Here is a 57,671-nt window from a genome sequence, read left to right on the forward strand (position 1 = left end):
ATGATGCTGCCCGCGGCGCTCGCCGGCACGCTCGCGAAACGCTGGATCGCGCCGCTCGTGCGCCGCTACGGCTACGACATGTTCCTGCTGGTCAACACGATCATCGTCGGCTCGGCGATCGTCGCGTTCTCGCTGATTTCGCGCGGCACACCGCTCGTGGTCGAAATCGCGATTCTCGCGGTGTTCGGCGCGGCCAACTCGATGCAGTACGCGGCGATGAACAGCGTCACGCTGAAGGACCTGTCGCACGAAGACGCGGGCATGGGCAATAGCCTGTTCTCGATGGTGCAGATGCTGGCGATCGGGCTCGGCGTGTCGATCGGCGGCGGGCTCGTCAATCTGTTCGCGGATCAATGGGGCTCGGCGGAATTCGGCTTCCGGCTAGCGTTCGTGTGCGTCGGCGTGATCACGCTGGTGTCCGCGTGGATCTTCCGTCATCTCGACGCCCCATCCGGTACGCGCGTGATTCGCGGCCAGGCTGCACAGAGCGCGGGGCGTTGAGCCGCGGCGCGTTTGCTCGCGTGTCGACGCATGAATTCGAAAGGTCTTCGCGTTAGCATGTCCGGCATCCATGGCTACCCGGCAGGTACCCCCGATGCCATTCGATGAGCGCGTGCTGAACGGCATCGGCGTGCTGACGGCGATCGTCGATTGCGGCAGTTTCGCGGCCGCGGGCGAAGCGCTCGACATGTCCCAATCGGGCGTAAGCCGCTCGGTTGCCCGGCTCGAAGCACGCCTCGGCATTCGCCTGTTCGACCGCACCACGCGCTCGGTTACGCTGACCGACGAAGGCCGGCGTTTCTACGAGCAGATCGTGCCGCTGCTCGGCGGACTCGAGGAAGCGGCGGCCTCCGCCGCGCAGGGTACGACCGCAGGGGCGGCTGACCGTCAACGACGTCGGCACGCCGCATAGCGCATGCGTGACGGGCCAAAGGATCGCGCAGATTCTCGCGCTCGGCGCGGAGTCGCTGCTCGCGAGCGGCAAACTGATCGAGCTCTTTGCGGATTGGGGCGACGAGGTGTACCCGCTGTATGCGCTATATCCGTCGCGGCACCACCCGCCGGCCAAGGTGCACGCGTTTCTCGACTTCATCATCTCGCTGACCCGCTCCAAGCCGCGCCACCCGGCCGCCTGAGCGCAGAACTGCTGTTTGTCGCCCGCCGGGGTCCGCGTCTTGCTATCGGAGCCTTGTCTTCCCTTCAGGAGAGCAGCGATGAGCAAGACGACGGATAAACCCAAGGGCGAAACCAAAAACCCGGGCGAAAACGAAACGAAAAGCGAGGCCGGCACCCAGACCGAGGATTTAGCGCATCCGCACCACGCCGTGCATAGCGACAACGCGAAGAGCAAGATGCCCGAGCGCCACGGCGAGGGCCACAAGCAGTCCCCGGCGGACCGTCCGGGCAAACAACGCGGCGACGACGAACCGTCGGTCGGTTGATAAAACTCCGTACCACGGCGGCCTGGTTGCTTCATGCATTCAGGCCGCATCACTTTTGCCTTCCAGTGCCTTTCTGTAAGCAAACATTTCTTCCTCATTTTTACCGAATATTTTTTCAGCGCCTTGGACTATTTTGCTGCTAGCAGCGAAGTGTCGCCCTCCGAACCGGCCGCTCCGCTTTGCGCCGGTTCATGCCGCTTCCGATCGTTAAAAGGCGTCATTCATGTCCAACGCGTCCAGTACTCTCCTCGCCCGTGCGGCCATCGCCCAGGTGTCCATCTGTGTGCCGACCTGCAATCGTCCCGAACTGCTCGTCGAGTGCGTCGACTCGTGCCTCGCGCAAAGCTATCCGCATGTGGAAATCGTGATTGGCGATGATTCGACGGACTCCCGCTCACGGCAACTGATCTTGCAGCGTTACCGCGACGAGCCGCGTGTGCGCTACGAGAAGCACGAGCGGCCGCTTGGCCAGGCGCGCAATGTGTCGAGCCTGTTCGAGCGGGCGCGCGGCGACAAGATCCTGTTGATCCACGACGACGATCTGCTGACGAGCGACGCCGTCGGCAAACTCGTGTCGCTCTGGCAGCGCTATCCGGGGCTCGATGCGGCATTCGGCGACCAGTACGAAGCGGATCACGACGGCGCGATCGACCTCGCCGCGAGCGAGCGCCTGAACGCGGCGTTCCGGCGCATCCAGGCCAATGAGGGGCTGCAGCCGCTCGCGGGCCGCACCGGCCTGATCCAGATGTTTCCGAACAATGGCTGGATGGCCGACGCGCGGCTCGTGAAGCGGATCGGCTACGACGATCGGTACGGCGTCTGCTGCGACTACGTGTTCGGCACCGAGCTATGCCTTGCCGCGCGCGAGGTGTTTTATCTGCACGACTACGTGTCGGTGTATCGGAAGACCGCGACGTCGATCTCGCACAGCACGCGCGGCACGAACACGGCAGCGCCGCTGAGCGCGTATGGATTCGTGAATTCGCTGCGACTGCCGGCGCGGCTCGAAGCGTCGCGGCGGCTGGCGCTGCGGCGGCTCGTACCGATCGTCGTGTCGATTCACGCGAGAAACGGCGACGCGCACGCGGGCTGGCGGATCGCGCGCACGCATCTGTTCGCCTACGACTACGGCTTTAGCGCGCGGCTTTACTACCACCTGCTGATGCTGGCGCGCGCGGCCTGGCGCGCACGTCTGCCGACGGCGAGCGCGGCGGCCGATGCTGCCGCGCGCGGCGCGGCGCCGTCGATCGCGACGGTCGCGGCGAATGAGGCCGCTAGGGTCGAAGAGTTCGTCGACAAGCTGGTCGATGAGTTCGTCGGCGACCGCTCGAAGCCGGTGTGAGCAGCGAGAAGCGCGTCGCGAACCGGACGAGCGCGAGCGCAAGCCGATTTTCTGCTAAGCATTCCCTGCTTAGCAAACGCGTATTCGTTACTTGGTCCCGAGCGCGCCGCTGATTACGATGGGCACGACCCGTCATCGCAGAGGTGCTTCGCCATGTCAGACAATGCGTGTTTCAGACCGCGCGTGATCGAACCGGTCGTCGAAGATCAACCGGAAGGACTCGGCCTCGCGGTCGAGCTATGGTTCGCCCAACCGATCGACGGCATCGCGGGGCGTGCGGTGCAGATTCATCTGCGCAGCGGCGCGAGGATGGAACAGGCCGAGAGCTTGCGCGACCTGCTGCATGCGTGGGGGACACGGATCGTCGTCAGTTGAGTGGAGCGCGCTGCTGCCAGTTCGCGTAGTGGCGCGCGAACGTCGATGCGATGAAAAACGGCGGTCCGGTTGCCCCCAGACCGCCGCTCGAATGCTTCATCGCGGCACGACGTTTCGCCGTGCCCGGCTAGCGGCTCACGGCTCGTGCCGCAGATACCCTTCCGTCGATGGATCACGCATGCGCAGCGACACGATACCCGCGAGTGCGCACAGCGCCGTTACATACCAGAAGAACATCGTCTCGACGCCGGCCGACTTCAGCCACAGCGCGACATATTCCGCCGAGCCGCCGAAGATCGCATTGGCGACCGCATACGACAGCCCCACACCGAGCGCACGCACTTGCGGTGGGAACATTTCCGCCTTGATCAGGCCGCTGATCGACGTATAGAAGCTGACGATCGCGAGCGCGACGACGACGAGCGCGAACGCCGCGAGCGGACTCGTCACGTCCTTCAGCGCATGCAGCAGCGGCACCGTGCCGAGCGTCGCGAACAAGCCGAAGCACAGCATCGAATTGCGTCGGCCGATCCTGTCGGACAGCGCGCCGAACGCCGGCTGCATCAGCATGTAGACGAACAGCGCGGCGGTCATCACCGAGCTCGCGGTCTTCGCGTGCATGCCGGCCGTGTTGACCAGGTATTTCTGCATATACGTGGTGAACGTATAGAAGATCAGCGAGCCGCCGGCCGTGAAGCCGAGCACCGTCATGAACGCGGCCTTGTGCTCCCACAAGCCGCGCAGCGTACCCGCCTCCTTGCGCTGACGGGTCGCGGCGGTGGTGGTTTCGTCGAGCGATTTACGCAGATAGAGCGAGACCAGCGCAGAGATCGCACCGATTGCAAACGGCACGCGCCAGCCCCACGCCTTCAGTTCGTCGGTCGTCAGCAACTGCTGCAGGACCACCAGTACGAGCAGCGCGAACAGTTGACCGCCGATCAGCGTCACATACTGGAACGACGCGAAGAAGCCGCGCCGGCCCTTCAATGCGACTTCGCTCATATAGGTCGCGCTGGTGCCGTATTCGCCGCCCACCGACAGGCCCTGGAACAGTCGCGCGATCAGCAGCAGCGCCGGCGCGAGCGCACCGATCTGCGCGTACGTGGGCAGCATCGCGATCACGAGCGAGCCGCCGCACATCATGAAGACCGACACCATCATCGCGGTGCGGCGGCCGCGCTTGTCGGCGAGCCGGCCGAAGAACCAGCCGCCGATCGGGCGCATCAGGAAGCCGGCGGCGAACACCCCGGCCGTGTTGAGCAACTGCGTGGTGGTGTTGCCGCTAGGAAAGAACGACGGCGCGAAATACAGCGCCGTGAACGAATACACGTAGAAGTCGAACCATTCGACAAGATTGCCCGATGAAGCGCCGACGATCGCGAAGATGCGGCGCCGGGTGTCGTCCGCGTGTGCGACGACGGGTTGGTCGGTTAGATCGTTCATGCTGATGTCGGTCCTTTTTTCTCTAAACGAGGATGACGCTCGTGACGCCGCCTTCATGCGCGTCGCGGACAACCGCACACGCGCGCGCGGCGAATTTTACATAAGTGAAAAGTTTAGATGGGGTTTTGTCTGCGGAACTGCAGGAAAGCCCTGGGTACGGGCCCGCGGCGAATTTAGAACTGCAACGAAACCGAAGCCCCCGCCAGCCGCGAGGCGGCGGGGGCTTCGGGTAATCGACGCGGACCGCCCGGGCAAGGTTTCGAACCGTCGCCGCGCTCGGACGGAGACGGTCAGATTCTCACGGACGGCGGCACGTACCGGCACTCGTAGCGCTTTCTGACGGTACCGTTTTCGTCGACGCTTTCGAGGTACACATCGAATTGCCACAAGCGCGCCATGTGCTTGAGCACTTCGTCGCTATCCGACGACAGGTGCCGGTTGTCGCTCATGAAATGCCGCAACGTCAGGCTGCGATCGCCACGCGTATTGACGGCCCATACCTGAATGTTCGGCTCGCGGTGATGCATGTCGTACTGCCGCGACAGCGCCTGACGCACGTACTGGTAGCCGCTGTCGTCGTGAATCGCCGACACCTCCAGCGCGTCGCGCATGTCGTCGTCGAGCACCGAAAACAGGCGCATTTCGCGGATCAGATGCGGCGACAGGTACTGCGCGATGAAGCTCTCGTCCTTGAAGTTGCGCATCGCATAGTGCATCGAGGGCAGCCAGGGACTGCCTGCCAGATCAGGAAACCACTTGCGGTCTTCGTCGGTCGGCGCTTCGCAGATGCGGCGGATGTCGCTCATCATCGAAAAGCCGAGCGCATACGGATTGATGCCGCTGTAATACGGCTTCGTGACCGGCGGCTGATAGACGACGTTGCTGTGCGAATGGAGGAACTCCATCATGAAGCCGTCTTCCAGCTTGCCCTGGTTGTACATCGTGTTTAGCAGCGTGTAGTGCCAGAACGTCGCCCAGCCTTCGTTCATCACCTGGGTCTGCCGCTGCGGATAGAAATACTGACCGATCTTGCGCACGATGCGGATCACCTCGCGCTCCCACGGCTCGAGCAGCGGCGCGTTTTTTTCCGCGAAATACAGCAGGTTTTCCTGCGGCTCGGGCGGATAGCGCTCCTCGACCTCTTCGGGCAGCGGCGTATGGCGCGTGGGCAGCGTGCGCCACAATTCGTTGACCTGCGACTGCAGATACGCCTCGCGCTCGCGCCGCGCGGCGAACTCCTTCTCGAGCGACAGTTTCTGCGGGCGCTTGTAGCGGTCCACGCCGTAATTCATTAGCGCGTGGCACGAATCGAGCAATTCCTCGACGCGGTCGAGCCCATAGCGCTCCTCGCATTCCGCGATGTAGTTCTTCGCGTAGACGAGGTAGTCGATGATCGCGTGCGCGTCCGTCCACAAGCGGAACAGATAGTTGCCCTTGAAGAACGAGTTGTGACCATACGCCGCATGCGCGATCACGAGCGCCTGCATCGTCATCGTGTTCTCTTCCATCAGATACGCGATGCAGGGGTTCGAATTGATGACGATTTCGTACGCGAGCCCCATCTGGCCGCGACGATAGCTTTTTTCGGTAGAAAGAAAGTGTTTGCCGAACGACCAGTGACGGTAGTTCACCGGCATGCCGACGGACGCGTAGGCGTCCATCATTTGTTCAGCGCTGATGAGTTCGAGCTGGATCGGATACACGTCGAGCTCGTATTGCTCCGCAACACGGGCAATATGCGAGTCGTACTCTTCGATCAATTCGAAGGTCCAGTCGGACGGGCACGGCAGAGGCCGTCTATCGGCTACGTTCATACGGACTTCCCTTTGCCCCTCGATGGGCGTTCCGGTGTGTCCAGTGCTGCAGCATTGCGGACTGCTCCGGCGCGAGCGGCTGCCGTGCTAGCCGCTCCTGCCTCGGCATGCCCCGACAGTTGCTGCGGCACGCCTTTGTTGCGCTGCGGCGCAGTCGTACGACGGCTTGCCTCAAGTCGTACGATTCATCGCCGCACGCGTCGTGATCCAGATGCCTGGAGCGCAATCAGCGTTCCATCACGAAGTCGCCGCCTGCTTCTCGAACAGCTCGCGAAACACCGGATAGATATCGGCCGCCGTTTCGACCTTCTTCATCGCCATATGCGGTTGCGATAGCGCCAGTTGCGCGTATTCGAGCCACAGATTCTGCTCTTCGGGCGTCACCTGAATATACGCAAAATACCGCACCTTCTGCAGGATGTCATCCGAGAGTATCTTGCGGCACTTCGGCGAATCGTCGGTCCAATTGTCGCCGTCCGAAGCCTGCGCCCCGTAAATGTTCCATTCAGTTGGTGAGTAGCGTTCCTCCATCACCTTGCGCATCAGTTCGAGCGCGCTCGACACCACCGTGCCACCGCTTTCGGTCGAGTGGAAGAACGTATCTTCGTCGACTTCCTCGGCGCGCGTGTGGTGGCGAATGAACACCACTTCGATGCGCTCGTAGTTACGCTTCAGAAACAGGTACAGCAGGATGAAAAAGCGCTTCGCGAGATCCTTGCGCTGCTCGTCCATCGAGCCGGACACGTCCATCAGGCAGAACATCACTGCCTGACTCGACGGCGTGGGTTGCTTCACGCGATTCACGTAGCGCAGATCGAACGGATCGATGAACGGAATCCGCCAGATGCGTCCTTTCAGATGGTGGATGTCGTCTTCGAGCAGCTTGATCTCTTCCCGGCGATCGGCGGGATCGGCCTTCAGCTCTTCGAGCTGCCGCTCCATTTCGTGCAATTGGTTGACGAGCGGCGCGCCGAGCGCGATGCGCCGGCCGAGCGCGCTGCGCAGCGAGCGCACCACGTCGATGTTGTTCGGCGTGCCCTCCGCGGCCCAGCCCGCGCGGATGCTTTTCCACGTCGGCACGGCCATCAGATGGGTTTTGACGAGACGCGGCAGTTCGAGGTCGTCGAAGAAATACTGCATGAACTCTTCGCGACTCAGCTCGAACACGAAGTCGTCCTGACCCTCGCCCTCGTTGCTGGCCTGACTGCCTCCGCCGCCACCACCACCGCCTTGCGGGCGCTGGATCTTGTCGCCGCGGATGTAGTCGGAGTTGCCGGGATGCACCATCTCGCGCCGGCCGCCCGGTCCGTGACGGAACGACGGCTCCGCGATGTCCTTGCGCGGAATGGTGATGCTCTGGGTGTTCTGGATATCTTTGATGCTGCGGTCGCGCACCGCTTCCGAAACGGCGCGACGGATATAGTTTTTGACGCGGCGCAAAAAACGCTCGCGATTCGCAATACTCTTGTTCTTGCCTGCCAACCTGCGGTCGATGATTTGATGAAGCACGCCCGGTCTCCCGTCCGTGCAACCGCGTTTGCTCTGCGGCCGCACTAATATTTCCGGTGCGCGAGACGCCCGCCGCGCAGTGCATGCTATGCGGCTTGCGCCTCGCCGGTTGCCCGTACGGTCGAACCGTACGGGCGGCACATCATGAGTATCATGCGCGCATCACGATGACTTGCGCACGCGCAGATACCAGTCGCACAACAAGCGCACCTGTTTCGGCGTATAGCCCTTCGCCACCATGCGATTGACGAAGTCTTCGTGCTTGCGCTGCTCTTCGGCCGAGCCCTTCGCGTTAAACGAGATCACCGGCAACAGTTCTTCCGTATTCGAGAACATCTTCTTTTCGATCACCACGCGCAGCTTCTCGTAGCTGATCCACGCGGGGTTCTTGCCCGCATTCGCAGCCCGCGCGCGCAGCACGAAGTTCACGATCTCGTTGCGGAAGTCCTTCGGGTTGCTGATGCCCGCCGGCTTCTCGATCTTCTCCAGCTCGGCGTTCAACGCGGCCCGGTCGAAGCTCTCGCCGGTGTCGTGGTCGCGGAACTCCTGATCCTGGATCCAGAAGTCCGCATACGTGACGTAGCGGTCGAAGATGTTTTGACCATACTCGGAGTACGACTCCAGATACGCGGTCTGAATCTCCTTGCCGATGAACTCCGCATAGCGCGACGCGAGCACGTCCTTGATGAAGGACAGATACTTCTGCTCGGTTTCCGGCGGGAACTGCTCGCGTTCGATCTGCTGTTCGAGCACGTACATCAGATGCACCGGATTGGCCGCGACCTCGGTCGAGTCGAAGTTGAACACGCGCGACAGAATCTTGAACGCGAAGCGGGTCGACACCCCGGTCATGCCTTCGTCGACGCCCGCGAAGTCGCGGTACTCCTGGTACGACTTCGCCTTCGGGTCCGTGTCCTTCAGATTCTCGCCGTCGTAGACCTGCATCTTCGAGAACAGGCTCGAGTTTTCCGGCTCCTGCAAACGCGTGAGCACGGACATCTGCGCCATCATCTTCAGCGTGCCAGGCGCGCAGACCGCGTTGGCCAGCGACGAGTTGCGCAGCAGCTTCTCGTAGATCTTCACCTCTTCGCTATAGCGCAGGCAGTACGGCACCTTGACGACGAAGATCCGGTCGAGCAGCGCTTCGTTGTTGCGGTTGTTGCGGAACGCCTTCCACTCGGACTCGTTCGAGTGAGCGAGGATGATGCCGTCGAACGGGATCGCGCCGAAGCCTTCCGTGCCCTTGAAGTTGCCCTCCTGGGTCGCGGTGAGCAGCGGGTGCAACACCTTGATCGGCGCCTTGAACATTTCGACGAACTCGAGCAGGCCCTGATTGGCGAGGCACAGGCCGCCCGAGTAGCTGTACGCGTCGGCGTCGTCCTGCGCATACTGTTCGAGCTTGCGGATGTCGACCTTGCCGACCAGCGACGAAATGTCCTGATTGTTCTCGTCGCCCGGTTCAGTCTTCGAGATAGCGATCTGACGAAGGATCGACGGATAGCGGCGCACCACGCGGAACTTGCGGATGTCGCCGTTGTACTCGTGCAGGCGCTTGACCGCCCACGGACTCAGGATGCCTCGCAGGTAGCGGCGAGGAATGCCATATTGCTCTTCGAGGATCGGACCGTCTTCCTCGTAGTCGAACAGACCGAGTGGCGATTCATTGACGGGCGAGCCCTTGATCGCATAGAACGGTACGCGCTCCATCAGTTGCTTCAGCCGTTCCGCGATCGACGACTTGCCGCCGCCGACCGGTCCTAACAGATACAGTATCTGCTTCTTTTCCTCGAGCCCCTGGGCCGAATGCCGGAAGTAGGCGACCACCTGCTCGATCACCTCTTCCATTCCGTAGAACTCACGGAATGCGGGGTATACCTTGATGACCTTGTTCGCGAAGATACGCGATAAACGCGGATCGTTGCGAGTGTCGATCTGTTCCGGTTCTCCGATTGCCGTCAACATGCGTTCGCCTGCAGTGGCGTACGCGGCGGGATTGTCTTTGCAGAGCGCGAGATACTCCTCGAGCGAGAGTTCATCCTCCCGTGTTTTCTCGAAGCGGGTCGCGAAACTGCTGTAGATATCCATGCTACCTCCTCGCCGAAGTCTGGAGCGATGTCGTGCGCGGCGCGCTATTCGGAAACGACATCGCTCGAATTCATCCTAAACCCTTTTAAATTTTTTTTCACGGACTACGTTGCGAAAATCGCTCCGTAACCGCGAAGCTACAGTCCTCACTTGGAAACAAAGAATCGACCACCTACAATTTTTCACTCGCGCCGCAACGAATCAAATCATCCGCTGCTCCGCTCTACCGTTACTTTCTTCAGCACCGCATCGCTATTCAGTGCTCCTGCACGACTTCGCTTTACCGCTGCATCGCGCCATGACGTCGCATTGCTATTGCACATCCCGTACCTGCACCGTCGACCCTTCACAAAAATGCGGCTGTCTGCGCACGCACACTTCGTCACAAAAGCAGGCACACCCCTGATCCGTATGACTGGATGACGGCAGCCGCTCGCGCCGATCTCATAGGTGTATACGGAAAGAAGCGGCAAAGTTGCAACAAATGGATTCGAACAGGTTAACGATTCAAAGACTGCCACCGTTTCAAATTCGCCAAAATAAAAACGGCTGCACGCGGGCAGCCGTTTGGAATGGATGAAGCGTTGTAATTTGCGGTTACAACCGCCGCAGCATCGATCAGGTCAGTTCAATTTCCACTTCACCCAACCCATCGATATGTCCACGTACGACGCCGGGCTCGTCGATCTTGTGCGCGCCGACGTATGAGCCGGTGGTCAGGGTCCAGTCGCGCTCGATCGTGATCCCCATCGCCGCGCAATGGTTGACGAACCAGACGAGCAGTTCGCGCGGATCGCCGGCCGGATTGCCGGTCACTTCCGGTATCAGCGAGCGGCCGTTGAAGCTCAGCTCCAGTTCCGGCGACACGAAGTCGAAGCCGCGCGCGAGGCTCGCATAGACGGCCGGATGGCCCGTGATCAGCGCGCCGTTGTTCTGCGCGTCGGCTAGCTGCGCGAGCGGCGCGACGTTCGGCCACTCGGTGAAGCGGCTGTCGACGATCTCGATGGCCGGCAGCACGGCGCCGAGCTTGGACAGCACCTCGTCGCGCGCATAGGCCTGAGCGCGCGGCTCGATCGTCACGTCGAAGCGAAACGCGATCTCCAGCTCGACCAGCACGCGAAAGAATCCGTCATGCGCGAGCCGCGCCGGCGACGGCACCACCAGCGAGGCCGGAATCGGCGCGCCCGACGCGGCGCCGCCCGGGGACTTCGCGCCGATCTTCCACGCGCCGGTCGATTCGCCCAGCCCCGCGATCACCGCCTGCTGGATCGCGTAGGCGGTCGCCGCGTCGGGCGGCAGGCTGTCGGGGGCGGGCGCGTCGATCGGCAGGTGCTGCCGGCGTGCCTCGACGAGGTGTTGCGCAAGATCGTAACGCGTCATGTCGGTTCTTTGTGGCTGGCGCATGGCAGGTTCGCAGGACGTAGCAATAAGTGGGAACCACCTGTTGAAGGTGCGGGCAGCCGCGCGCCGCGCACGCGGATCGGGGCCGTGCCCGTCAATGTACCGGATCGCGACACGCGCCGGTGAAAGCCACGCAGCGCGCAAACGTTATTTCTTGCGCGAGCCGAAAAAAAGCCGCACCTGGGGAACCAGGTGCGGCTTTTCGCGAAGCTATCGTCGTTCGTACGACGCGGATGCCGGACAGCCAGCGAGCGGACGGGAACGGATGTTGCAACCAACGGCGCGTGTTCAATCACCTAACGCGCGACAGCGCCGCCGCCCATGTACACGTGAACCCGAGCCCGCTCAGAAGGTCTCCCAATCCTGATCGCCGCCGGCCGTCGCCGCGGACCTGGCCGGCGCGCGGGCTGGCGCGGGCGCGGCGGCAACCTGCGGCGCGACAGCGGCCACCGTCGCTCGCTTCGCCGGCATCGCCGCCTGCGCCGCAGCCGGCGTGTGCTTGCGTGCGCGCGCGGCGACCGGGCTCGTGGACACCGGGCGCTTCGGCGCCGCAAGCGCGGACGCCCCGTCGTGACCGCCACGGCCGCTGTCGTCGAGCTGGAACACCGCGACCACGTTGCGCAACCGGGCCGCCTGCTCCTCGAGCGACGACGCCGCGGCCGCCGCTTCCTCGACGAGCGCCGCGTTCTGCTGCGTAACCTCGTCCATCTGCGTGACCGCGCGCGCGACCTGTTCGATGCCGCCGCTCTGCTCTTCGGACGCCGACGCGATCTCGCCCATGATGTCGGTCACGCGCTGCACCGCGCCGATGATTTCGCTCATCGTGCGGCCGGCCTCGTCGACCAGCGCCGAGCCCGACTGCACGCGCTCGACCGACGTATCGATCAGCTCCTTGATCTCCTTGGCCGCCGCCGACGAACGCTGCGCGAGGCTGCGCACCTCGCCCGCGACGACCGCGAAGCCGCGCCCTTCCTCGCCGGCGCGCGCCGCCTCGACGGCCGCGTTCAGCGCGAGGATGTTGGTCTGGAAGGCGATGCCCTCGATGATCGAGATGATGTCGGCGATCTTCGCCGAACTCTGGTTGATGTCGCCCATCGTGCCGACCACCTGGCCGACCACCGCGCTGCCCTTATTGGCGATCTCCGACGCGTTGGCGGCAAGCGCGCTCGCCTGGCGGGCGTTATCGGCGTTCTGGCGTACGGTGCCGGTCAGCTGCTCCATGCTCGACGCGGTTTCCTGCAGCGCGGACGCCTGCTCTTCAGTGCGCGACGACAGATCGACGTTGCCCGCCGCGATCTGCCGCGTCGCGGTCGCGATCGACTCGCTGCCGCCGCGCACGCTGCGCACCGTTTCGGTGAGGCTGTGCTGCATTCTGGCGATTCCCTCGAGCAGTTGCCCCATTTCGTCGCGCGAAGTCACGACCACCGGACGACGCAGATCGCCGGCCGCGATCGCCTCGAAGTGGCCGAGCGCTTCGTCGAGCGGACGCGCGATCGCACGGCTCAGCGTCAGATACGACAGCGCCGCCGCCAGCACGCCGAGCACCAGCGCGCCGATGCTGACCATCCGGAACATATGGAAACTGTTCTGCGCGGAGTCGAAGCCCTGCTTCGCCGAATCGAACTGGTATTTGCGCAATGCGTCGTCGGCTGTGACGAGATCGTTGAAGACGGCCTGCAGATTCTTCGCGTGCTCGACCAGCTTGCTCTGATCGTTCGCCTCGATTGCCGTCGCGAACGCTTCGAGCTGCTGATGCAGCGTGTTGCGCTTCGCGGCGACGTCCTGCGCGAGCCGTTCTTCGTCCGCGTCGCGCGGCAGATCGAGATATTTTTTCCACCACATGTCCGACGTGCTGCCGAGCATGCGCGCGCGCTCGATCGTGGATGCCGCTTCCGGCGTGCCGACGAGGAACGCGGCGCGGTCGAGCGCGAGTCGCTCGCGCGCCGCGTACATTTCCGCGTTGCCGATGTTCACGGCGCTCGGCATCGCATCGGTGAAAGTGGCTTCATGGGCGTCGTTCGAACGGCCCATGCCGAACAGACCGAAAACGCCGATCGCAACCAGCAACGCGGCGAGGAACGCCATCGTGAGTCCAATTCGCGCCTTGATCGTGATGCCTTTATTCAACATGCTTGGTCCTGTGTGCTGTACTCGATGAGAGGCTGCTGCTTGCGCAGCGTGGGGGCGGCGTGAGTTTGGGTCCGGCGCTGTTTTTGAGTCATTGATCTAACTACCGTTTACGGCAGCGCGTTCATAGACTTGAAGGAATTAAAAGGTATGAACAAAGACGATGTAAGACGTTGAAAGCGAGTTGACGGCAGACGTGTGGGCTCGCGTCGCGTTGGGGAAACGCGACGGTATTCGTCAAAGCACCACTTTTGATGTTTGAGCGGCGGGGAATGGGGCGGATTGCGAGCCGTACGGAGTCGCCCGAAGCGATCGCAGCACAGCGCCGTCAGGCGGCCCGTGAGGGCGCTAAAGCCGCGATGGCATCAGCCCAACGCGTCGACTTCGGCGCGCGTCGGAATCGACGGCTGTGCGCCCGCGCGCGTCACCGAAAGCGCGGCGGCGCGTTGCGCGAAGCGGATCGCCGCTTCGACGCTCGCACCCTGGGCGAGCTGCGCCGCGAAGCCGCCGATGAAGGTGTCGCCGGCCGCGGTCGTATCGACTGCCTCGACACGCGGCGCGTCATACAGCGTCGCGGCCGCGCCTTCGAGCGCCGCGTGCACGCCGCGCGCACCGAGCGTGACCAGCACGTTGCGCACGCCGGCCGCGCGCAATGCGGCGGCGGCTCGCGCGGCGTCCACGGGCGAGTCGACGGCGACACCGCTCAGCGCGGCGGCTTCGAGTTCGTTTGGAATCAGGTAATCGATCAGCGGCAGCCAGGCGGCCGGCAATGGGCCGGTAGCGGGCGCCGGGTTAAGGATCACGATCTTGCCGAGGCGCCGCGCCGCGGCCAGCGCCGCATGCACCGATTTGGGCGGGGTTTCGAGCTGGCAGATCACGACATCGGCGGCGGCGAGCGCCGCTTCGTGTCGCGCGATGCTGGCCGGCGTGAGCTCGCCGTTGCTGCCCGCGACGATTACGATCGTGTTCTGGCTCGCATCGTCGACGACGATCAGCGCCACGCCGCTCGGTTCGCTGCCGGTCTCGAGCGCCGCACAGTCGATGTGCTCCGCTTCGAGACCCGCGCGCAGTTGCGCGCCGTTCGCATCGGTACCGACGCAGCCGAGCATCGATACCTGCGCGCCGAGCCGCGCGGCGGCGACCGCCTGGTTGCCGCCCTTGCCGCCCGCGACCTGCGCGAAGCCGCGGCCGGCCAGCGTTTCGCCCGGCTGCGGCAGGCGCGGCGAGCGCACCACGAGGTCCATGTTCAGACTACCGACCACCGTGACGCGTGAACGCGTTGGGTTGCTTGCCACTCGTGTGCCCTCCATTGCGCGACGGGCCGCGTTGCTATCGCGGGCGCGTCAGGCCGCCAGATTCCGCCGTGCGTCTCCCGCCCATGTCGCGGTGGATTCGCGCACGATCAGCCGCGGCGACACCACCCGCCGGCGCGCCGGGCTGCGCGCGGTGCTGTTCGACGCCGCCTCGGCGATCCGGTCGATCAGCGTCTGCGCGGCCGTGTCGCCAAGCGCGCGCACCGACTGCCCGACCGTCGACAGCGACGGGAACGTGAAGCGGCCCAGCTCGATATCGTCGAAACCGATGATCGAGCAATCGCGCGGCACGCTGATATTGCGCTCCGCCGCCGCGCGCAACGCGCCGATGCCCATCATGTCGTTGACCGCGAAAATCGCCGACGGCCTGACCGTGTCGAACAGCTGCGCGGCCGCGCGGTGGCCGCCCGTCCCCGAAAAATCGCTTTCGACGATCGCATCGGCGGCAATCTCGATGCCGCGCTCGGCCATCGCGCGAATGAAGCCGTGCACGCGCATCGCGCCGACCGCGGTCTCCACCGGCCCCGTGATGCAGCCGATCCGCACATGCCCGAGCTCGAGCAGATGACGGGTGGCGAGGTAAGCGCCCTTCTCGTGATCGATCTGCACGAGGTCCGCGACGACCCCCTCGATGTTGCGGTCCACCACGACGAGCGGCTCGCGCGAGTCGGCGAGCGTCTGCGCGAGCACGGCGTCGTCACCGGCCGACGCGACGATCAGCCCGTCGATGCGCTTTTCCTGCAACACGCGCAGATAGTTGCGCTGCTTCGCGGGGTCATCGTCGGAGTTGCAGAAGAACACGCAGTAGCCGTTGCGCGCGCAGCCGTCCTCGATGCCGCGCGCGAGCTCCGCGAAATACGGGTTGGTGCTGTTCGGCACCACCAGTCCGATCGTCGCGGTCGCGCGCGCCTTCAGCGAGCGCGCCACCGCCGACGGCACATAGTGCAGTTGACGAATCGCGTGCTCGACTTTCGCGCGCACATCGGCCGACACCGGCCGCGAGTTGTTCACGACGTGCGATACCGTCGTGAACGACACGCCCGCCACGGCCGCTACATCCTTGATCGTCGCCATAACCTGTTGCTCTCCTACTGCCTGTTGTTCCCGCCGGATGCGCCGCCTGGCGACCCGCGGACGTCTTCATCGAAGACACACCACACCGATTCATCGTTGCGCCGCGGCGCACCCCTCAGCCGCGTTTGCGGTGGCTGCGGTAGGTATCGAGCACCACCGCCACCACGATCACCGCGCCGGTGATCATGCGCTTGGTCGGCTCGTTCGCGCCGATCTGCGCGAGGCCCGCCGCCAGCACCGAAATGATCAGCACGCCAAAGAACGTGCTGATCACCGAACCACGCCCGCCCATCAGACTCGTGCCGCCGATCACGACCGCCGCGATCACCTGCAGCTCGAGGCCGACGCCCGCATTCGGATCGGCCGCCTCGAGCCGCGAGATCTGGAACAGCGCCGCGAGTCCCGACAGCGCGCCCATCAGCGCGAATACGATCACCTTGTACGGCCGCGGATTGACGCCCGCGAGCCGCACCGCTTCCTCGTTGGTGCCGATGCCGACCAGATAGCGCCCGAACACCGTGCGCGTCAGCACCAGCTGCGCGATCACCATCACCGCGACCGCGACCAGAAAGGCCGGCGAGATGCCGAGCGCGATCGGGTTCGACAGAAAATCGAACGCGTCGCCGATATACGCGGTGCGCGAATTGGTCATCTGGTACGCCATGCCGCGCGCCGCCTCGAGCACCCCGAGCGACACGATGAACGACGGAATCCGCCAGCCCACCGTCACCGCGCCGGTCACGGTGCCGGTCAGCGCCGCGACCGCGACACCGAGCAGCGCCCCCGCGGCAGGCCCCCAGCCCCACTTCAGCGTCACCACGCTGACTACCGATGCCCCGAGCGCGAGCACCGAGCCGACCGACAGATCGATCCCCGCGATGATCAGCACGAAGGTCATGCCGACCGACATCACGACGAGATCCGGAATCTGGTTCGCGATCGTGCTGAACGTGTCGTAGGTCAGAAAGTGCGAACTCAGCAGCGAGAACAGCACGATCATCGCGAGCAGCGCGCCGGCGAGGCCCAGGTAGTTCGAAAAGCCGAGCCGCGTGCCGGCCGGCTTGCCGCTCGCGAGCGGCGCCGACGGATCGGCCGGCGGCGTCACGACGGGCGCGTCCGGCGCGCCGGCAGGCCTTTCGCCCTGCTTGCCGCCCTGCTGGTCACCCTGCTTGTCGCCCCGTTTGTCACCCTGCTTGACACCCGCCGCCTCGCGCCACGGTTGATCGGTCATCACAGACTCCCTGCTTCGTTGACGCCGTGCGTGTGCAGCAGCGCCTCGCGGCCCCGGTAGCCGGCGAACGCGGCCGCGAGCAGCGCATCCTGGCTCCAGCTCGCGCGCTCGAACACTCCGGTCATGCTGCCCGCCGACATCACGCCGATCCGGTCGCAGATCAGCATCAGCTCGCGCAGATCGCTCGACACCACGACCAGCGCGCGGCCGTCGCGAGCGAGCGCGCCCATCAGGCCGTAAATATCGAACTTCGCGCCGACGTCGATGCCGCGCGTCGGTTCGTCGAACAACAGCACGCGGCAGTCGCGCGCGAGCCAGCGGCCGATCACGACCTTCTGCTGATTGCCGCCCGACAGTTCGCCGACGATCTGCGCGGGCCCCGAGCTGCGAATCCGCATCGCGGCGATCTGCTTGTTCGCCAGCGCGTTCTCGCGCTTCGCGTCGACCACGCCATGCCGCGCGACGCTGCCGAGATTGCCGAGCGACAGGTTGGCCGCGATCGGCTGCGGCAGCAGCAGGCCTTCGCCTTTGCGGTCCTCGGTGATCAGCGCGATGCCCGCGCGCACCGCGTCCGCCGGCGAGTCGATCTGCACGGGCGTGGGCGGCGCGCCCGGCGTCGCGGCGAGCGACACGCTGCCGCCGTCCTTGCGGTCGGCGCCGTAGATAAGCCGCATCAGCTCGGTGCGGCCCGCGCCGATCAGCCCGCTGACGCCGAAAATTTCGCCCGCGCGCACCTCGAACGACACGTCGCGCACGACTTTGCCGCGCGCGAGCCGCGCCACTTTCAACAGCGGCGCGCCGATGTTGCGCGCGCCGAGATCGATATGCTCGCCAAGCTCGCGGCCGACCATCCACGTGACGATCTGCTCGCTCGTCAGGTTCGCCATCGCGTCGACATGCACGAGGCGGCCGTCGCGCAGCACCGCGACCCGTTCGGCGACCCGCGCCAGCTCTTCGAGCCGATGCGAGATATAGACGAGCGCGACGCCGCGCGCCTTCAACCGCCCGATCTGCTCGAACAGCAGATCGACCTCGCGCGCGGTCAGCATCGCGGTCGGCTCGTCGAGTATCAGCACGCGGCAGTCGCCGATCAGGTTGCGGGCGATCTCGACCATCTGCTGATGACCGATACCGAGCTCGCCGACCAGCGTGTCGGGATCGATCGCGTCGAGCCCGACCTCCGCCATCGCCTCGCGCGCGTTCTCGCGCAGCTTGCCGCGATCGATCCAGCCGAAGCTGAACGCGCCCGCGCGCGGCAGCCGGTTCAGGAACAGGTTCTCGGCGACCGACAAGGTCGGCAGCAGATTCAACTCCTGCATCACCATGCGCACGCCGAGCGCCTCGGCCTCGGTGCGGCTCGCGGGCGCGTACGGCGCGCCGGCGAGCTGCATCGTGCCCGCGCTCGGCTCGACCAGCCCGCCGACGATCTTCGACAGCGTGCTCTTGCCCGCGCCGTTCTCGCCGGTCAATGCCAATACCTCGCCTGCTCGCAGCGACAACGATACGTGGGCGAGCACTGGTTCGGCATAGGTCTTGCCGATGCCGCTGACGCTCAGCACGACAGGCAAGGCGTCGTGGTCGGTCGAATCCATCGCGCTCCTGATTGCATGGCGCCTCTGGCGCCTTCGTGACACCTTGGCGGTGGTCCGCTGCGCTTGCCGCAAAGCACATCGCTCCTGGCTGCCACGAGTCATGCCGGCCCACTGCGCGGAATGCGCAGGCGCTCACGGCCGCGCTTCCCTCATCGCGCGAGCCGCCGTCATGACGCTTATCTCTGGAATTAACGGCGGCCGGGCGGAATTCTTGAGCGTTCGTTGAATAAAAGCGGACGGCGGGTTGCCGCATTGCCGCTGAAGCGTGCGATGCGCGCTTCGCGGCGGCATTGGCGGTTTCCCGCGAGCCTGTCCGGCCGCGCCCGGCTCGCGCTCGACGCCGGGCGCGCCGTGCTTACTTCAGCGTGTCTTTCGTCACCAGAACCACCGGCGTTTCGACGACGCCCGACAACTCCGACTGCTTCCTGTTTTCGCTCAACGCCTTCAGCGCGGTATCGATGCCGAACACGGCCTGCTTCGCCGCGAACTGATCGGCGGTGGCGAGCACGCGGCCGTCCTTCAGCATCGGATGGATCGCGTTGATGTTGTCGTAGCCGACCACCTGCACCTTGCCCTGCTTGCCGGCCGCGCGCACGGCCGACACCGCACCGATCGCCATGTTGTCGTTGCCGGCGAGCAGCGCCTTCAGGTTCGGATATTCATTCAGCATCGCCGATGCGACCGCATTGCCCTTGTCGATTTCCCACTCGCCCGACTGCACCGACACGATCTTCGCGCCGACCGCCTGCATCGCGTCCTTGAAGCCCGCGGTACGCTGCTGCGCGTTGGTGGTGGTCGATACACCTTCGAGGATGCCGACCTCGTCGCCAGCCTTCAGCCGCTTCGCGAGGTAGTCGCCGACGAGCCGAGCGCCCTTGCGGTTGTCGGGGCCGACGAACGGCACGTTCAGGTCTTTCGACTTCAGCACGTCCTGATCGAGCCGGTTGTCGATGTTGACGACGATGATGCCCGCGTCGACGGCCTTCTTGACGACCGGTACGAGCGCCTTCGAATCGGCCGGCGCGAGCACGATCGCGTCGACCTTCGACACGATCATCTGCTCGACGATGCGAATCTGGTTGGCGGTGTCGGTTTCGTCCTTGATGCCGTTGGTAATCAGGTCGAACTTGGCCGGGTTCTGCTTCTGATAGTCCTTCGCGCCGGTCTCCATGGTCAGGAAGAACTCGTTGGCGAGCGACTTCATCACCAGCGCGACCTTGGGTTTATGAGCCGGGGCGTTCTGCGCGTGGGCGACGGAAAAAGGCAGGACGGCGGAGGCGGTGGCGAGAACTGCGGCGGCAAGAATGCGACGACGGGTTCGATGGCTCATGCGTATCTCCAAGTTTGTCAGGCTCGCGGGCGAGCCGTATTTTTTGTGATGCGCAAACGTTTGCGAGGCCTATTCTCAGCGCAAGCTTTTCGGAATGTCAACGATTCGCGGTGTTGCAACGCACCGGCGCGCAGCATGTGCGGCGCCGCGATGCGCTCGGTCGATCCGGGCAGCGTGTGGCAAGGTCCCCTCGCTCAGTCCGTGCAGTCGAGAACGCCGATGCATCGCGTGCGGCGCGACACACCGGCCGCTTATGCTGGCCTGGTATTGCGCGCGCTGCAAGCGAAACCGCGAGGATCTTGAAAGGCGTGCCGGCTACAGCCAGCCGGCCTTGCGAAAGCGCCGGTACAGCACGAAGTCGATCGCCAGCATCACGATCAGCACGACCGGATAGCCGAACTTGAAATGCAGCTCGGGAATGCGCTCGAAGTTCATCCCGTAGATACCGGCGATCATCGTCGGCACCGCGAACAGCGCCGCGAACGAGCCGAGCCGCTTGGTGATTTCGCTCTCGGCGAGCGAGATCATGCCGAGGTTCACCTGCACCGCCGTGACGACGATTTCGCGGCGCCCCTCGATGGTTCTGACGATCCGGTCGAGGTGGTCGTAGACATCGCGGAAGTACGCCTGCATGCCGGAGCAGATGCTCGGAATGCGCCCGCCGGTCAGTTTGCCCACCGCTTCACGCAGCGGCAGGATGTGGTGTTGCAGGGTCACGAGCCGGCGCTTCATCGTGTACAGGTCCTGCACGATCGCGCGCGAGGCGGCCGAATCGTTCTTCTCGAAGATGCGGTCCTCGAGCGCTTCGAGCTCGGTGCTCATCGCCTCGACGATCGGGAAATAACGGTCGACCACGTCGTCGATCAGCGCATACAGCACGAACGCCGAGCCTTCCTTCAACAGATGCGGCTCGTGCTCGCAGCGCGTTCGCACGCTCTGAAAACCGGCGCGCGTACCGCGCCGCACCGACAGCACATAGTTGCTGCCGACGAATACGGCGACTTCGCCGATCACGAACTCGCCGTTCTGGTCCATCTCGACCGTGTGCATCACGGTGAACAGCGAATCGCCGTACTCCTCGATCTTCGGGCGCTGATGGCCGTGTTGCGCATCTTCGATCGCGAGTTCGTGCAGATCGAACTCCTCTTTCATGACCGCGAGTTCGTCGGGGCTCGGGTCTTTCAATGCGACCCAGACGAAGCACTCGGGCCGCGCGACGTAGTCGCTGATGGCGTCGATATCGATGTCGGCGAGCTTACGGCCGTCCTGATAGGCGGCGCAATTGATCAACATGTTCGGATTACCCTCGAAACGAAAACAGACCGGGCCGCCCTCTCGCGTAAGCGTTGCGTAAGACGGGCGACCGGTCTCGCGTGAGCGGACAAGCGCACTTTCAGCAGGCTTGGATCAGCCGCCATGTTAAGGCGCGCTGCGTAAGGTGCGCGTTTCGAATTGTTAATGCCCGGCCGCATTGCTACTGCGGCTACCGCGGCTACTGCGCGACCCGCTGCAGGCCGATGCGGTGATCGTCGTTGAACGTGACCGACGCGCGGTTCGTGTAGCGCGGGTCGGCCGTCACGATGAAGTTCAGCTCGACGACCGGATCGAACTGCGTCGATACGCCGATCCGATGCGTGCCGGGCGGCAGATAGAACACCACGTGCTCGCCGTTCATCAGGTCGGTCACGCGCTCGCCGTCGATATAGACGAGCGCATCGCGGAACCGCACGATCACGTCGCGCGAACGCTCGCGCCGCACGTCCACCGCTACGAGGCCGGGGCCCGGCTGCGTATAGCCCTGTCTGACGATGCGCTCGGCCGGCACCGATTTGAACGGCACCGGCTCGGCCGGCGTCGACGCGCAGCCGGCTAGCGTGAGCACGCTGAGCACGTTGAGCGCGACGCATGCGGCCAACGCGGCGCGGCGTGCGGCCCGGCCGCGGCAAGACAGGCGCATCGGCATGCTGGTTCTCCCGTGTGCTCTCGATGGTCGGCCGAGTTTGTGACTACGCGGTGCGGGTCTTACGCATGACTGTCCCGCATCATAGCAACGCGCGCGGAACTCGGGCGCCGAGCCCTCTTGCATGGCGCGGCGTTCTTCTTCATGATCGTTGAAGGCGGCCGCGCTCACGGCTGGCCGTCGTGGGTAACTGGCAAGCCTGTCGATTGGCGTCGCCGGACGCACGATGAAGGAGACTGCGATGTGGTATTTCACCTGGATTCTCGGCGTGGGTGTGGCGCTCGGCTTCGGCATCATCAACGTGATGTGGCTCGAGACCAACGGCAAGTTCGCGCGCGACCCGCGCCCCGATGCGGCCGCCGCGCCGCGTGAGGACAAGCCTGCGTGACTTCTCTGGTTTTCTTTTGCGGTCATGCGGGCACGGGCAAGACGACGCTGGCGAAAAAACTGTTCGGCCCGCTGATGAAAACGGGCGGCACCCCCTTCTGCCTGCTCGACAAGGACACACTGTACGGCGGCTATAGCGCGGCCGCGATGGCGATGGTGACCGGCGATCCGAACGATCGCGACAGCCCTCTTTTCCTGCAGCATCTGCGCGACCCCGAATATCGCGGCCTCATCGATACCGCGCGCGACAATCTCGAACTCGGCATCAGCGCATTGGTCGTCGGCCCGCTGTCGCGCGAAGTGCGCGAGCGGCGGTTGTTCGATCATGCGTGGCTCGGCGTCGCGGCGGACGTGAGGGTGCGTGTCGTGTGGGTGCGGACCTCGGAGGACGTGGCGCGGCAGCGGATCGTCGCGCGCGCGAATCCCAACGATGCGTACAAGCTCGCGCACTGGGACGATTACCGGCGGCGGCGCTTCGAGCCGAGCGGCGCGAGCCGCGAGGGTCTGCTGATGTTCGACAATACCGCGCCCAGTTCGGCGGACTATCAAGCGCTCGTTGCGCAAATCCTGGCTGGGTGACGGTTACGCGAGTGCGGCGCAGCGTAGTCCCGCTGATCGGCTGAAAAACGAAAAATCCCCGTACGTCAGTGACGTACGGGGATTTTCATTTGGCGCGAGCTATTCGAACCTCAAACCGTCACCGCCGCCTCCAGCGACTGCCCTTCGTACAGCTTGCCGAAGCGGTTCGCGAGGAAATCGCCAAGCGACACCTGCTCCTGCCGCACGAAGCCCTTTTGCGGCAGCTTGCGCTCGCGGAACAGATCGAGCACCGCGCACATCGCACCGGCGGTGGTGATCTGGATCGCGCTCATCGGCACGCCGCAGACGGTCTTCGCGAAGATCTTGCGCGTGAACACCTCTTGCACGAGCTGACCGTCGCGCATGCCGCTCACGGTGATGAACACCAGCACGACGTCCTGCGCGGTCGATGGCACCGAGCGGCGCATGATGGTCTTCAGCGTATCGCGGTCGCTCGACAGACGCAGGTCTTCCAGCAGGAACTGCATCAGGTTGCGATGCCCCGGATAGCGCACCGACTTGTAGTCGAGCGATTCGACGCGGCCCGCCAGCGTCTCGCACAGCGTGCCCAACCCGCCCGACGTGTTGAACGCTTCGTACTCGGTGCCGTCGAGCGAGAAATGTTCGAGGCCTTCGAGCGGCTGCACCCATTGCGTGCGACCGTCGCGGATCGCCTCGCACGGCTGGCAGTACTCGTTGATCAGGCCGTCGACGCTCCACGTCAGGTTGTACTTCAGCGCATTGGTCGGAAACTCGGGCAGCGCGCCGACGCGCATCTTCACGTCGCGGATTTCCGTGAAGCGATTCGCAAGCTCGTGCGCGGCAATGCCGATGAAGCCCGGCGCGAGACCGCACTGCGGCATGAACGCGTGATCGGCATCGTCGGCGATCGCGCGGATCGCGTGCGTCGCGCGCACGTCCTCGGTCAGGTCGAAGTAATGGACACCCGCGCCCTTCGCGGCGGATGCGACGTTCACCGCGAGGTAGTACGGCAGCGCGTTGATCAGCACGTCGAAGCCCTGGATCGCGGCGCGCAGCACGGCGGCGTCGGCGGAATCGATGCGGCGGGTCGGAATGCCCTGGGCGGCGAGCTTGTCGAGTGCGTGCTGATCGCGGTCGAATGCGACGACTTCGTAGTCGCCCGTCTCGCGCAGCATATGAGCAATGGTGTGACCGATCAGACCTGCGCCAACGATAGCTACTTTCATCTGCTTCTCCTTGTTATCCATGTGCTGTCTCTGAGCTTGGGAAGTGCGCCGCGTATTGCGCGCGGCGCCTGCGGGCCGAACCCCTTGAATGACAGTGTAGGAAGAAGCAAAAACAGTTCATACGCGCAAAATGCTGCGGTATGACCAGCAGATTCGACGTTCCGACGAACTTCTCAAACGATTCGTCGAAAACGCGTAAAAACCGCGTTAACGACGGACCGTCGAAGCATTCGCGAAGAGGTTACGCCGCGCGCCGACTCACACCGTGCCGCGGTCGATCTTGCGCGCGAGAATGATCGACGTCGTGGTCCGCTCGACACCTTCGAGGCCGCCGATCTGATCGAGCAGATCGTTGAGCCGCTCAGGCGAATCGGCACGCAGCCATGCCACATAGTCGTACTCGCCGCTGACCGCGCACAGCAGTTGCACCTCGGGCATCTTGCCGAGGCGCTTCTGCACGGCCGGCCCGTGCTTCGGCGCGATGATGATGCCGACATAAGCGACGATGCTCGAATCGAGCACGTCCTGGCCCAACCGTACGCTGTAGCCGGCGATCACGTTGCTGCGTTCGAGCCGCGCAATGCGCGCGATCACGGTCGTGCGCGCGACGCCGAGCTGTCGCGCGAGATTCGCGACGCTCTCGCGCGCGTTGGCTTGCAGCAGTGCAACGAGATTACGGTCGAGGTCGTCGAGCTGGTCGAGGCGCGGAGGTCTCATCGAAGGGGCGGGAAGTTGGTATGGAATGTGGCGGATTATCGCGCGTCTGCGCGGGCAGCGGCGCTGTGTGACGGTGTGCGCTCACCGCTGCCCGGCACACTGTGGGGCGTCCTCGGCGCAGCAGGTCGGCGACTTGTCTCTCAGGCGCGAGCCGTTTCCCGTTCGTTTCGGTTGTAAGCGTTTGTCGCACAGCAGCCGTATTGCAGGGATATCGTGTTACTAATAGCGGCGACGGGCGAATGCGGCAGCTGGTTGCGGCGCGCCGCTATTCGTCGCTGGCGCGAGGCGATACGCACGCCGCGCGCCGAGTCTCAATACGAACAGACATCAGGAGTTTCGATGAAAAAAGCACTCGTTATGCTGGCTACGGCCGTTTCGATGGGCGGCGCGTTCGCTCAAACCGCCGCGCCGGCCTCGGCCTCGGCACCGGACACCACGGCAACGGCTTCCGCGGCCAAGGCCGGCCATGAACGCAACGTCGAAGACCGCATCGCTTATCTGCATTCGCAACTGAAGATCACGCCCGCGCAGGAAACGCAATGGAAGGCGTTCGCCGACGTGATGCGCAGCAATGGCGAAACGATGGGCCAGCTGTTCGAGCAGCGCAAAGCCGCCACCAACGTGAGCGCGCTCGACGACATGAAACAGTACGCAACGATTGCGCAGGCGCATGCGGACGGCATGAAGAAGCTCGTCGATGCGTTCGAGCCGCTGTATGGCAGCCTGTCTCCGGAGCAGAAGAAGCTCGCCGATGCGACGTTCCACCGTGGCGGCCCCGAGGGTCATCAGCGCGGCCACCATGGCAAGGCCAGCAAGCCCGCGGCCGAAGCCGCGAGCGACGCGGCCGTCAAGCCGTGATGAAAGAGCGCCCGCGGCGGGGGGTTGCCCCGTTGCGGGCATCTGGCATGATTCGGGTTCGCAAAGCGGCGAGTCTCGCCGCAACGCCCACCCCCTAATCTCCCACCCGCTTCATGACCGAACTCAGGAATCTCGATCTGCGTGACGATCCGCACGCCCAACGCGTCGTCAAGGACGAAACGGTAAGCGTCGAATTCGCCGCCTCCGAAGGCCAATTGATGAGCCTCGAAGGCCCGAACCGCTATATGTGCGGCGATGCGCTGATCACCGGCTCGACCGGCGACCGCTGGGTCGTGTCGCGCGAGCGCTTCGACGCGAAGTACCTGCCCGCCGATGCAGCGCTCGCGCACGGCGAAGCCGGCGCCTATCGCAACATCCCGGCAGTCGTGCTGGCCCGCCGGATGGACGAGCCCTTCTCGCTCGCGCGCTCGGCCAGCGGCGGCGACGTGCTGCACGGCGCGGCCGGCGACTGGGTCATGCAGTACGCGCCCGGCGACTATGGCGTCGTGCAGGCCGCGCGTTTCGCGAAGGTCTATCGTCCCGCGGATTGAACCAGATTCACCCGCACTTCATGCGAACTCGTCGCCGAGCTCGACCGTGACTTCGCGCGGCACCGCCTCGCCGTTCGCGTACATTTCTTCGAGCGAGCCCAGGCTCGCTTCGACGTACGCGCGCAATACCGCGAAGCTGCGGCCACGCAGCCGCGCCGGCATCGCGCGATAACGCGCGAGCGCCGCCGGCGCGATCGCGACCGTCATCTCGATGCGCCGTGCGGTCGAGCCGAAGCGCATCGCGACCCAGTGAATCGTCAATGTGGGCGCGCCATTGTCGGCGGCACGCTCGATGAACTGCGTCTGCTCGGGAAACAGATCGCTGATGACGCGCGCGAGCTCGCCGAACTCCGGATGCGCGCAGTCGTATTGGTAAGCTTCCATGAAGGCTGCCGGGAAAAGAAGATCCTGAAACGTAGGCGCATTTTAGAGAAACGCTGAAGGGATGGCGAGGCGCCTGCGATCCAGCGGTTCATCCACTCACGCCGCCGCTGGCCGCCGGTAACTGCGGATCAACAGTCCCGCGACGAACACCGCCGCCACCGCATAGATCGTATCGACCGCCGCGAGCGGCAGCAGCCGCGCCTGCGTCATCGCCGCGGGCGTGTCGATCAGCGCGTGCACCACGATCGCGAGCGGCAGGATGGCGCGCGAGCCGGCCCGCACGCCGCGCCACATCAGCACCGACAGGCCGATCTGGAACACCAGCGCGGCGACGCGTTCGAGCGCGAAAATGCCGGCCAGTTGCGGCGTCAGGCTTGCGAGAATCAGATGCACGCGCATCACTGCTTCGGCCGGCAGATTGCCGAGGTAATCGCCGAGCTGGCCGCGGTTTTCGAGGACCGCGAACACGAGCCACTGGAACTGCACGAGCACGCCGACCATCCATGCTTCCGCGCCGCCGTGGCCGAGGCCGTAGCTCAGCGCGGCGCCATCGTCGGCGCGCAAGGCGGCGGTGCGGGTGTCGGCGTCGGCGCTCGGGCTGGCGGCGGCGTTGGCGCCCGCACTTGCAGCGACGCCGGTGGGCGCTTCCACGCTCGACTTTTTGCGCACGGCCGGCCGCGTCGCCGCCCGCTTCATCAGCAGCCGCATGCCGAAGAACCGCCCCACTTCCTCGCAAACGCCCGCGACCAGAGCTCCATAGACGACGAACGCGAGCGGCTGCGAAAGGAACGCCGCCGTCGCTGCGTTACCGCGCAGCAGATAGTCGTTCAGCGCCCGCTCGATCACCATCGCGAACAGCGCAAACACCGCGACGCCGGCGATCGCGTCGCGCGGCCTGAGCGCGAGCGGACGGCGCAACTGCCGGTAAAGCAGAAAAGGTAAAGCGGCGATGACGAGGGTGGCGAGCGCGAGGCTCGCGAGGGTAAGCGGTGGCACGACCATGAGTATCCTTGCGGGGTTCCTTGCAATCCCCGGCGCGCAACCGCTGCGCGCCGCAGCCCCGAATGATCGCAGATTGACCGGAAATCAGCGCGCGGTCGACGCACGCACGATCAGCTCGCCGGGCAGCAGGCAGTCGCGCGCGCCCGTCTGCGCGCCTTCGATGCGCTCGTGCAGGAATTCGACCGCGCGATAACCGATGTCGTAGGTCGGCTGACGGATCGTCGTGATGCCGGCGAGCTCGGCCCAGTCCGGATCGTCGATGGAAAGCAGCGCGACGCGGCTCTGCCAGTGCGCGCCGTAGCGCGCATTCAGGTGCAGCGCGAGGCGCAACGCGACCGGTGCGTTGGCTGCGAACAGCGCGACGCGCGGGGCTGTGCCGGCCCCGTCCAGCGAGTCGATCACACGATCCAGCTCCGCAAGGCCGCGTTCGACAGCAGTTTCATCGGCGAGATCGAGTACTAGCGTACGACCGCGCGCGCGGCCTTCATCGCGCATCGCGCGATCGAACGCGTCGACGCGTTGCCGCCGCGAGCTGACGCGCTCGAACGGCTGCACGACGAACCAGATATGCTCGAAGCCCCGTTCGAGCAGATGCCGCGTCCCAAGCTCGGCGGCCGCGCCATTGTCGAGGCCGACCATGTCGGCGACGAGCCCCTCCACTCGGCGATCGACCAGCACCGCCGGAATCCCGCCATCGCCGACCGGCCTCAGCGTCTCCTCACGCACGCCTAGCGCGTTGACGATCACGCCTTCCACGCGATACGTGGTCAGCAGTTGCAGGTAACGGCGCTCCATCTCGACTTCGTTCGCCGCGTGGCAGATCAGCGGCATCAAACCGAGCGCGTGGCACGCGGCCTCGACGCCTTGCAGCACTTCGACGGAGTACGGATTGGTCAGGTCGGCGACCAGCATGCCAATCAGCCGGTTGCGGCCGCGCTTCAGGCCGCGCGCCATCTGGTTCGGCTGATAGTCGAGCCGCGCGATCGCGGCTTCGATGCGCGCACGCAGCTCGGGCGACAGCGCGCTGAACTCGCCGTTCAGATAGCGCGAGATGCTGGTCTTGCCGGTGCCGGCTTCGCGCGCGACATCGGTGATCGTCGCGCGGCGCGTCGGCGCGGACGGCGGATCGGGTGGCGTGGCGGCCGGGGTCATGCTCATTCGCTGATCGCTCGTGTCGGTCCGAGGGCGGCAGCTTGCGCGCCGCCCTGCGATTCACTTCGCCAGGACTTCACGGTTGACGATGTTGGTCGTCAAGGTGCCGTCGAGCGCGGCGACCAGGTTCTGCGCCGCGTTGAGCGCCATAGCATGACGGGTCTCGTGCGTCGCCGAACCGATATGCGGCAGCGCGACCACGTTCGGCATCGACAGCAACGGCGAGTCGGCCGGCAACGGTTCGGTGTCGAACACGTCGAGGCCCGCACCGTGAATCGTGCCGTTCTTCAATGCCTCGATCAGCGCCGCTTCGTCGACGGTCGCGCCGCGCGACGCGTTGATCAGGATCGCGCTCTTCTTCATCGCGCGCAGTTCGGCCGTGCCGATCAGATGCCGCGTTTGCGGCGTGAGCGGCACCTGCAGACAGACGAAATCGGACTGCGCGAGCAATTCGGCCAGTTCGACGCGCCGCGCGCCATACGCCTCTTCCGCCTGGTGGTTCGCGCTGCGGTTCGTGTACAGCACCTTCATGTTGAAGCCGAGCGCAGCGCGCCGTGCGACCGCGCCGCCGATCCGCCCCAAGCCGACGATGCCGATCGTCTTGCCCTGCACATCGACCCCGAACTGCGCGGGCCCGATGCTCGTGCGCCACTGGCCCGCCTTGACCCAGTCGGCCAGCTCGACCACGCGCCGCGCGGACGCGAGGATCAGCGAGAACACGGTATCGGCGGTCGATTCGGTCAGTACGTCCGGCGTGTGCGCGAGCACGATGCCGCGGCGCGTGAGGTCGTCGACGTCGAACTGGTCGTAGCCGACCGAGATCGTCGACAGCGCCTTAAGCCGGCTCGCGCCTTCGAGCATCGCCGGCGCGATCTTCACGCTCGCGCCGATGCCGCCGTCGGCATCGCGCAACGCGGCGACGAAAGCATCATGCTGTGACGGATCGACCTGCACGACCTGCGCATGCTGTTGCAGATAGGCGAGCACATCCTCGGGCAGCGATTTCCAGGCGACGATCTTCTTCATCAGCTAATTTTCCTTGCGACGGTGGGACGAGCGGGGTCGCGTCGTTCGGCGGCGGCCGGCTTGACTGCGAGCGTCAGGATCACCGCGGCGACGAGCGCCACGCTCATGAACGCATACGATGCCGCGGGCGAGCCGGTCGCGCCGTTCAGATAGCCGACCACGTACGAGCCGACGAACGAACCGAGCGCGCCCATGCTGTTGATCAGCGCCATCGCGCCGCCCGCGACGTTTTTCGGCAGCAGTTCCGGCACGATCGCGAAGAACGGGCCGTACGGCGCGTACATGGCAGCGCCTGCGATCACGAGCAGCGCATACGAGATCCAGAAATGCGCGGAGCCGAGCCCGTACGACGCTGCGAACGCAATTGCGCCGACCAGCAGGAACGGCCACACGAACACCTTGCGGCGGTTGAGTTTATCCGATGCCCACGAAGCTGCAAGCATCGCGATCGTCGCGGCCGCATACGGCAGCGCAGACAGCCAGCCCGTCTCGACCATGCCGATCGACGAGCCGTTCTTCAGGATCGACGGCAGCCACAGCACGAAACCGTACACGCCGATGCTCCAGCAGAAATACTGCGCGCACAGCTTGATGACCGCGGGCGTGCGAAACGCCTCGCTGTAGTTGCGCACCGGTTTGATCGCGGCCTGCTCGGCGCGCAATGTCTGCGCGAGCGCATCCTTTTCCTGCTGCGTGAGCCACGACACCTGCTCGGGCTTGTCCTTCACGAGGAACCACCAGCACACCGCCCAAAGGATCGCGGGCGCGCCCTCGGCGATGAACATCTGCCGCCAGCCGAACGAATGCACGAGATAGCCCGACACGACCGACATCCACAGCACCGTGACCGGGTTGCCGAGAATCAGGAACGTGTTCGCGCGTGAGCGTTCGCTCTTGGTGAACCAGTTGCTGATGAAGATCAGCATCGCCGGCATCACCGCGGCTTCGACGACGCCGAGCACGAAGCGGATCGCCATCAGCGACGGAATGTTGCTGACCATGCCGGTCAACGCCGCGCAGCCGCCCCACAGGATAAGGCTCCAGAACACGAGCTTCTTCACGCTACGGCGCTCGGCGTAGATCGCGCCCGGAATCTGGAAGAAGAAATAGCCGAGGAAAAACAGCGCGCCGATCAGCGACGCGAGCCCCTTGCTGATGCCGAGATCCTGGTTGATGCCGGCCGCCGCCGCGAAGCCGAAATTCGCGCGATCCAGATACGCGAGGCTGTAGGTGATGAATACGATCGGCATGATCGTCCACCAGCGGCGAATCGCAAGTGATGAGGTCATGAAAGTCTCCTTGGACGGCGTCGTCCCGAATCAATGATGAAAAAATCTTGGCGCGCTGAGGGCGCTCTTGTTGTCGTGTGGATGCTGGTCGTGTATGCATCGCTATCGATGCAGTCCGAGCCGCGTCAGGCCGCGCTTGCGATGCCCGGCACCTCGGCCAGTTCCAGCGCGTCGAGTTCGGCGCGGCTCGGCAAACCTTCCGAATCGCCGATCACCTGAATCGCGAGCGCGCCGATCCGGTTGCCGCGCGCGACCGCCTGCGCGAGCGTGCGGCCTTCGAGCAGCGCGCTAATTACGCCTACCGCGAAACCATCGCCGGCGCCAACCGTATCGACGACGTTCGCGACCGGCCGGCCGGCGATCGTCGCGGCATCGGTCGCGGTTCGGTAATACGCGCCCTGCACGCCGAGCTTGACGATCACGCCGCGCGCGCCGCGCTCGAGGTAGAACCGCGCGATGTCCTCCGGCTGCGTGTAGCCGGTCAGAATCTCACCCTCGCCAATGCCGGGCAGCACCCAGTCGGCGAGTGCCGCGAGCGCGTTCAGGCCTTCGACCATCGCCGCGCGCGACGGCCACAGCGTCGGGCGCAGGTTCGGGTCGAACGAGATCGTCCTGCCTGCCGCACGCATTTCACGGGCCAGATGGAACGCGAGTTCGCGCGAACTCGCCGAGATCGCCGGCGCGACGCCGGTCAGATGCAAATGACGCGCGGGCAACACGTAGTCGGCGACGTAGTCGTCGCGCGACAGATGGCTCGCCGCCGAGCCTTTGCGGAAGTATTCGACCGCCGGATCGCTGCCGTCGTCGTTCTTCGACTTCAGCTGGAAGCCGGTCGGATAGCGCGCGTCGGTGCTCACGCATTGCTGGTCGATGCCCTCCTTCGTCAGCGTGTCGCGCACGTACTGGCCGAACGAATCGTCGCCGACGCGGCTCATCCAGCCCACCCTGAAGCCGAGTCGCGACAAGCCGATCGCGACGTTCAGATCCGCGCCGGCGATGCGCTTCGTGAAGTGTCCGACGCCTGCCAGCGGGCCGGTTTCGGTGGCGACGAACATCGCCATCGCTTCGCCGTAGGTGATCACGTCGAGGGCGGGGAACGGGTGGGTCATGCTGGGCTCCTGGTGGTGCATCCGATGCCGATGATTCAGGTTGCGTTGCGTTGTTTGCTGCCTTTGCCGCGTCGCGGTCTATACCCGCGCCAGCCAGTTCACATAGTGCGCGGCATCAGCATCGATCCGGCTCGGGTCGAACGGAAACTCGATGCCACGCGGCACATCGCGCGGCAGCAGGTCGAGGACCGCGCGGAAGGAAGCGTCATCGTCGGCCGGCGCGGTCGCGAAGCGCCGCGCGCCCTCGCCCGTCGTGGTCTTGCAATGGATGTATTCGACGTATGGCGCAAGCTGCGGCGCGATTTCGAGCGGCGCGACGTCGAGCCACGCCCAGTTGCCGGTATCGAAAGTCATACCGAGCGCGTCCGCGTGGCCTTCACGCGCGAGCGCGTCGAACAGCCCGACGAACTGCGCGGGCGAGCCGCCCTGCGCCAGTTGCCCGTTTTCGACGACGAGCCGTGGCTGCGCGCCGTCCGTGGTGCCGCAGCCGCTCGCCACCTGCGCGACGAGCGCCGCACCGTGAGCCTCCCCCGCGAAGCCGCCGAGTTGCAGCTTGACGAAGCGCGCGCCGAGCGCGGCCGCTTCGTCGAGCGCCAGACGCAGCGCGTCGGTACCGAGCTGGCCGTTCGCGGCGTACAACGATGCCGGCGTCGAGAACACCGGCCACAGCCCGAGATCGGCCAACGCCGCGCCGAGGGCGCGCAGCCGTTGCGGGTCCGCGTCCGCGTCGCTCGCAAACAGCTCGCGACGCACTTCGAAACCCGCCGCGCCGGCTCGCTTTGCCGCCTGCGCCCATTTCAGATGGCCGTCGGCGCGCACGGCGTTCACACCGAACGCGCTGGCGACGATCACGATCTCAACTGCATCAGCCATGTCCGACTCACTCGATTCTCACGCGAAACCGCTATTGGAACCGGTTCCAATCACACTTCGAAAAAAAGCGCGGAGGCGCTGCGATGTGCGAATAGTGCGCGGGACGGCCATCGCGCACCATAGAGGAAATCCCCAGGCGCGCCGGCCGCACGCCGCCAGCGCTGCAGTCAGCCGCCGTCCGCGATACACATCGCCAGAAACTGTTCGACAACCCGCGACGGCGCGCTCGCATGGGGCACCAGAATCGACAGCCGCCGCGTCAGCGGCTGCGGGCTCAGCGACATCAGGCGCAGTGCACCGTTCTCATGCCGCATCGACATCGCCGACACGAAGCCGACGCCCATGCCGGCCCGCACCGCCTCCTTCACGCCTTCGACCCCGGCGATCTCTAGCGCCACACGCATCGGCACGCCCGCGCGAGCGAATTCGCGCTCGACCGTCTGCCGCACGCCCGAGCCTTCCTCGCGCAGCACCAGCGGATAGGCGCCGAACGCGGCCAGCTCGATGCGCTTGCCGTGGTCCGCCTGCGCGAGCGGATGCGAGCGCGGCATGATCGCGACGATTTCATCCTCGCGCCACGCATGGACGACCGTATCCGGCGGCAGATCGGCGCCGGCGGGACCCTCGATCATCGCGATGTCGACCGAGCCGAGTGCGCCGACGATCTCGGCCGTATTGCCGTTGGCGGTATGCACGGTCACGTCCGGATAGCGGCGATGGAATTCGGCGATCAGATAGGGCAGCAGATAGCTCGCCGGCGTCGTGCTCGCGCCGATCCGCAAAGTGCCCTGCTCCAGACCGCGCAGCGCGTCGCGATACGCATGCGCCTGCCGCCAGGTATCGCGCAGCCGCGCCGCATAGCTGGCGAGCTGCTCGCCGGCCGGCGTCAGCCGTACGCCTCGGCCATCGCGCTGGTACAGAGGCTCGCCGAATTCGTCCTGCAATTGCCGTAGCTGTCCGGACACCGCCGGCTGCGACAGGTGCAGCGCCACCGCCGCCCGGCTGATGTTGCGATGCTCAGCGACGGCAGCGAAGGTTATAAGTTGATCCGGGGTCATCTCGACAAGATATTGGTTGAGCCGATACTTCACATTCTAAATCACGATTTTTCATATCGTTATATCTAATTTAGGATTAGCCCCGTTGCTGCTCATGCAGTTCTGTGCAAGTTCGCTACGGAGTCAGGCACCCGATCATGTCCACACCCACCGTCCCGCTCACTGCCGCCTCACCCGCGCTGTCCACTCGCGGCCAACTCAATGGCGTGCTGTTCGTCGCGCTGTTCGCCGCCGCCGTCACGCGCATCGCGGCGATCCCGGCGGTTGCCGGTCTTGGCCTGAGTCCGCTGATCGTCGGCATCGTCGCCGGTGCGATCTATGGCAATGCGCTGCGCGACAGCATGCCGGCCAGCTGGGCGGCGGGCGTCAACTTCTCGGCGCGCAAGCTGCTGCGCATCGCGGTCGCGTTCTTCGGCCTGCGCGTGAGCCTGCAGGAAATCGCTCAGGTGGGCCTGCCGGGCCTCGCGGAATCGGTGCTAATCGTCGTCAGCACGCTCGTGATCGGCACCTGGGCCGGTATCAAGGTCATGAAGCTCGATCGCGACACCGCGCTGCTGACGGCGGCCGGCAGCGCGATCTGCGGCGCGGCCGCGGTGCTCGCGTTCGAATCGACGCTGCAATCGAAGCCGCACAAGAGCGCGATGGCGGTCGGCACCGTCGTGCTGTTCGGCACGCTGTCGATGTTCCTGTACCCGGTGCTATTCAACGCGGGCTGGCTGCATCTCGATACGGTCGGCGCGGGTCTCTTCTTCGGCGGCACGATCCACGAGGTCGCGCAGGTGGTCGGCGCGGCGAGCAACGTGAGCCCGGAAGCGACGCACATCGCGACGATCGTCAAGATGACCCGCGTGATGCTGCTCGTGCCGGTATTGCTGGTGGTCGGCCTGTGGGTGAACCGCGCGGCGCGCGGCGCGAAGGATGACAATACGGACGGCGCCGTCCCGCGCAAGCTTGCGATCCCCTGGTTCGCACTCGGCTTTCTCGCCTGCGTCGCGATCAACTCGCTGCATGTGCTGCCGCAAAGCGCCACCTCGTCGCTGAACCTGCTCGACACCTTCGCGCTGACGATGGCGATGACCGCACTCGGCATGGAAACGCGCATTTCGCAGATTCGCGAAGCGGGTCCGCGCGCGCTGACCACGGGCCTGATTCTGTATGTGTGGCTCATCGCCGGCGGACTGGGCATCACATGGGCCGTCCAGCACCTGTTGCGCTGAGCCGTCTCCGGCTTCCCCGCCTTCCCCGACACCCCGCCGCGCGCGGGGTTTTGGGCATTCTGGCGCCCCATCCGGCCCGCTCACACGGCATACTCGTTGCTGCGAACTTTGCTCCCACAACCCGCCTGTGCGCATGGTCCGATGGCAGCGGTGAAACCGTCTTCCCGCGGCGCGTCCCGGCGACCGGAATGAGGATCGATCGATGAGCCTGGAACTGTACTACTGGGATGGCCTGCAAGGCCGCGGCGAATTCGTGCGGCTCGCGCTGGAGGAAGCCGGCGTCGACTATGTCGAAGTCGCGCGCGGCAAGCCTTCGAAGGGCCTCGGCACCGAGGCGATGATGGCCGTGATGGACAGCCCCGACGAGCCGTATCCGCCGTTCGCGCCGCCGTTTCTGAAAGACGGCGATCTGGTGATCCCGCAGACCGCCAACATCCTGTTCTATCTCGGCCCGCGGCTCAATCTCGCGCCCAAGGTGGAGAGCCTGCGCTACGTCGCGAACGGCCTGCAACTGACGATCGCCGACGTCGTCACCGAAGCGCACGACACCCACCATCCGCTCGCGAGCGGCCTCTACTACGAGGAGCAGAAAGACGCGGCGAAGGTGCGCGCGCACGATTTCATCGAGCATCGGATTCCGAAGTTCATGTCGTACTTCGAGCGCGTGCTCGCGCAGAATCCGGCCGGCGACAGCTTCATGGTCGGCGACGCGCTGACCTATGTGGACCTGTCGATGTTCCAGCTGATCGATGGTCTGCTGTATGCGTTTCCGCGCGCGTTGAAGCGCTTCGGCGAGCACTATCCGCGGCTCGCCGCGCTGCACGACAGGGTGATCGCCAGACCGAACATCGCCGCGTACCTGGACTCGGACCGGCGCATCGCCCATAACGAAAGCTGCGTCTTCCGGCACTACCCGGAACTCGACGAGGCGGCGACTTGAACCGCGCCGCCCGGCCCCGCCCGCTCGCCGCCGCGCGCCCGCCATTCGAGGCGGGCGCGCTGTCGTTGTGGCGCGGATTTTTCAACCTCCCATCACGCCCCGTACCGTCGACGTGCTTTCATTCCTGCTGAAGCTGCGCACCCGCGCCCAACGCCTTTTCCGCCTCTCCGATGCCCATACGATGCTGGTCTGGTCGGTCGTCGTCGGCATTGCCGGCGCGTTCGCCACCGTGGCGTTTCGCAAGGGCATTGAACTGCTGCAACTGGCGATAACCGGCCACTCCGGCAGCTTCGTCGAAACGGCGCGCAGCCTGCCGTGGACCGTGCGCATCTGGGTGCCGGCCGCGGGCGGTCTGGTCGCCGGCGTGTTTCTGCTGATCGCGCAGCGTCACGCCGACAGGCACCCGCACTCCGACTACATGGAAGCCGTCGCGATCGGCGACGGCGCCGTGCCGGTGCGCCTGAGCCTGTGGCGCAGCGTGTCGTCGCTGTTTACGATCGCGAGCGGCGGCTCGATCGGCCGTGAAGGTCCGATGGTGCAGCTCGCGGCGCTCGCCTCGTCGCTGATCGGCCGCTGGGTCCACTTCGATCCGCCGCGGCTGCGCCTGCTGGTCGCGTGCGGCGCGGCGGCTGGTATCACGTCCGCGTACAGCGCGCCGATCGCGGGCGCGTTTTTCGTCACCGAGATCGTGCTCGGCTCGATCGCGATGGAGAGCTTCGGGCCGGTGGTGGTCGCGGCGGTCGTCGCGAACATCACGATGCGCGAATTCGCCGGCTACAAGCCGCCCTACGAGATGCCGGAGTTTCCGACCGTGACCGGTCCCGAGGTGCTGCTGTTCGTCGCGCTCGGCGCGCTGTGCGGCGCGGCCGCGCCGCAGTTCCTGCGGCTGCTGGATGCCTCGAAGCAGGCCTTTCGCAAGCTGCCGGTGGCGCTGCCGGTGCGGCTCGCAATCGGCGGTCTCGTGGTTGGCATCATCTCGGTCGCGGAGCCCGAGGTGTGGGGCAACGGCTACAGCGTCGTGAACTCGATCCTGCATTCGCCGTGGACGTGGTCCGCGCTCCTGCTCGTGCTCGTCTGCAAGCTCGCGGCGACCGCGGCGACGGCCGGCTCCGGCGCGGTCGGCGGCGTGTTCACGCCGACGCTGTTCGTCGGCGCGGCGGTCGGCTCACTGTTCGGCCAGGGCATGCACGCGCTGTGGCCGCACGCGACGTCGGCCGCTTATGCGTATGCGATGGTCGGCATGGGCGCGTTCCTCGCGGGCGCGACCCAGGCGCCGCTGATGGCGATCCTGATGATCTTCGAGATGACCTTGAGCTATCAGGTCGTGCTGCCGCTGATGGTGTCGTGCGTGGTCGCGTACTTCATCGCGCGCGCGATCGGCAAGACCTCGATGTACGAGATCACGCTGCGCCGCAATCGCGAGGAGCAGGAACGAACGCGACTGCGCGCGACGCAGATGCGCGAGCTGATCCGCCCCGCGCAGACCGTCGTGCCGCCGAGCGCGACCGTGCACGACATGACGCGCGTGTTTCTCGAATATCCGGTCAAGTACCTGTACGTCGCCAACGACTCGGGCGCATTTCTCGGCGTGGTCGCGCTGAAGGACATCACGTCCGATCTGCTAGACCGGACCGACACGTCGATGAAAACTGCCGCCGATTATCTGCAGCCGCATTTCGACGTGCTGACGCCGGACATGTCGCTTGCCGTCGCGTTGCAGCACTTCATGGCGTTTCAGGGCGAGCGGCTGCCGGTGATCGAAAGCACCGCGCGTCCGTTGCTTGCCGGGGTCGTCTACAAGACCTCGCTGCTCGACGCGTACTTCCGCATGAATCCGTCGCGCTAGGGCCTTCGCGCAAGCTTCGCGGCGCGCGATGCAAAGCGCCGCGGATTCTCTACAATGAACAGACCGCCGGCCCTTCATGCGGCCGGCACACGCGTGAGCCCAGCATGGGCGCGGCAACAGCGCCCGCCCTATACGCGGTATCGTCGGAGCCGAAGATGAGCGAACCGTCCCCCGAGGCCGTACGCCGCGATCAGGCCGGCTGGATTTTCGTGCATATCGAAGGCGAGCCGTACGATCGCGGCGAGCAGCACGGCCAGTTGCTCGCCGACGAAATCAGAAACGCGATCCGCACCGCGCGCTATCTCGCCAGGTGGGACACCGGCGAGGAGTTCGACACCTTCGTCAACGCCGCGACGAGTCAGTTCGCGAGCAAGCTCGACACCGAATTCGCCGACGAAATTCATGGCATCGCCGATGGCGCGAAGCTGCCGTTCGCCGAAGTGCTCGCGTGGAACGGCTACATGGATCTGCTGCAAAGCTGGTGGCCGACACATGCGGCGCAGGCACAGCCGCATCTGGGCGCGAAACTGTGGCGCGGCCGGCGCGGTCACCACTGCAGCGCGTTCATCGCGACCGGCAGCGCGACGCGCGACGGCCGCATCGTGATGGCGCACAACTCATGGGACCGCTATGCGGCCGGCGACGCGTTCAACGTCGTGTTCGACATCGTGCCCGAGCGCGGTAACCGCATCCTGATGCAGGGCCTGCCGGGCTGCATCTCGAGCCTGACCGATTTCTGGGTCACGGCGGCCGGCCTGATGATCACCGAAACGACGATCTCGAACTTCGCGGGCTACAACCCGGCCGGCGCGCCCGAGTTCTATCGCTCGCGGCGCGCGTCGCAATATGCGAACAGCATCAAGGAATGGTGCGAGATGTTCTCGCTCGCGAACAACGGCGGCTACGCGAACAGCTGGCTGCTCGGCGACACGAAGACCGGCGAGATCGCGCGTTACGAACTCGGGCTGCACTATTCGGGCTTCGAGACCACCAGGGACGGTTTCTACAGCGGCTACAACACCGCGACGGATCTGAAGATCCGCAACCAGGAATGCATCGGCGAAGGCGAGGACTATACCGACGTGCGCAAGAACGGCGCGCGGCGTCTGCGTTTCATGCAGCTCGAGGAAATGCATCGCGGCAGCATCGACGTCGAACTCGCGAAGCAGATGATCGCCGATCATCACGACGTCTATCTCGATCGCAACGACAACCCGTGCTCGCGCACGATCTGCGGGCATCTGGAGCTCGACGACGCGCGCTTCGGCGGCACCGATCACGGCCCGTTCAATCCGTGGGGCGCGAACGACGGCAAGGTGGTCGATAGCGAAATGGCGCGCGAGATGGCGTTTACCGCGCGCTGGGGGCATCCGTGCGGCCGGCCGTTCGATGCGCAGGCGTTTATGAAGCGGCATCCGCAGTGGAACTGGCTGAACGGCTATATGCGCGACCGTCCGTCGTGGCCGTGGACGCGCTTCGACGTGCTGCGCTAACGCATGGCGGACGCGCGCGGTGGTTCGTGCGATGATGGAATCAACAATACGGTTTTGTCGCAAATGTGCGCGCTTTGCAGTATTTGCCGTCTAAGATGGTAAGGAGCTTGGGCCGCGTAGCGCCACGCCGTCCTTGGCTTGCACCGTCCTTTCGACGCGGGACGGCACAGGGTTTGCTCGATTGTCAGCGCCGCATGAGCTTTAGGAGGTCGGGCGATGAAAACCTCGACACTGTTAATCATGGTGACGCTGTCAGCCTCGTGTTTCGCCGCGCCGGTCCATACCGCGCCGGACAGCAAGGATTCCATTACGCTTGCGCAACGCGTGGACGCCGCGCCGGTCGCGCCTCCTGCCCCGGACGTGGCGAGCGCCGACTCGAACCGTCCGCAGCACTGGGAGCATATTGCGCTGCCCAAGTCCCGACATCTGGAACGCAGCCTGACCGGGCAGCACGAGCATTTGACCACGTGATGGCGGCCGCAACGGCGGGCGATGGCGCTGCCGCGGCGACGCGCCGGCTGTCACGACGATGGGGTGGCGATGCGCGCGGGTTTTGCGACACACTGCGAGAAACTCATCGCGGCGAGGCGCTGTCTTTTCGCGGCGGCAATAACAACGTGACTAACTCGGGCTCGACAGGAGCATGCGCATGACGGCCTCGGACATCCCCGGCGAATCGATCGATCTGCAGATCGCCGATCTTCTCAGCGAAGTCGAATTTCCGACCAACAAAGATGCGCTCGTCGACGCGGCGCGCGAAGCCGGCGCGAGCAACGAGGTGCTGGCGATGCTCGATAGCATGCCGGAGCAGGATTATGTCGACATCGAGTCGGTCACACGTCTGATCGGCGGCAATTATGGTCCGGGCTTAAGCATCTGAAGCCCGATTCAGACACGCGTCACCTTCCCCTTCAGAACTGCGACGACGCCGCGATCCGCGTGCGCGGCACCCTTGTCACACGGCGTGTCGTGCGGGTGCGTTCGAGCGCGTCTTCGGCCGTCTCGCGCGCGACCTGATCGTCGGACCCGCTCACCTGCGCTACCGCCCGCACCAGCGCCGCACTGCGCGAATCCCGCGCCTGTGCGCTTTCCGGCTGGAAATGCTCGACCAGATGATCGATGAACGTCCGCACCTTCGCCGGCAGATGCAGCCGGCTCGGATACGCAATCGTGATTTCGATGGGCGGCAGGCTGTACTGATCGAGCAGACGCACGAGCCGCCCCGCCGCCAGATCCCGCCCGATCAGGTAGCTCGGCAGAATCGCCACGCCCATGCCCAGCAGCGCGAACTGCCGCAGCATCTCGGCGTTGTTCGCCGCGATCGCGTTGGTCGGCCGCACCCTCACTTCGCCGTCCGGCCCGCTGAACACGCGCTCCTCGCCGCCGCCCTGCTCGGCCGGCCGGCTCAGGCACGAATGCCCGAGCAGATCGTCGGGGCGTTTCGGCGTGCCGTGTTGCGCCAGATACTCGGGCGTCGCGCACACTGTCATATAGCCGGTCGTGAGCCGCCGCGTGACGATGCTCGCGCTGCGCATCTGCCGCGCAACCAGAATACCGACGTCGAAGCCCTCTTCGACGAGATCGACGTGGCGGTCGGCGAGCGTGACGTCGGGCACGACGTCCGGATAGCGCGCCGCGTACGACTGCACGACCGGCGCGAGACTATGCAGCCCGAACACGACCGGCGCGACGATGCGCAGTGTGCCGACTGGTTCGTGATTGCGCGCCACCACCATCTGCTCGACGCCTTCGAGATCGGCGAGGATGTGACGTACGCGCTCCAGATAGGTCGCGCCGGATTCGGTCAGCGACAGACGGCGGGTCGTGCGGTTCAGCAATCGGGTGCCGAGCCGCGCTTCGAGATCCGCGACGTGCCGCGTGACGACCGCGGTGGATAGATCCAGCGCGCCCGCCGCGCCAACGAAACTGCCGAAGTCCGCCACCTTGACGAACACGCGCATCGACTGCAGTTGATTCATGGGACGACTCCTGCCTCGGTAAAGCCGGGCCGGCGCAATGGTTGCCGCCTGTGCGCACCCGCGCGGCATGCGCGCGGGCCTGCCCAACCCGACCGATTCTAGCTATCGGACATGTCCCAACCCTGACCCAGACATGACATTCCGGTCAGATTCGAGGCGGCGTGTCAATCCCGCCACTATTGCGGCGTCTATTGTGGGTTTTAACTAGGTATAAACCCTAGTCTATTGGTAAAATAGCGGCCGAAAGAAATTACCGCCACATCGCCATGCCACATCGTTTTCATCTGCTCGAAAAAATCGCGTTTTCGCTGGTTTGCTGGTCGGCCGCCGCTAGCTCGGCATATATCGCTTATGAGCGCTGCCCGGATATCAAGGTCGCCCTGCACGCAGGGGCAAAGATCCTCGACGCCAGCGGCCAATACGCGTTCGCTTGCACGGCGCCCGCCGCCGAAGCCTGCGCGCAACTGCCGGTCGACTGATTTTTGCGGTTCTAGCCGTATCTGATGCGCGATCCGCCGGGGTCGCGCGTTCTTGCATCCGGGCTCAACGCCCACTGTCACGCATCGCGCCCGAACACCACGCGCGAGAAAAAACCCGCCAGCACCATTTCGGCCATTTCGGTCGGCACATTCTGCGGATCGACCGTGTAGAAGAACTGCACGCCGTCGCATAGCCCCATCAGTCCGATCGCGAGCTGCTCGGGCGGCATCGACATCGGCGTGCCCACGCGCTCCGAGAACTCGCGCACATAGGCGCTCAACTGTTCGATCTTCTCGTGCATGAACGCGTTGAAGCGCAGCCGGAAACGGCCGTCGCGCACCGCCAGCAGCTTCGCCTCGACCCAGAGCAGAAAACACTTGTTCTCGCGATGCAGCGAGCTGTAGTAGCGCAGCACGCGCGCCTCCATCTCCTCGCGCGACGCCGCGTTTTCGAAGATCGCATGCAGTCCCGCCTGCATCGCTTCGTGATCACGCCGCAACAGCTCCAGAAACAGCTCGGTCTTGCTGCGGAAATTCGAATAGAACGCGCCGCGCGTATAGCCGGCCGCCGCCGCGATGTCCTCGACACTCGCCGCGACGAAGCCCTTCTTCATGAAAGTTGCCTGCGCAGCATCGAGCAGCCGCCCCCGCGTCTGGTCTTTGCTCTGCTCTCGTGTCAGTCTTTGACGTTTCATGGCCGCAAGCCTAGCATCCAAAAGAATTCAAATCCATCTATACATTCAGATACAGGAGTGTATTAGAATGCATTTCGTCATCCAAAGCCATATCTGTATGCCATTAGCATGAACGGCGTGCAGGTCTTCGCTGGCGGGCCGCGCGGCTTGCCGTGTTCGTTCGCTGTCTCCAGTTGGGGTAATTGTGAAGCGTCCCGGTTCTCCCGCATCGTCAGCGATGCGCCAGCAGTCTCCCCCATCCCATCACCGCGGTTTCGCCATGCAGACCTGCGCGCTGGCGCTGGCAGGCGTGCTCGCGCTCTCGGCCTGCTCGAGGAAGGAAGCCGCGGCACCGGCGCCGCGCCCGGTGGTCGCGCTCGCCGTGCATGCGGACGGTCACGCGCTGCAGGCGGCGTCGCTGCCCGGCGAAGTGCAGGCGCGCTATTCGACGCCGCTGTCGTTTCGCGTCGCCGGCAAGATCATCGAGCGACGGGTGCGGCTCGGCGACACGGTGAAGAGCGGCGAAGTCGTCGCGCTGCTCGACCCGGCCGATGCGCAGAAAAACGCCGCGAGCACGCAGGCGCAGGTCGAAGCCGCGCAGCACAACCTCGTCTATGCGCAGCAGCAGCTCGAACGCGACAGGGCCCAGGCCAAGGAAAACCTGATTGCGCCGGCGCAGCTCGAACAGACCACCAACGCCTACGCGTCCGCGCTCGCGCAGCGCGATCAGGCGCAGCAGCAGGCGGCGCTCGCGAAGAACCAGTTGCAGTACACGACGCTCACCGCCGGTCATGCGGGCGTCATCACGGCTGAACAGGCGGACACGGGACAAAACGTGTCGGCGGGTCAGGCCGTCTACAACCTCGCGTGGAGCGGCGACGTCGACGTGTTGTGCGACGTGCCCGAAAGCGCGCTCGCCGCATTCGCGGTCGGCCAGAATGCGAGCGTCACGCTGGCCGCGCTGCCGGGCCGCAAGCTCAGCGCGCGCGTGCGTGAGCTATCGCCGGCCGCCGATCCGCAAAGCCGCACATGGCGCGCGCGTCTGACGCTCGTCGATGCCGGCGCCGACGTGCGCCTCGGCATGACCGCCGACGTCACGCCGGCCGTGCCGCTCACCGCGGCGGCAGCGCAGCACGGCGTGTTCACGCTGCCGGTCACCGCGCTGTTTCACGAGGGGCGTGAACCGGCCGTGTGGGTCGTGCGCGCCGCGGACAACACGCTCGAGCTGCGTCGCGTGACCGTCACGCGCTACTACGAGCGCACGTTTGTCGTCAGCGAGGGCCTGAAAGATGGCGAAAGCGTCGTACTGCAAGGGGTGCACACCGTGAGCGCCGGCGAGAAAGTCCGCGCGATCGCGCCGCTGCATCCCGAGGACTTCGCTTCATGAGCACGGCGCAAGAAGAAGAAGGCCGCTTCAATCTTTCCGCGTGGGCGCTGCGTCATCAGGCGCTGGTCGTGTTCCTGATCGCGCTCGCCACCGCGTTCGGCATCCTCGCCTACACGCGGCTCGCGCAATCGGAAGACCCGCCCTTCACATTCCGCGTGATGGTGATCCGCACATTCTGGCCCGGCGCCACCGCGCGCCAGGTGCAGGAGCAGCTGACCGATCGCATCGGCCGCAAGCTGCAGGAGACGCCGTACATCGATTTCCTGCGCAGCTACTCGCGCCCCGGCGAATCGCTGATCTTCTTCACGATGAAGGATTCCGCGCCGGTGAGCCAGGTGCCCGAGACGTGGTACCAGGTGCGCAAGAAAGTCGGCGACATCTCGGCGACCTTGCCGCCGGGCATCCAGGGCCCGTTCTTCAACGATGAATTCGGCGACGTCTACACCAACATCTACACGCTCGAAGGCGACGGCTTTTCCGCCGCGCAACTGCATGATTACGCGGACCAGTTGCGCTCTGTGCTGCTGCGCGTGCCGGGCGTCGGCAAGGTCGACTATTTCGGCGACCCCGATCAGCACATCTACATCGAGATCGCGAACACGCAGTTGACGCGTCTGGGCATCTCGCCGCAACAGCTCGGCCAGGCGATCAACGCGCAAAACGCGATCGCGCCCGCGGGCACGCTCACCACCACCGACGACCGCGTGTTCGTGCGCCCGAGCGGCCAGTTCAACGACGTCAACGCGCTTGCCGACACGCTGATCCGCATCAACAACCGCACGTTCCGTCTCGGCGACATCGCGACGATCAGGCGCGGCTACGACGACCCGATCGTCACGCAGATGCGCTTTAGCGGCAAACCCGTGCTGGGCATCGGCGTGACGATGCAGCCGGGCGGCGACGTGATCCGCCTCGGCCGCGCGCTGGATCAGCAGATGACCCAACTGCGCGCCGCGCTGCCCGTCGGATTGAATCTGGTCGAAGTATCGAGCATGCCGCACGCGGTCGCGCGCTCTGTGAACGACTTCCTCGAAGCGGTCGCCGAAGCGGTCGCGATCGTGCTGATCGTGAGCCTGGTGTCACTTGGCGTGCGCACCGGCATGGTCGTCGTGATCTCGATTCCGGTGGTGCTCGCGGTCACCGCGCTGTGCATGTACCTGTTCGATATCGGCCTGCACAAGGTATCGCTCGGCACCCTTGTGCTCGCGCTCGGCCTGCTTGTCGACGATGCGATCATCGCGGTCGAAATGATGTCGGTGAAGCTCGAGCAAGGCTGGAACCGCACGCGCGCCGCGGCCTTCGCGTACACCAGCACCGCGTTTCCGATGCTGACCGGCACGCTCGTGACCGTGTCCGGCTTCCTGCCGATCGCACTCGCGAAATCGAGCACCGGCGAGTACACGCGTTCGATCTTCGAGGTGTCGGCGATCGCGCTGATCGCGTCGTGGCTCGCGGCGGTCGTGCTGATTCCGCTGCTCGGCTATCACATGCTGCCCGAGCGCAAGCGCCATGCGCACGAGCCCGACGATCACGAACACGACATCTATGACACGCGCTTCTACACGCGTTTGCGCGGCTGGATCGGCTGGTGCATCGAACGGCGCTTCGTGGTGCTCGCGATCACCGTGCTGCTGTTCGTGCTCGCGATGGCCGGTTTCTCGCTGGTGCCGCAGCAGTTCTTCCCGAGCTCGGACCGGCCGGAGTTGCTGGTCGATGTGCGGCTGCCCGAAGGCGCGTCGTTCGATGCCACGCTGCGTCAGGCGCAGCGGCTCGAACAGGTTCTCAAGGGGCGGCCGGAAATCGATCACTCGGTCAGCTTCGTCGGCACCGGCGCGCCGCGCTTCTATCTGCCGCTCGATCAGCAATTGCAGCAGCCGAACTTCGCGCAGTTCGTGATCACCGCGAAGTCGGTCAAGGATCGCGAGAAGCTCGCGCAGTGGCTCGAACCGGAGTTGCGCAACAACTTCCCGGCGATCCGCACGCGCCTGTCGCGCCTCGAGAACGGCCCGCCGGTCGGCTATCCGGTGCAGTTCCGCGTGAGCGGCGACGACATCGCGACTGTGCGCTCGATCGCCGAACGCGTCGCCGCGACGATGCGCGCCAATCGCGGCACGCGCAACGTGCAGTTCGACTGGGACGAACCCGCCGAGCGCTCGGTGCGCTTCGAGATCGACCAGAAACGCGCGCGCGAGCTCGGCGTGACATCCGAAGACATCTCCAGCTTCCTCGCGCTGACGATGTCCGGCTACACGGTCACGCAGTATCGCGAGCGCGACAAGCTGATCAGCGTCGATCTGCGCGCGCCGCGCGCCGAACGCGTCGACCCGTCGCAGCTGACCGCGCTTGCGATGCCGACGCCGAACGGCCCGGTGCCGCTTGGCACCCTCGGACATCTGCGCAACGACCTCGAATACGGCGTGATCTGGGAACGCGACCGCCAGCCGACCATCACCGTGCAATCCGACGTGTCGGCCGGCGCGCAAGGCATCGACGTGACGCACGCGGTGGACCGCGCGCTCGCGCCGATCCGCGCGACGCTGCCGGTCGGCTATCGGATCGAGATCGGCGGCTCCGTCGAGGAAAGCGCCAAGGGTCAAACCTCGATCAACGCGCAGATTCCGATCATGGTGATCGCGGTGCTGACGCTGCTGATGATCCAGTTGCAAAGCTTCGCGCGCGTGCTGATGGTCGTGCTGACCGCGCCGCTCGGCCTGATCGGCGTCGTGCTGACGTTGCTGCTGTTCGGCCAGCCGTTCGGCTTCGTCGCGATGCTCGGTGTGATCGCGATGTTCGGCATCATCATGCGCAACTCGGTGATTCTCGTCGATCAGATCGAGCAGGACATCGCGTCGGGGCACAAGCGTTTCGATGCGATCGTCGGCGCGACCGTGCGGCGGTTCCGGCCGATCACGCTGACCGCCGCCGCCGCTGTGCTCGCGCTGATCCCGCTCTTGCGCTCGAACTTCTTCGGGCCGATGGCGACCGCGCTGATGGGCGGCATCACGAGCGCGACGATCCTGACGCTGTTCTATCTGCCCGCGTTGTACGCCGCGTCGTTCCGCGTGCGTACCGACGAGCGCGAGCCGCAGACGCCGTCCGGTTCCGGCGCCACGCATACGGGTAACTGAGCATGAGCACGAGCATGACTATTCCCGCCCTATCCCGCCGCCGCGCGCGCTTCGACGCGCTGGCCCGCACCACGCTGGCCACCGGCATCGCGAGCATCACCTGCATGCTCGGCGCCTGCTCGTTCGGACCGAACGGCGACGCGCCCGCGATGCCGCAGCCCGCGCACTACGGTGCCGAGCCGCTGCCGACGCAAACCGTCCCCGCGCAGGGCATCACGCAGCAGTTCGTGACCGGCGCGCAACCGGTGCCCGAATGGTGGAAGCTGTATCGCTCGGAGGCGCTAAACGCGCTCGTCGACGAAGGCTTGCGCAATAGTCCGACGCTCGACGCGACCGACCGCAGTCTCGCCGCCGCGCGTGAGCAGTTGCGCGCGCAGGTCGGCAGTTCGCTGCTGCCGACCATCGACGCCGGCGGCCAGGCCACCCGCAATCGCGCGCTCGCGATCCCCGAGATCGGACCGAACACGTTTCTGTACAACGTGTTCGTCGGCCAGTTGCAGGCGCACTATACGTTCGATCTGTTCGGCTCCGCGCGCCTCGCGAACGCGGCGCTCGCGGCGCGCGTGAACGTGCAGGTGTACCAGCTCGAGGCGGCGCGGCGCGCGCTCGCGGCGAACATCGTGACCGCGACGATCACGAGCGCCGCGCTGCATGCACAGATCGATACGACCGAGCGGCTCGTGGTCCTCGCCAACGATCAGGCGCGCGATACCGAACGGCGCTTCGCGCTCGGCGCGGTCTCGCACGCCGATCTTCTGAACGCGCAGCAGAGCGCGGCGAGCGTGTCGGCGAGTCTGCCGGCGCTGAAGCAACAGTGGCTCACCACGCGTCACGCGCTCGCGGTGCTGCTTGGCCGCACGCCCGATGCCGCGCCGGACGACATCGATCTCGCGCAATTGCATCTGCCCGAGCAGGTGCCGGTCGTGGTGCCGTCGGAGCTGCTACGCACGCGGCCTGACATCGAGGCCGCCGACGCCGCGCTGAAGGCCGCTGCGACCGATGTCGGCGTCGCCACCGCGCAGATGTTCCCGAGTCTGTCGCTGTCGGCATCGATGGGACAAGGCGGGTTTAGCTGGCCGGTCGCGATGTCCGGTGCGGGGGCGATCTGGAGCATCGGCGCGTCGCTGTCGCAACCGCTGTTTCATGGCGGCGCGCTGCTCGCGCAGCGCCGCGCGGCGCAACACACCTACGAAGCGAGCGTGTCGCAGTACAAACAGACCGTGCTGGCCGCGTTCCAGAACGTCGCCGATACGCTCGCCTCGCTCGAGCACGACGCGCAGTCGCTCGATGCCGCGAACATCGCCGCGCGTTCGGCACAGGGCGTGTTCAACGAGACGTCGGCGCGCTATCGGCTCGGCTCGCTGCCCGTCGCGGCGGCCCGTTCGAGCGAGCAGCAATGGCGCAACGCGCAGCTCGACGAGATCCGCTATACGAGTGCGCGGCTGACTGACACGGCTGCGCTGTTGCAAGCGATGGGGAATCCGCCGCTCGATCAGGGCCGGACCTCGTCCGCGCCGGTGGCGGCCGCTTCTACTGCTGCGTCTGCGTCGGCGCCCGTCGGTACACCGAACACAACCGCATCCAACTAAACCTGGGATTCCCTACCGAACGCCGAGCACTTGTCCCCAGTTCGTGTTATCCCCAGTTTGTGTTGACAGACTTGTTGATAAGCTAGGGGCGAAGCGGCTAAGTGCTTGAGGCGAATCGTTTTGTCCTGCGTGTTATCGGGCGCGGCAATTTCCAAGCAACGACGCGATCAAGCGGAGTCACGACGGGAAGAAAACGGCCAGCGCCGTTATCCACAGAATGTGTTGAAAGACCTGTTGATAAGGCCTGGAGATCGCGTCCAAGTGCTTGAGCGCGCGATGGATTCAGCCGCCGATGCATTCGCGCACGCATCGCGCAAAGAAGGAAGGATAGGCCAGGAATCCGACCCGAAGGGGTGAACGCGTGCGCGACCCGCCGAAGCCGACCGCGTACGCGCTGTCAAAAACATCAAGGCTTGTTCGACTCGAACAGATCCATGATCTGCTTCTTCTCGGTCGTCGACACGCTCGGCGGCGGCACTACCGGCGGCGTCATGCCCGCCGGCCCCACACCGCCCATCGCATCGGTCGCGCCGGCCATCGGATTGCTCGAATCGAGACCGATGCTCGCGACGAAGCCTTGCCCCGGCAACTTGTCGCTGAAGAACAACTCACCGTCCATCGCCGTCACGCCGTCGGGTTGCGGCGGCTCGGCCTGCGGTACACCGCGCAGCGCGCGCTGCATGTACTCGACCCAGATCGGCAGCGCGAGTTGCGCGCCAAATTCACGGCTGCCGAGACTCTTCGGCTGGTCATAGCCCATCCAGGCGACCGCCACCAGCGACTGCTGATAGCCGGCGAACCAGCCGTCCTTAGCATCGTTGGTCGTACCGGTTTTGCCCTGCAGGTCCGAGCGCTTCAGCACGTTGGTGCCCGCGCCCGTACCCGCGGTCGCGACCGAGTGCAACAGGCTGTTCATGATGTACGCGTTGCGCGGCTCGAGCGTGCGCGGCGCATCGTGCCCAGCGACGAGCGGCTGCGCGCGCGAGATCGCCACGCCACGCGCGTCGGTCACTTCGTTGATCAGATACGGATTGATCCGGTAGCCGCCGTTCGCGAACACCGAGTACGCGCCCGCCGACTGCAGCGGCGTGACGAGGCCCGCGCCGAGCGCCATCGGCAGATACGGCGGGGTCTTGTCGGCGTCGAAGCCGAAGCGCTGCGTGACGAAGTCCTGCGCATACTTGGTGCCGATGAACGACAGGATGCGGATCGACACGAGGTTCTTCGACTTCTGCAGCGCGAGGCGCATCGACATCGGACCATCAGGCTGGTCGTCGTCCTTCGGCTCCCACGCGTCGCCGCCCGGCGTGCTCGGCGGGAAGTACAGCGGCGCGTCGTTGATGATCGTCGCCGGGGCGAGACCCTTGTCGAGCGCGGCCGAATAGATGAACGGCTTGAAGCTCGAACCCGGCTGGCGCCACGCTTGCGTCACATGGTTGAACTTGTTCTTGTTGAAGTCGAAACCGCCGATCAGCGCGCGGATCGCGCCGTCCTGCGGCGTCAGCGACACCAGCGCGCCCTCGACCTGCGGCAGCTGCGTGATCTGCCAGTTGCCCTTGTCGTCGGCGATGAGGCGCACGATCGAACCCGGCCTGATGTGCAGCGTCTGGTTCGCGCGTGGGCTCAGCGCGGCGGCGACGAAGCGCAGGCCGTCGCCCGACACCGTCACCTGCGTACCGTCGACCAGTTGCGCGACCACCTGCTTCGCGTTCGCGGCCGTCACCACGCCGGCGATGATCTCGCCGTTGTCCGGGTGATCGGTCAGCGCGTCGTCGATGGTCTGGTCGCGGTCGTCGCCGGCCTCGGGCAACTGCACGAAGCCCTCCGGTCCGCGATAGCCGTGGCGCCGCTCGTAGTCCATCACGCCCTTGCGCACCGCGCGGTACGCGGCGTCCTGATCGGCGGAGTCGATCGTCGTCGTGACGTTCAGGCCGCGCGTGTAGGTTTCATCCTTGTACTGCGCGTACATCATCTGCCGCACCATTTCGGCGACGTACTCGGCATGCACGCTGTACTCGTTGCCCGGATTCTTCGTGTGAATCTCTTCCTTCACGGCCTGGTCATATTGCTGCTGCGTGATGTAGCGCAGTTCGAGCATGCGTCGCAGGATGTACTCCTGACGGATCTTCGCGCGCTTCGGATTGACGACCGGGTTGTACGCGGACGGCGCCTTCGGCAGGCCCGCGAGCATCGCGGCCTGGGCCAGCGAGATGTCCTTCAGGTCCTTGCCGAAGTACACGCGTGCGGCCGCGGCGAAGCCGTATGCGCGCTCGCCCAGGTAGATCTGGTTCATGTACAGCTCGAGGATCTGGTCTTTCGTCAGCGCTCGCTCGATCTTGTACGCGAGCAGCATTTCGTAGACCTTGCGGGTGTAGGTCTTCTCGCTGGAGAGGAAGAAGTTGCGCGCGACCTGCATCGTGATCGTGCTCGCCCCCTGCGATGCGCCGCCATGCGCAAGGTCGGCGAAACCGGCGCGCAGAATGCCGACGAAGTCGACGCCGCCGTGTTCGTAGAAGCGGTAGTCCTCGATCGCGAGCACCGCTTTCTTCATCTGGTCGGGGATGTCCTGGAAGCGCACGAGGCTGCGGCGCTCCTCGCCGAATTCGCCGATCAGCACGTGATCCGCGGTGTAGACGCGCAGCGGCACCTTCGGGCGATAGTCGGTGAGCGCGTCGAGCGACGGCAACTGCGGCCCCATCACGACGAGCGCATAGCCGACGATCAGCGCGCCGATCACGGCGACGGTCGCGATCAGGCCGATAAACCACAGCACGAGCGACGCACCGATCGAACGACGGCCGTACTCGGCGTCGCGCGAAGCAGCATTGCGTCCTGGGGTGCGTTGATGGGAGTCCCGGTCTTCACCGGCCGGAGAATTCGAGGAATGCGGTCGTTTGATGATTGGCATGACTGGAGTAATGGGCCCGCAACTGCGCGCCTGTCTGCACGCGCACGCGGCGCGCGCATGGGTCGTGATCGACATCCTGGCCGGGGACGTACGCCGCCCTGCGGACCTTGCCCCCGGCCGGCCGCACGGCACGCCTCGGACCATGTCCGGCGCAACGTAACAGCGCATTTTAAAGAAATCAGCAGCGTTCCAACGCGGTTTTTTTGTAAGAATTCCCTTCGACGGCCGCCTTTTCCTGGTAAGGGGCTGTAATTTCGCGCAGTGCGGATCGCAGCGTGCGTGCGAAGCGCGGCTTATGCGGGGTTATCAACATTTTCTGTTGAAAGGGCTGTGGACAAACCGGCCGCAATCACTACAACTCATTGATGTCACGGGATTTTCGCATCACGCTTATTCCGTGGCGGCGCAACTCGTCATATGATGAACCCCGCGCACGTCTGTCGATGCGCGCGACGGGGACCCAGCGGCGGGTTCCGCCGGCAGCTCCGTTGACGGGTTCGAAACCGTATCCCGGGGGCACGCGCCGACCCGCCCATGCCAACAATACTGCGAGTCGATCATGTCCAAGCCCAGCGAGCGCATCGTCGTATTCGTCACGACTGCGCAGAAACGTGCGATTACCGCGACTGCGGAGGAACTGGGCATCAGCGTAAGCGAACTGATGCGGCGCGCGGTGCTGAGCTTCGGTGCGACCAGCGAGCAGGTCAAGGCTGCGAGCATCGTCGACCGGCTGCGCGCGCCGCGCGCGCCCGATGCGCTGAACGCGGCGCTGCAACGCGTCGCGCGCGGTACGCGCCATGCGCGCGCCGCGCTGCCGGCGTCGCTGCAAGCGCCTGACAAAGACGCGGCAAGCGCGCCTGCCGGCGCAGCCGATGCCGCGGACCCGCCCGCAATGCCGCCAGCCGGTCGCCCCGCTGTCGCGACGGACGCTGCCAGTTCCCCCGCCCCGCTGCTTCCTGCGGGTGTCGCCGCCGCGCTCGCCGCCGAGCAGGACGAACAGGCGGCGGCCACCGCCGAAGCCGTCGCGCGCCTGACCGCGGCACGAGCCGCCGACAACGCCGAAAACACGAAGACGGACGCAATCGAACATGCCGCGTCGCAACGGCTGTCCGGCACCTCGGCGCGCCTGCGCAACTCTCTGAAGCGCCGCCCCAACGAGCCGGCCACCGACGACGACGAACCGCACAGCGACCCGAGCGCCGAAGGCGGCCGCTTCGCGTGACCGAAAGCGTGACGGAAAATTACCGCGCATCGGGCCGCGATCACTGCATCCGAACGAACAGGCAGAGGTATGCAACGAGTCCGCGTTGCATATCGTTACATCAGTGACACCTGTATGAACCGCTGCTCGATAATGCCCGCACACGCTTGCAAACAGTGGCTTTCCAGCATCGCTTCAGCCTCCGGAAGGCCGCATCGTTCAAGCCATCTTTAAGAAAGCCGATGGTGTAATATCCGCCGTCAAGTCCATGCCCGTCGCGGCTTTCCATCATCCAGGCAAGCCTCGACCCGGCATTGCGCCCCAACAAAAACGGACCGCGCTATTGCAATTGGCAAGTACGCCCCGAACTCCGGTCCGAACGTTGCGCAGCATCGCGCGCGGCGGCGTAAAGTAGCAGTAATTCAAAGCAGTCAGGCGCGCACGCATCGTCGGCGCCGCTCACATTCTCTGGAGGTTTTCATGTCGCTTTTTGACAGCATTTCGCGCACGCTCAAGGGTCTTCTGAACGATGCGGCCGACTCGGTGCAGGATCCGTCGCGTGACTCGCGCCAGATCGTGCGCGAACTCGACGAAAGCATCGGCAAAGCCGAGAACTCGCTGATCGAGATTCAGGCGCAGGTCGCCACCCAGCAAAGCAAGCGCGATGTTGCCGCGGACAAGGCGAAGAAGTATGAAGACGGTGCTCGTCGTGCGCTGCAGTCGGGCGACGAAGCGCTCGCGCGTGAAGCGCTCGGCGCGCAGGCCACCGCCGAAGCCGAACGCGATGCACTGACGAAAGAGCTGACCTCGCTGGAGCCGTCGGTCGCGCAACTGAAGAGCCAGATCGAGGACATGCGCACGCGCCGCAACGACCTGAACGCACGCTCGAACATCCTGCAAGCCAAGCAGCAGATCGCGCAGGCGAAAGATACGGCGGCCACGGCACTCGGCGGCATCGGCGGCAAGAACCTGTCCGAAGATTTCCAGAAGCTCGAAGACAAAGTCGCGCTGTCGAACGCGCGTTCCGACGCGCGTCTGAACTCCGCCGACGAGAAAAGCGGCAAGGCGCTCGACGACAAGCTCGCGGACCTGAACCGCGGCCCGTCCGTCGACGACCGGCTCGAAGCGCTGAAGAAGCAGCTCAATACGCCGGCGCAGTAAATGCTGGATGCGTGTGTACCACCTCATGGCAAGTACGCGAAGCAGGTACACGCGGCAGTGACAACAGCAGTAGCAGTACATGCCGGTGCGCTCGCTGCTGAACGCACCGGCATATCGGCAGCCACAGGCAGCCACCGCAATCGACTGATGGAGACGGGCGCGCCCCGCCCGGTCCGCAAATGAAAAAACTTTTCGCAACCGCCTTCGCTTCGCTGCTGCTTGTGTCGGCCGCGGCGTTCGCGGTGCCGACCGCTCAGCAAATCGAATCGGCGATGGCGCAGGGCAACTGGCAGCAGGCCGACGCCGGCCTTACCGAAGTGTTGCAAGCGCATCCGAACAACGCACACGCGCATTATCTGTACGCCCAGGTGCTCGATCGCGAAGGCCGTTCCGCCGAGGCGCTCGCGCAACTCCAGCAGGCGAAGACGCTCGATCCGCAGATCCGCTTCACCGACCCGAGCCGCTTCGCGCAAACCGAAGCGCGCCTGCGCCGCGACGCGGAGCGCGCGGGCAACAACGTCACCCGTCATGCCGCGAATCCGTTCGCGCAGCAGAATGCGCCTGCTGTGCAGCAACAGTCGGCAATGGCGTCGCAAGCGCAATTACGGCATGGTCCGGGGGTGGGTATGTGGATCGGTATCGTTGTTCTGATCGTGGCGATCGCGTTTGTGCTGCGCTGGACCTTGCGCCGCGCGCGCGGCCAGGAAGACACTCGCGCTGACGAGGACCGTCGCGCGCAATTGAAGCGTGCAACCGACATGCTCAACACGGTGCGTTCGATCAAGCTCGACGTGAAGCTGTCCACCGCGCCGGGCCACGAGTTGCTCGAGAAAGACGTCGAAGCGACCGAAGAGCAGTTGCGCGGCACTGTCGAAACGCTGTCGAACGGCAAGAATCCGCTGCCGCCTTATGCACTCGACGAGTTCGAGCAACGCATCGCGAGCCTGCGTGCGCGCGCCGACGGCCGGCCCGATCCGACCGCCGCGTCGGTGGGCACCGGCCAGCAATCGGCGTATGCGCAGGAGGCCGAGCGCTTTGGCAATCCGCAGCCGCCTTATCCGCAACAGGGTCCGGTGCAGCAGCAGCCGCAGGTCATCGTGCAGCAAGGCGGTGGCATGGGTGGCGGCATGGGCGGTCTGCTGACCGGCGTGCTGCTTGGCGAGGCGCTCAGTCATGGGCGTGACCGCGTGATCGAGCGCGACGTGATCGTCGACCCCGACGAACTGCGCCGGCGCGGCAACGACGGCGGAAACGGCGGCGGCCTCGACTTCGGTCAGGGTTCGAACGACTGGAACGATGACGGCAGCGGCGGCGGCATCGACATGGGCAGCAACGACGATTCCGGCGGTTGGACCGATACCTGATCTCACCCGATCGATCCCGTCGAATGAAACCCAGGCTCCTTCGCGGAGCCTGTTTTTTGCCTGCCGGTTTTGTGTAGCGCTTGCGCTTTTTTCAGGCCCGCGCCGATGCCGCCTGGCTACCCTCGTGCTGCGCGAGCACGACCGCCCCTGCGAACAGCCGCACGATGAAACGCTCGGCGTAATCGATCAATGCGTCGCGGCGCGCGTCGTTCGCGTCGATGTATTCAGCGGATAGATGAAACAGTTGCAGCACGATCTGCATGCAGACTTCGTCGACGGTTTCGCGCGCAAGTCGCGGCATCAGTTCGAGTTGCACGACGTCGTCCGCCATTTCCGCCGACACCTCGTGCAGGTTCGCGCGCACCGCTTCGCGCAAGGCCGGCGACGTGCCGTGGTACTCCGCCAGCGCGCTCAGGAACGCCTCGCGGTTCGCGAGCGCAAACGCGAAAAAAGCGACGCACGCGCGCCGCGGCACGCTGTGCGGCTCGTCATGCGCGCCGAGCCAGCGCTCGCGCCGCAGCATCGGCCGAAGCCGACGGCTCACGGCGGCGACGGCTTCGCGCGCGAGTTCGTCGAGCGCGCTGAAATGACGGTAGAACGTGTTCGGATTGAGGCCCGCCTCGCGCGCGAGCTCGCGCAAGCCGAGGCTCGCGAAACTGCGGCCGCCGGCGGTCAACCGCAGCGCGGCTTCGATCAGCTTGCGCTTGCCGGGCGGCAACTCCGGGCCGGCGACGGACGATGCTTCGGGGACAGTGGTCATCGTGCGTTCAATCATCGCGCGGTATACGCGTTCAATAGCTGCACTCTAAACGATCTTGACGCGATGTGTACGGTTGTCTACCCTGCGCGGTGAGCCATTTATAGACAGGTGTAGACGCGCGATTTCGGCTTCGGCCGTACGCGCCGCGCGAGCCCGCCGCTCGGTAGCCGCTGTCGTTTCACCCCCGCTTTCGCCCGTGCCGGAGACCGCCGTGACGCCTGCCCCCTCCCCCTCATCCACCGCGCCGCGCATTGCGATCGTCGGCAGTGGCTTTGCCGGCATCGGCATGGCGATCCGTCTGCAGCAGATGGGCATCACATCGTTTACCGTCTACGAGGCCGCGAGCGGCATCGGCGGCACGTGGCGCGACAACACCTACCCCGGCGCGGCCTGCGACGTCCCCTCGCATCTGTATTCGTTTTCGTTCGAGGCGAATCCGGCGTGGTCGCGCTCGTTCAGCAGCCAGGCCGAAATTCTCGCGTATCTGCAGCACTGCGCGCGCAAGTACGGCGTCGATCGCTATGTGCGCTGCAATGCGAGAGTGAGCGCCGCGCGCTTCGACGAAGCGCGGCAGATCTGGCTCGTCGAGCTCGACACGAACGGTGTGCGCGAAATTATCGAGGCGGACATGCTGATCGCCGCGAACGGTCCGCTGTCGCGTCCCGCGCTGCCGCGCATCGCCGGCATCGAACGTTTCGAAGGCAAGCTGTTTCACTCGGCGCGCTGGGATCACGCGTATCCGCTCGACGGCAAACGCGTCGCGGTGATCGGCACCGGCGCGAGCGCGATCCAGTTCGTGCCGAAAATCCAGCCGCGTGTCGCGCATCTGGACCTGTTCCAGCGCACCGCGCCGTGGGTGATGCCGAAGCGCGACAAGCCGATCGGCCCGCGCGCGCAATGGCTGTTCCGTACGCTGCCGTTCACGCAGCGCTTCGTTCGCAGCGCGATCTATTGGCAGCTCGAATCGCGTGGGATCGCGTTCGTCGTCAATCCGAAGCTGATGGAGATGCCGATGAAGTTCGGCCTCAGCTATCTGGAGCGACGCGTCAAGGACCCGGCGCTGCGCGCGAAGCTCACGCCGAACTATCGGCTCGGCTGTAAGCGCGTGCTGCTGTCGAGCGACTATTACCCGGCCGTGTGCCAGCCGAACGTCGATGTCGTGACGAGCGGCATTCGCGAGATCGTCGCGGATGGCATCGTGACCGAGGACGGCGTGCATCACCACGCGGACGCGATCATCTGCGGCACCGGCTTCCAGGTCAACGACGTGCCCGCGCCGTTCGAAGTGACCGGCCTCGACGGCACCGACCTCAG

At 65.3% G+C, this 57,671-nt stretch carries 49 protein-coding genes and 1 pseudogene (2 of these 50 cut by a window edge); 23 read left to right on the top strand and 27 right to left on the bottom strand.

Annotated elements, in window-relative coordinates; genetic code table 11:
- The 5 genes and pseudogenes from AB3X86_RS04190 to AB3X86_RS04210 all read left to right on the top strand — a co-directional run.
- Positions 1–501, top strand: partial view of a DHA2 family efflux MFS transporter permease subunit gene (locus AB3X86_RS04190; RefSeq protein WP_368595039.1) — the end only. Its footprint begins 963 nt before the window's first position; 501 of the gene's 1,464 nt are visible here — the last part of the coding sequence; its start codon lies off the left edge, out of view; its stop codon occupies positions 499–501.
- A gap of 94 nt (positions 502–595) precedes the next feature.
- Positions 596–1,136: pseudogene (locus AB3X86_RS04195) on the top strand (LysR family transcriptional regulator).
- Between the two features lie 78 nt (positions 1,137–1,214).
- Complete coding sequence (locus tag AB3X86_RS04200; RefSeq protein WP_368595040.1) at positions 1,215–1,442, top strand: hypothetical protein; 228 nt, start codon at positions 1,215–1,217, stop codon at positions 1,440–1,442.
- Between the two features lie 223 nt (positions 1,443–1,665).
- Complete coding sequence (locus AB3X86_RS04205; RefSeq protein WP_368595041.1) at positions 1,666–2,784, top strand: glycosyltransferase family 2 protein; 1,119 nt, start codon at positions 1,666–1,668, stop codon at positions 2,782–2,784.
- Between the two features lie 153 nt (positions 2,785–2,937).
- Positions 2,938–3,159 (top strand): hypothetical protein, encoded by a 222-nt coding sequence (locus AB3X86_RS04210; RefSeq protein ID WP_176108377.1) that lies wholly within the window; start codon positions 2,938–2,940, stop codon positions 3,157–3,159.
- A 135-nt stretch (positions 3,160–3,294) separates the two neighbouring features.
- Here AB3X86_RS04210 and AB3X86_RS04215 read toward each other — a convergent pair whose 3' ends face one another.
- The 13 genes from AB3X86_RS04215 to AB3X86_RS04275 all read right to left on the bottom strand — a co-directional run bounded on the left by AB3X86_RS04215 (position 3,295) and on the right by AB3X86_RS04275 (position 22,041).
- Entirely contained in the window at positions 3,295–4,602 is a 1,308-nt protein-coding gene (locus tag AB3X86_RS04215) for an MFS family transporter (protein WP_368595042.1), read from the bottom strand.
- 290 nt (positions 4,603–4,892) lie between these two features.
- Positions 4,893–6,416, bottom strand: a complete 1,524-nt coding sequence (locus AB3X86_RS04220; RefSeq protein WP_368595043.1) for a SpoVR family protein — start codon at positions 6,414–6,416, stop codon at positions 4,893–4,895.
- A 237-nt stretch (positions 6,417–6,653) separates the two neighbouring features.
- Positions 6,654–7,925 carry a YeaH/YhbH family protein gene (locus AB3X86_RS04225; RefSeq protein ID WP_176126235.1) on the bottom strand — a complete coding sequence of 424 codons (1,272 nt, stop codon included), beginning with the start codon at positions 7,923–7,925 and terminating at the stop codon, positions 6,654–6,656.
- Positions 7,926–8,087: 162 nt separating this feature from the next.
- Positions 8,088–10,010 (bottom strand): PrkA family serine protein kinase, encoded by a 1,923-nt coding sequence (locus AB3X86_RS04230; protein WP_176126234.1) that lies wholly within the window; start codon positions 10,008–10,010, stop codon positions 8,088–8,090.
- 618 nt (positions 10,011–10,628) lie between these two features.
- Positions 10,629–11,390, bottom strand: coding sequence for a 2-keto-4-pentenoate hydratase (locus AB3X86_RS04235; protein WP_368595044.1), 762 nt, complete (start codon positions 11,388–11,390; stop codon positions 10,629–10,631).
- A 366-nt stretch (positions 11,391–11,756) separates the two neighbouring features.
- Positions 11,757–13,541, bottom strand: a complete 1,785-nt coding sequence (locus AB3X86_RS04240; protein WP_368595045.1) for a methyl-accepting chemotaxis protein — start codon at positions 13,539–13,541, stop codon at positions 11,757–11,759.
- A gap of 362 nt (positions 13,542–13,903) precedes the next feature.
- A complete protein-coding gene (gene rbsK, locus AB3X86_RS04245) occupies positions 13,904–14,833 on the bottom strand; it encodes a ribokinase (RefSeq protein WP_368595046.1) in 930 nt (309 codons plus the stop codon).
- A gap of 48 nt (positions 14,834–14,881) precedes the next feature.
- A complete protein-coding gene (locus AB3X86_RS04250) occupies positions 14,882–15,925 on the bottom strand; it encodes a LacI family DNA-binding transcriptional regulator (RefSeq protein WP_176385041.1) in 1,044 nt (347 codons plus the stop codon).
- 115 nt (positions 15,926–16,040) lie between these two features.
- Entirely contained in the window at positions 16,041–17,156 is a 1,116-nt protein-coding gene (locus AB3X86_RS04255; RefSeq protein ID WP_368595047.1) for an ABC transporter permease, read from the bottom strand.
- The gene (locus tag AB3X86_RS04260) at positions 17,156–18,748 is read right to left on the bottom strand and encodes a sugar ABC transporter ATP-binding protein (protein ID WP_368595048.1); all 1,593 of its coding nucleotides are present in this window, start codon (positions 18,746–18,748) and stop codon (positions 17,156–17,158) included. Before AB3X86_RS04260 ends, AB3X86_RS04255 begins: the two co-directional genes overlap by 1 nt.
- A gap of 355 nt (positions 18,749–19,103) precedes the next feature.
- Entirely contained in the window at positions 19,104–20,078 is a 975-nt protein-coding gene (locus AB3X86_RS04265) for a sugar ABC transporter substrate-binding protein (protein WP_176108367.1), read from the bottom strand.
- A 315-nt stretch (positions 20,079–20,393) separates the two neighbouring features.
- Positions 20,394–21,371: a magnesium/cobalt transporter CorA gene (gene corA, locus AB3X86_RS04270; RefSeq protein WP_368595049.1), complete on the bottom strand. Its 978-nt coding sequence runs from the start codon at positions 21,369–21,371 to the stop codon at positions 20,394–20,396.
- A gap of 199 nt (positions 21,372–21,570) precedes the next feature.
- On the bottom strand, positions 21,571–22,041 hold the full coding sequence (locus tag AB3X86_RS04275) for a hypothetical protein (RefSeq protein ID WP_368595050.1): 471 nt from the start codon (positions 22,039–22,041) through the stop codon (positions 21,571–21,573).
- 238 nt (positions 22,042–22,279) lie between these two features.
- Between AB3X86_RS04275 and cydX the strand changes: the two genes are divergently transcribed.
- Positions 22,280–22,426 carry a cytochrome bd-I oxidase subunit CydX gene (cydX, locus tag AB3X86_RS04280; protein WP_026228716.1) on the top strand — a complete coding sequence of 49 codons (147 nt, stop codon included), beginning with the start codon at positions 22,280–22,282 and terminating at the stop codon, positions 22,424–22,426.
- Entirely contained in the window at positions 22,423–23,004 is a 582-nt protein-coding gene (locus AB3X86_RS04285; protein WP_368595051.1) for an AAA family ATPase, read from the top strand. The genes cydX and AB3X86_RS04285 overlap by 4 nt, the downstream gene beginning before the upstream one ends.
- Positions 23,005–23,114: 110 nt before the next feature.
- Here the strand turns inward: AB3X86_RS04285 and AB3X86_RS04290 are convergent, their stop codons facing one another.
- A complete protein-coding gene (locus AB3X86_RS04290; RefSeq protein WP_368595052.1) occupies positions 23,115–24,212 on the bottom strand; it encodes a saccharopine dehydrogenase C-terminal domain-containing protein in 1,098 nt (365 codons plus the stop codon).
- Between the two features lie 258 nt (positions 24,213–24,470).
- Positions 24,471–24,929, bottom strand: coding sequence for an Lrp/AsnC family transcriptional regulator (locus tag AB3X86_RS04295; RefSeq protein ID WP_176108362.1), 459 nt, complete (start codon positions 24,927–24,929; stop codon positions 24,471–24,473).
- Positions 24,930–25,268: 339 nt separating this feature from the next.
- Here AB3X86_RS04295 and AB3X86_RS04300 point away from each other — a divergent pair, with 339 nt between their 5' ends.
- Positions 25,269–25,787, top strand: a complete 519-nt coding sequence (locus AB3X86_RS04300) for a Spy/CpxP family protein refolding chaperone (protein ID WP_368595053.1) — start codon at positions 25,269–25,271, stop codon at positions 25,785–25,787.
- Between the two features lie 113 nt (positions 25,788–25,900).
- On the top strand, positions 25,901–26,338 hold the full coding sequence (locus AB3X86_RS04305) for a PGDYG domain-containing protein (protein ID WP_368595054.1): 438 nt from the start codon (positions 25,901–25,903) through the stop codon (positions 26,336–26,338).
- Between the two features lie 18 nt (positions 26,339–26,356).
- Here AB3X86_RS04305 and AB3X86_RS04310 read toward each other — a convergent pair whose 3' ends face one another.
- The 8 genes from AB3X86_RS04310 to AB3X86_RS04345 all read right to left on the bottom strand — a co-directional run bounded on the left by AB3X86_RS04310 (position 26,357) and on the right by AB3X86_RS04345 (position 34,231).
- Complete coding sequence (locus tag AB3X86_RS04310; protein ID WP_176108359.1) at positions 26,357–26,722, bottom strand: DUF3022 domain-containing protein; 366 nt, start codon at positions 26,720–26,722, stop codon at positions 26,357–26,359.
- A 96-nt stretch (positions 26,723–26,818) separates the two neighbouring features.
- On the bottom strand, positions 26,819–27,724 hold the full coding sequence (locus tag AB3X86_RS04315; protein WP_368595055.1) for a YhfC family intramembrane metalloprotease: 906 nt from the start codon (positions 27,722–27,724) through the stop codon (positions 26,819–26,821).
- Between the two features lie 84 nt (positions 27,725–27,808).
- The gene (locus AB3X86_RS04320) at positions 27,809–28,882 is read right to left on the bottom strand and encodes a LacI family DNA-binding transcriptional regulator (RefSeq protein ID WP_368595056.1); all 1,074 of its coding nucleotides are present in this window, start codon (positions 28,880–28,882) and stop codon (positions 27,809–27,811) included.
- Positions 28,883–28,936: 54 nt separating this feature from the next.
- On the bottom strand, positions 28,937–29,902 hold the full coding sequence (locus tag AB3X86_RS04325) for a 2-hydroxyacid dehydrogenase (RefSeq protein WP_368595057.1): 966 nt from the start codon (positions 29,900–29,902) through the stop codon (positions 28,937–28,939).
- Entirely contained in the window at positions 29,902–31,191 is a 1,290-nt protein-coding gene (locus tag AB3X86_RS04330) for an MFS transporter (protein WP_176108355.1), read from the bottom strand. The genes AB3X86_RS04325 and AB3X86_RS04330 overlap by 1 nt, the downstream gene beginning before the upstream one ends.
- A 125-nt stretch (positions 31,192–31,316) precedes the next feature.
- Complete coding sequence (locus AB3X86_RS04335; RefSeq protein ID WP_368595058.1) at positions 31,317–32,300, bottom strand: sugar kinase; 984 nt, start codon at positions 32,298–32,300, stop codon at positions 31,317–31,319.
- 78 nt (positions 32,301–32,378) lie between these two features.
- A complete protein-coding gene (locus AB3X86_RS04340) occupies positions 32,379–33,173 on the bottom strand; it encodes a sugar phosphate isomerase/epimerase family protein (protein WP_368595059.1) in 795 nt (264 codons plus the stop codon).
- 167 nt (positions 33,174–33,340) lie between these two features.
- Positions 33,341–34,231 carry a LysR family transcriptional regulator gene (locus AB3X86_RS04345; RefSeq protein WP_368595060.1) on the bottom strand — a complete coding sequence of 297 codons (891 nt, stop codon included), beginning with the start codon at positions 34,229–34,231 and terminating at the stop codon, positions 33,341–33,343.
- 137 nt (positions 34,232–34,368) lie between these two features.
- Between AB3X86_RS04345 and AB3X86_RS04350 the strand changes: the two genes are divergently transcribed.
- From AB3X86_RS04350 to AB3X86_RS04375, 6 genes are all read left to right on the top strand, one after another.
- Positions 34,369–35,448 (top strand): YeiH family protein, encoded by a 1,080-nt coding sequence (locus AB3X86_RS04350; RefSeq protein ID WP_368595061.1) that lies wholly within the window; start codon positions 34,369–34,371, stop codon positions 35,446–35,448.
- 202 nt (positions 35,449–35,650) lie between these two features.
- Positions 35,651–36,388, top strand: coding sequence for a glutathione S-transferase (locus AB3X86_RS04355; RefSeq protein ID WP_368595062.1), 738 nt, complete (start codon positions 35,651–35,653; stop codon positions 36,386–36,388).
- 112 nt (positions 36,389–36,500) lie between these two features.
- Positions 36,501–38,234: a ClcB-like voltage-gated chloride channel protein gene (locus AB3X86_RS04360; protein ID WP_368595063.1), complete on the top strand. Its 1,734-nt coding sequence runs from the start codon at positions 36,501–36,503 to the stop codon at positions 38,232–38,234.
- 155 nt (positions 38,235–38,389) lie between these two features.
- Positions 38,390–39,727 (top strand): C45 family autoproteolytic acyltransferase/hydolase, encoded by a 1,338-nt coding sequence (locus AB3X86_RS04365; RefSeq protein ID WP_368595064.1) that lies wholly within the window; start codon positions 38,390–38,392, stop codon positions 39,725–39,727.
- A gap of 216 nt (positions 39,728–39,943) precedes the next feature.
- Entirely contained in the window at positions 39,944–40,198 is a 255-nt protein-coding gene (locus AB3X86_RS04370; protein ID WP_368595065.1) for a hypothetical protein, read from the top strand.
- 178 nt (positions 40,199–40,376) lie between these two features.
- The gene (locus tag AB3X86_RS04375) at positions 40,377–40,607 is read left to right on the top strand and encodes a DUF2795 domain-containing protein (RefSeq protein WP_176108346.1); all 231 of its coding nucleotides are present in this window, start codon (positions 40,377–40,379) and stop codon (positions 40,605–40,607) included.
- Positions 40,608–40,638: 31 nt separating this feature from the next.
- On the opposite strand, the gene AB3X86_RS04380 is transcribed toward AB3X86_RS04375, so the two are convergent.
- The gene (locus AB3X86_RS04380) at positions 40,639–41,706 is read right to left on the bottom strand and encodes a LysR family transcriptional regulator (protein ID WP_368595066.1); all 1,068 of its coding nucleotides are present in this window, start codon (positions 41,704–41,706) and stop codon (positions 40,639–40,641) included.
- A 266-nt stretch (positions 41,707–41,972) separates the two neighbouring features.
- Here AB3X86_RS04380 and AB3X86_RS04385 point away from each other — a divergent pair, with 266 nt between their 5' ends.
- Complete coding sequence (locus tag AB3X86_RS04385) at positions 41,973–42,185, top strand: hypothetical protein (protein WP_368595067.1); 213 nt, start codon at positions 41,973–41,975, stop codon at positions 42,183–42,185.
- A 77-nt stretch (positions 42,186–42,262) separates the two neighbouring features.
- Here the strand turns inward: AB3X86_RS04385 and AB3X86_RS04390 are convergent, their stop codons facing one another.
- Positions 42,263–42,880 (bottom strand): TetR/AcrR family transcriptional regulator, encoded by a 618-nt coding sequence (locus tag AB3X86_RS04390; protein WP_176108343.1) that lies wholly within the window; start codon positions 42,878–42,880, stop codon positions 42,263–42,265.
- A 217-nt stretch (positions 42,881–43,097) separates the two neighbouring features.
- Here AB3X86_RS04390 and AB3X86_RS04395 point away from each other — a divergent pair, with 217 nt between their 5' ends.
- Genes AB3X86_RS04395 through AB3X86_RS04405 form a run of 3 tightly spaced genes read left to right on the top strand, consistent with a single transcriptional unit; the run spans position 43,098 to position 48,963 of the window.
- Entirely contained in the window at positions 43,098–44,246 is a 1,149-nt protein-coding gene (locus AB3X86_RS04395) for an efflux RND transporter periplasmic adaptor subunit (protein ID WP_368595068.1), read from the top strand.
- Positions 44,243–47,374 (top strand): efflux RND transporter permease subunit, encoded by a 3,132-nt coding sequence (locus AB3X86_RS04400; RefSeq protein ID WP_368595069.1) that lies wholly within the window; start codon positions 44,243–44,245, stop codon positions 47,372–47,374. The genes AB3X86_RS04395 and AB3X86_RS04400 overlap by 4 nt, the downstream gene beginning before the upstream one ends.
- A 14-nt stretch (positions 47,375–47,388) precedes the next feature.
- Positions 47,389–48,963: an efflux transporter outer membrane subunit gene (locus AB3X86_RS04405; RefSeq protein WP_368595070.1), complete on the top strand. Its 1,575-nt coding sequence runs from the start codon at positions 47,389–47,391 to the stop codon at positions 48,961–48,963.
- A 406-nt stretch (positions 48,964–49,369) separates the two neighbouring features.
- Here the strand turns inward: AB3X86_RS04405 and AB3X86_RS04410 are convergent, their stop codons facing one another.
- Positions 49,370–51,871, bottom strand: coding sequence for a penicillin-binding protein 1A (locus tag AB3X86_RS04410; protein WP_368595071.1), 2,502 nt, complete (start codon positions 51,869–51,871; stop codon positions 49,370–49,372).
- Positions 51,872–52,430: 559 nt separating this feature from the next.
- Here AB3X86_RS04410 and AB3X86_RS04415 point away from each other — a divergent pair.
- The 3 genes from AB3X86_RS04415 to AB3X86_RS04425 all read left to right on the top strand — a co-directional run bounded on the left by AB3X86_RS04415 (position 52,431) and on the right by AB3X86_RS04425 (position 55,597).
- Complete coding sequence (locus tag AB3X86_RS04415; protein WP_368595072.1) at positions 52,431–53,093, top strand: hypothetical protein; 663 nt, start codon at positions 52,431–52,433, stop codon at positions 53,091–53,093.
- A 459-nt stretch (positions 53,094–53,552) separates the two neighbouring features.
- Positions 53,553–54,233, top strand: coding sequence for a PspA/IM30 family protein (locus AB3X86_RS04420; protein WP_368595073.1), 681 nt, complete (start codon positions 53,553–53,555; stop codon positions 54,231–54,233).
- Positions 54,234–54,412: 179 nt separating this feature from the next.
- Entirely contained in the window at positions 54,413–55,597 is a 1,185-nt protein-coding gene (locus tag AB3X86_RS04425; protein ID WP_368595074.1) for a tetratricopeptide repeat protein, read from the top strand.
- A 91-nt stretch (positions 55,598–55,688) separates the two neighbouring features.
- On the opposite strand, the gene AB3X86_RS04430 is transcribed toward AB3X86_RS04425, so the two are convergent.
- A complete protein-coding gene (locus AB3X86_RS04430) occupies positions 55,689–56,357 on the bottom strand; it encodes a TetR family transcriptional regulator (RefSeq protein ID WP_368595075.1) in 669 nt (222 codons plus the stop codon).
- Between the two features lie 211 nt (positions 56,358–56,568).
- Between AB3X86_RS04430 and AB3X86_RS04435 the strand changes: the two genes are divergently transcribed.
- Positions 56,569–57,671, top strand: partial view of a flavin-containing monooxygenase gene (locus AB3X86_RS04435; protein ID WP_368595076.1) — the 5' portion only. Its footprint extends 388 nt past the window's final position; only the first 1,103 of its 1,491 coding nucleotides appear in the window; it begins with the start codon at positions 56,569–56,571; its stop codon lies off the right edge, out of view.

Source organism: Paraburkholderia sp. BR14374 (genome assembly GCF_040948685.1).
Taxonomy (GTDB): domain Bacteria; phylum Pseudomonadota; class Gammaproteobacteria; order Burkholderiales; family Burkholderiaceae; genus Paraburkholderia; species Paraburkholderia youngii.

What these genes read in the sequence shown, in the direction of transcription:
- AB3X86_RS04340 (WP_368595059.1), bottom strand. Translation starts at nt 33,173, where the DNA reads ATGGCTGATGCAGTTGAGATCGTGATCGTCGCCAGCGCGTTCGGTGTG.
- AB3X86_RS04335 (WP_368595058.1), bottom strand. Translation starts at nt 32,300, where the DNA reads ATGACCCACCCGTTCCCCGCCCTCGACGTGATCACCTACGGCGAAGCG.
- AB3X86_RS04305 (WP_368595054.1), top strand. Translation starts at nt 25,901, where the DNA reads ATGACCGAACTCAGGAATCTCGATCTGCGTGACGATCCGCACGCCCAA.
- cydX (WP_026228716.1), top strand. Translation starts at nt 22,280, where the DNA reads ATGTGGTATTTCACCTGGATTCTCGGCGTGGGTGTGGCGCTCGGCTTC.
- AB3X86_RS04350 (WP_368595061.1), top strand. Translation starts at nt 34,369, where the DNA reads ATGTCCACACCCACCGTCCCGCTCACTGCCGCCTCACCCGCGCTGTCC.
- AB3X86_RS04375 (WP_176108346.1), top strand. Translation starts at nt 40,377, where the DNA reads ATGACGGCCTCGGACATCCCCGGCGAATCGATCGATCTGCAGATCGCC.
- AB3X86_RS04275 (WP_368595050.1), bottom strand. Translation starts at nt 22,041, where the DNA reads ATGCCGATGCGCCTGTCTTGCCGCGGCCGGGCCGCACGCCGCGCCGCG.
- AB3X86_RS04370 (WP_368595065.1), top strand. Translation starts at nt 39,944, where the DNA reads ATGAAAACCTCGACACTGTTAATCATGGTGACGCTGTCAGCCTCGTGT.
- AB3X86_RS04215 (WP_368595042.1), bottom strand. Translation starts at nt 4,602, where the DNA reads ATGAACGATCTAACCGACCAACCCGTCGTCGCACACGCGGACGACACC.
- AB3X86_RS04365 (WP_368595064.1), top strand. Translation starts at nt 38,390, where the DNA reads ATGAGCGAACCGTCCCCCGAGGCCGTACGCCGCGATCAGGCCGGCTGG.
- AB3X86_RS04255 (WP_368595047.1), bottom strand. Translation starts at nt 17,156, where the DNA reads ATGACCGATCAACCGTGGCGCGAGGCGGCGGGTGTCAAGCAGGGTGAC.
- AB3X86_RS04380 (WP_368595066.1), bottom strand. Translation starts at nt 41,706, where the DNA reads ATGAATCAACTGCAGTCGATGCGCGTGTTCGTCAAGGTGGCGGACTTC.
- corA (WP_368595049.1), bottom strand. Translation starts at nt 21,371, where the DNA reads ATGTTGATCAATTGCGCCGCCTATCAGGACGGCCGTAAGCTCGCCGAC.
- AB3X86_RS04295 (WP_176108362.1), bottom strand. Translation starts at nt 24,929, where the DNA reads ATGAGACCTCCGCGCCTCGACCAGCTCGACGACCTCGACCGTAATCTC.
- AB3X86_RS04390 (WP_176108343.1), bottom strand. Translation starts at nt 42,880, where the DNA reads ATGAAACGTCAAAGACTGACACGAGAGCAGAGCAAAGACCAGACGCGG.
- AB3X86_RS04325 (WP_368595057.1), bottom strand. Translation starts at nt 29,902, where the DNA reads ATGAAGAAGATCGTCGCCTGGAAATCGCTGCCCGAGGATGTGCTCGCC.
- AB3X86_RS04405 (WP_368595070.1), top strand. Translation starts at nt 47,389, where the DNA reads ATGACTATTCCCGCCCTATCCCGCCGCCGCGCGCGCTTCGACGCGCTG.
- AB3X86_RS04260 (WP_368595048.1), bottom strand. Translation starts at nt 18,748, where the DNA reads ATGGATTCGACCGACCACGACGCCTTGCCTGTCGTGCTGAGCGTCAGC.
- AB3X86_RS04330 (WP_176108355.1), bottom strand. Translation starts at nt 31,191, where the DNA reads ATGACCTCATCACTTGCGATTCGCCGCTGGTGGACGATCATGCCGATC.
- AB3X86_RS04400 (WP_368595069.1), top strand. Translation starts at nt 44,243, where the DNA reads ATGAGCACGGCGCAAGAAGAAGAAGGCCGCTTCAATCTTTCCGCGTGG.
- AB3X86_RS04410 (WP_368595071.1), bottom strand. Translation starts at nt 51,871, where the DNA reads ATGCCAATCATCAAACGACCGCATTCCTCGAATTCTCCGGCCGGTGAA.
- AB3X86_RS04420 (WP_368595073.1), top strand. Translation starts at nt 53,553, where the DNA reads ATGTCGCTTTTTGACAGCATTTCGCGCACGCTCAAGGGTCTTCTGAAC.
- AB3X86_RS04320 (WP_368595056.1), bottom strand. Translation starts at nt 28,882, where the DNA reads ATGAGCATGACCCCGGCCGCCACGCCACCCGATCCGCCGTCCGCGCCG.
- AB3X86_RS04205 (WP_368595041.1), top strand. Translation starts at nt 1,666, where the DNA reads ATGTCCAACGCGTCCAGTACTCTCCTCGCCCGTGCGGCCATCGCCCAG.
- AB3X86_RS04345 (WP_368595060.1), bottom strand. Translation starts at nt 34,231, where the DNA reads ATGACCCCGGATCAACTTATAACCTTCGCTGCCGTCGCTGAGCATCGC.
- AB3X86_RS04235 (WP_368595044.1), bottom strand. Translation starts at nt 11,390, where the DNA reads ATGACGCGTTACGATCTTGCGCAACACCTCGTCGAGGCACGCCGGCAG.
- AB3X86_RS04290 (WP_368595052.1), bottom strand. Translation starts at nt 24,212, where the DNA reads ATGAAAGTAGCTATCGTTGGCGCAGGTCTGATCGGTCACACCATTGCT.
- AB3X86_RS04315 (WP_368595055.1), bottom strand. Translation starts at nt 27,724, where the DNA reads ATGGTCGTGCCACCGCTTACCCTCGCGAGCCTCGCGCTCGCCACCCTC.
- AB3X86_RS04265 (WP_176108367.1), bottom strand. Translation starts at nt 20,078, where the DNA reads ATGAGCCATCGAACCCGTCGTCGCATTCTTGCCGCCGCAGTTCTCGCC.
- AB3X86_RS04210 (WP_176108377.1), top strand. Translation starts at nt 2,938, where the DNA reads ATGTCAGACAATGCGTGTTTCAGACCGCGCGTGATCGAACCGGTCGTC.
- AB3X86_RS04230 (WP_176126234.1), bottom strand. Translation starts at nt 10,010, where the DNA reads ATGGATATCTACAGCAGTTTCGCGACCCGCTTCGAGAAAACACGGGAG.
- AB3X86_RS04250 (WP_176385041.1), bottom strand. Translation starts at nt 15,925, where the DNA reads ATGGCGACGATCAAGGATGTAGCGGCCGTGGCGGGCGTGTCGTTCACG.
- AB3X86_RS04425 (WP_368595074.1), top strand. Translation starts at nt 54,413, where the DNA reads ATGAAAAAACTTTTCGCAACCGCCTTCGCTTCGCTGCTGCTTGTGTCG.
- AB3X86_RS04220 (WP_368595043.1), bottom strand. Translation starts at nt 6,416, where the DNA reads ATGAACGTAGCCGATAGACGGCCTCTGCCGTGCCCGTCCGACTGGACC.
- AB3X86_RS04395 (WP_368595068.1), top strand. Translation starts at nt 43,098, where the DNA reads ATGCGCCAGCAGTCTCCCCCATCCCATCACCGCGGTTTCGCCATGCAG.
- AB3X86_RS04430 (WP_368595075.1), bottom strand. Translation starts at nt 56,357, where the DNA reads ATGACCACTGTCCCCGAAGCATCGTCCGTCGCCGGCCCGGAGTTGCCG.
- AB3X86_RS04385 (WP_368595067.1), top strand. Translation starts at nt 41,973, where the DNA reads ATGCCACATCGTTTTCATCTGCTCGAAAAAATCGCGTTTTCGCTGGTT.
- AB3X86_RS04240 (WP_368595045.1), bottom strand. Translation starts at nt 13,541, where the DNA reads ATGTTGAATAAAGGCATCACGATCAAGGCGCGAATTGGACTCACGATG.
- AB3X86_RS04355 (WP_368595062.1), top strand. Translation starts at nt 35,651, where the DNA reads ATGAGCCTGGAACTGTACTACTGGGATGGCCTGCAAGGCCGCGGCGAA.
- AB3X86_RS04300 (WP_368595053.1), top strand. Translation starts at nt 25,269, where the DNA reads ATGAAAAAAGCACTCGTTATGCTGGCTACGGCCGTTTCGATGGGCGGC.
- AB3X86_RS04415 (WP_368595072.1), top strand. Translation starts at nt 52,431, where the DNA reads ATGTCCAAGCCCAGCGAGCGCATCGTCGTATTCGTCACGACTGCGCAG.
- AB3X86_RS04310 (WP_176108359.1), bottom strand. Translation starts at nt 26,722, where the DNA reads ATGGAAGCTTACCAATACGACTGCGCGCATCCGGAGTTCGGCGAGCTC.
- AB3X86_RS04200 (WP_368595040.1), top strand. Translation starts at nt 1,215, where the DNA reads ATGAGCAAGACGACGGATAAACCCAAGGGCGAAACCAAAAACCCGGGC.